The organism is Kitasatospora sp. NPDC058444 (assembly GCF_042721415.1).
Classification (GTDB): Bacteria; Actinomycetota; Actinomycetes; order Streptomycetales; family Streptomycetaceae; genus Kitasatospora.
The window spans coordinates 58,989-115,399 of sequence record NZ_JBHXLL010000004.1 but is presented as its reverse complement, the minus strand read 5'-3'; the positions used below and the strand labels follow the sequence as shown (position 1 = coordinate 115,399).

The 56,411-nt window shown below is 74.0% G+C and carries 48 protein-coding genes (2 of these 48 cut by a window edge); 24 read left to right on the top strand and 24 right to left on the bottom strand.

Annotation, left to right across the window (positions count from 1 at the left end):
* Positions 1-846, top strand: partial view of a nitroreductase/quinone reductase family protein gene (locus ACFWP2_RS06895; RefSeq protein WP_380449153.1) — the 3' portion only. Its footprint begins 78 nt before the window's first position; the window shows 846 of its 924 coding nt (coding positions 79-924); the start codon falls outside the window, past its left edge; it ends in the stop codon at positions 844-846.
* Positions 847-936: 90 nt separating this feature from the next.
* Here ACFWP2_RS06895 and ACFWP2_RS06890 read toward each other — a convergent pair whose 3' ends face one another.
* The 3 genes from ACFWP2_RS06890 to ACFWP2_RS06880 all read right to left on the bottom strand — a co-directional run bounded on the left by ACFWP2_RS06890 (position 937) and on the right by ACFWP2_RS06880 (position 4,433).
* On the bottom strand, positions 937-1,734 hold the full coding sequence (locus tag ACFWP2_RS06890; protein WP_380449151.1) for an SGNH/GDSL hydrolase family protein: 798 nt from the start codon (positions 1,732-1,734) through the stop codon (positions 937-939).
* A gap of 559 nt (positions 1,735-2,293) precedes the next feature.
* Entirely contained in the window at positions 2,294-2,950 is a 657-nt protein-coding gene (locus ACFWP2_RS06885) for a hypothetical protein (RefSeq protein ID WP_380449149.1), read from the bottom strand.
* A gap of 304 nt (positions 2,951-3,254) precedes the next feature.
* Positions 3,255-4,433, bottom strand: coding sequence for a hypothetical protein (locus ACFWP2_RS06880; protein ID WP_380449147.1), 1,179 nt, complete (start codon positions 4,431-4,433; stop codon positions 3,255-3,257).
* A 364-nt stretch (positions 4,434-4,797) separates the two neighbouring features.
* On the opposite strand from ACFWP2_RS06880, the gene ACFWP2_RS06875 reads away from it, so the two are divergent.
* The gene (locus tag ACFWP2_RS06875; protein WP_380449145.1) at positions 4,798-5,967 is read left to right on the top strand and encodes an exonuclease SbcCD subunit D; all 1,170 of its coding nucleotides are present in this window, start codon (positions 4,798-4,800) and stop codon (positions 5,965-5,967) included.
* Positions 5,964-8,999, top strand: a complete 3,036-nt coding sequence (locus tag ACFWP2_RS06870) for an AAA family ATPase (RefSeq protein WP_380449143.1) — start codon at positions 5,964-5,966, stop codon at positions 8,997-8,999. Before ACFWP2_RS06875 ends, ACFWP2_RS06870 begins: the two co-directional genes overlap by 4 nt.
* An 87-nt stretch (positions 9,000-9,086) precedes the next feature.
* Here the strand turns inward: ACFWP2_RS06870 and ACFWP2_RS06865 are convergent, their stop codons facing one another.
* Entirely contained in the window at positions 9,087-9,305 is a 219-nt protein-coding gene (locus ACFWP2_RS06865) for a hypothetical protein (RefSeq protein ID WP_380449141.1), read from the bottom strand.
* Between the two features lie 217 nt (positions 9,306-9,522).
* Here ACFWP2_RS06865 and ACFWP2_RS06860 point away from each other — a divergent pair, with 217 nt between their 5' ends.
* Positions 9,523-10,086 (top strand): DUF1990 family protein, encoded by a 564-nt coding sequence (locus tag ACFWP2_RS06860; RefSeq protein ID WP_380449139.1) that lies wholly within the window; start codon positions 9,523-9,525, stop codon positions 10,084-10,086.
* 87 nt (positions 10,087-10,173) lie between these two features.
* On the opposite strand, the gene ACFWP2_RS06855 is transcribed toward ACFWP2_RS06860, so the two are convergent.
* Both ACFWP2_RS06855 and ACFWP2_RS06850 read right to left on the bottom strand, forming a co-directional pair.
* Complete coding sequence (locus ACFWP2_RS06855; RefSeq protein ID WP_380449137.1) at positions 10,174-10,635, bottom strand: YjbQ family protein; 462 nt, start codon at positions 10,633-10,635, stop codon at positions 10,174-10,176.
* A gap of 249 nt (positions 10,636-10,884) precedes the next feature.
* A complete protein-coding gene (locus ACFWP2_RS06850) occupies positions 10,885-11,151 on the bottom strand; it encodes a hypothetical protein (RefSeq protein ID WP_380449135.1) in 267 nt (88 codons plus the stop codon).
* 866 nt (positions 11,152-12,017) lie between these two features.
* On the opposite strand from ACFWP2_RS06850, the gene ACFWP2_RS06845 reads away from it, so the two are divergent.
* The gene (locus tag ACFWP2_RS06845; protein ID WP_380449133.1) at positions 12,018-14,219 is read left to right on the top strand and encodes a CDP-glycerol glycerophosphotransferase family protein; all 2,202 of its coding nucleotides are present in this window, start codon (positions 12,018-12,020) and stop codon (positions 14,217-14,219) included.
* 141 nt (positions 14,220-14,360) lie between these two features.
* On the opposite strand, the gene ACFWP2_RS06840 is transcribed toward ACFWP2_RS06845, so the two are convergent.
* On the bottom strand, positions 14,361-14,573 hold the full coding sequence (locus ACFWP2_RS06840) for an EF-hand domain-containing protein (RefSeq protein ID WP_360338128.1): 213 nt from the start codon (positions 14,571-14,573) through the stop codon (positions 14,361-14,363).
* Positions 14,574-14,749: 176 nt separating this feature from the next.
* Here ACFWP2_RS06840 and ACFWP2_RS06835 point away from each other — a divergent pair, with 176 nt between their 5' ends.
* Positions 14,750-15,418, top strand: coding sequence for a lysophospholipid acyltransferase family protein (locus ACFWP2_RS06835; RefSeq protein WP_380449130.1), 669 nt, complete (start codon positions 14,750-14,752; stop codon positions 15,416-15,418).
* On the opposite strand, the gene ACFWP2_RS06830 is transcribed toward ACFWP2_RS06835, so the two are convergent.
* Both ACFWP2_RS06830 and ACFWP2_RS06825 read right to left on the bottom strand, forming a co-directional pair.
* Positions 15,391-17,304, bottom strand: coding sequence for an ABC transporter transmembrane domain-containing protein (locus ACFWP2_RS06830; RefSeq protein WP_380449128.1), 1,914 nt, complete (start codon positions 17,302-17,304; stop codon positions 15,391-15,393). The two genes, ACFWP2_RS06835 and ACFWP2_RS06830, sit on opposite strands and share 28 nt — an antisense overlap.
* A 182-nt stretch (positions 17,305-17,486) precedes the next feature.
* A complete protein-coding gene (locus ACFWP2_RS06825; protein WP_380449126.1) occupies positions 17,487-18,260 on the bottom strand; it encodes an SDR family NAD(P)-dependent oxidoreductase in 774 nt (257 codons plus the stop codon).
* A gap of 154 nt (positions 18,261-18,414) precedes the next feature.
* Here ACFWP2_RS06825 and ACFWP2_RS06820 point away from each other — a divergent pair, with 154 nt between their 5' ends.
* From ACFWP2_RS06820 to ACFWP2_RS06805, 4 genes are read left to right on the top strand one after another with little or no spacing between them, the layout of a single operon-like run.
* A complete protein-coding gene (locus ACFWP2_RS06820; protein ID WP_380449124.1) occupies positions 18,415-18,618 on the top strand; it encodes a hypothetical protein in 204 nt (67 codons plus the stop codon).
* A 31-nt stretch (positions 18,619-18,649) separates the two neighbouring features.
* Entirely contained in the window at positions 18,650-19,396 is a 747-nt protein-coding gene (locus ACFWP2_RS06815; protein WP_380449122.1) for a hypothetical protein, read from the top strand.
* Positions 19,393-20,346, top strand: coding sequence for a DUF6895 family protein (locus ACFWP2_RS06810; protein ID WP_380449120.1), 954 nt, complete (start codon positions 19,393-19,395; stop codon positions 20,344-20,346). Before ACFWP2_RS06815 ends, ACFWP2_RS06810 begins: the two co-directional genes overlap by 4 nt.
* Positions 20,343-21,389: a serine hydrolase domain-containing protein gene (locus ACFWP2_RS06805; RefSeq protein ID WP_380449118.1), complete on the top strand. Its 1,047-nt coding sequence runs from the start codon at positions 20,343-20,345 to the stop codon at positions 21,387-21,389. The genes ACFWP2_RS06810 and ACFWP2_RS06805 overlap by 4 nt, the downstream gene beginning before the upstream one ends.
* A 70-nt stretch (positions 21,390-21,459) precedes the next feature.
* Here ACFWP2_RS06805 and ACFWP2_RS06800 read toward each other — a convergent pair whose 3' ends face one another.
* Positions 21,460-22,122 carry a LysE family translocator gene (locus ACFWP2_RS06800; RefSeq protein ID WP_380449116.1) on the bottom strand — a complete coding sequence of 221 codons (663 nt, stop codon included), beginning with the start codon at positions 22,120-22,122 and terminating at the stop codon, positions 21,460-21,462.
* Between the two features lie 153 nt (positions 22,123-22,275).
* Here ACFWP2_RS06800 and ACFWP2_RS06795 point away from each other — a divergent pair, with 153 nt between their 5' ends.
* Entirely contained in the window at positions 22,276-23,661 is a 1,386-nt protein-coding gene (locus ACFWP2_RS06795; protein ID WP_380449114.1) for a PLP-dependent aminotransferase family protein, read from the top strand.
* 44 nt (positions 23,662-23,705) lie between these two features.
* Here the strand turns inward: ACFWP2_RS06795 and ACFWP2_RS06790 are convergent, their stop codons facing one another.
* From ACFWP2_RS06790 to ACFWP2_RS06780, 3 genes are read right to left on the bottom strand one after another with little or no spacing between them, the layout of a single operon-like run.
* Positions 23,706-24,614, bottom strand: a complete 909-nt coding sequence (locus ACFWP2_RS06790; protein WP_380449112.1) for an SDR family oxidoreductase — start codon at positions 24,612-24,614, stop codon at positions 23,706-23,708.
* Positions 24,611-25,591: an alpha/beta fold hydrolase gene (locus tag ACFWP2_RS06785; protein WP_380449110.1), complete on the bottom strand. Its 981-nt coding sequence runs from the start codon at positions 25,589-25,591 to the stop codon at positions 24,611-24,613. Before ACFWP2_RS06785 ends, ACFWP2_RS06790 begins: the two co-directional genes overlap by 4 nt.
* On the bottom strand, positions 25,588-27,162 hold the full coding sequence (locus ACFWP2_RS06780) for a flavin-containing monooxygenase (protein ID WP_380449108.1): 1,575 nt from the start codon (positions 27,160-27,162) through the stop codon (positions 25,588-25,590). Before ACFWP2_RS06780 ends, ACFWP2_RS06785 begins: the two co-directional genes overlap by 4 nt.
* Positions 27,163-27,404: 242 nt before the next feature.
* Between ACFWP2_RS06780 and ACFWP2_RS06775 the strand changes: the two genes are divergently transcribed.
* Positions 27,405-28,181 carry a MerR family transcriptional regulator gene (locus ACFWP2_RS06775; RefSeq protein ID WP_380449106.1) on the top strand — a complete coding sequence of 259 codons (777 nt, stop codon included), beginning with the start codon at positions 27,405-27,407 and terminating at the stop codon, positions 28,179-28,181.
* Positions 28,182-28,240: 59 nt separating this feature from the next.
* Positions 28,241-29,233 (top strand): ABC transporter substrate-binding protein, encoded by a 993-nt coding sequence (locus tag ACFWP2_RS06770; protein ID WP_380449104.1) that lies wholly within the window; start codon positions 28,241-28,243, stop codon positions 29,231-29,233.
* Between the two features lie 130 nt (positions 29,234-29,363).
* Here the strand turns inward: ACFWP2_RS06770 and ACFWP2_RS06765 are convergent, their stop codons facing one another.
* The 5 genes from ACFWP2_RS06765 to ACFWP2_RS06745 form a co-directional block, all read right to left on the bottom strand.
* Positions 29,364-30,329 carry a CPBP family intramembrane glutamic endopeptidase gene (locus ACFWP2_RS06765; RefSeq protein ID WP_380449102.1) on the bottom strand — a complete coding sequence of 322 codons (966 nt, stop codon included), beginning with the start codon at positions 30,327-30,329 and terminating at the stop codon, positions 29,364-29,366.
* A 484-nt stretch (positions 30,330-30,813) separates the two neighbouring features.
* On the bottom strand, positions 30,814-32,451 hold the full coding sequence (locus tag ACFWP2_RS06760; RefSeq protein ID WP_380449100.1) for a M4 family metallopeptidase: 1,638 nt from the start codon (positions 32,449-32,451) through the stop codon (positions 30,814-30,816).
* Between the two features lie 500 nt (positions 32,452-32,951).
* Positions 32,952-35,087 (bottom strand): protein kinase, encoded by a 2,136-nt coding sequence (locus ACFWP2_RS06755; RefSeq protein ID WP_380449098.1) that lies wholly within the window; start codon positions 35,085-35,087, stop codon positions 32,952-32,954.
* A 114-nt stretch (positions 35,088-35,201) separates the two neighbouring features.
* Positions 35,202-36,152 carry an alpha/beta fold hydrolase gene (locus tag ACFWP2_RS06750; protein ID WP_380449096.1) on the bottom strand — a complete coding sequence of 317 codons (951 nt, stop codon included), beginning with the start codon at positions 36,150-36,152 and terminating at the stop codon, positions 35,202-35,204.
* Positions 36,153-36,298: 146 nt separating this feature from the next.
* Positions 36,299-37,057, bottom strand: a complete 759-nt coding sequence (locus tag ACFWP2_RS06745) for a dienelactone hydrolase family protein (RefSeq protein ID WP_380449094.1) — start codon at positions 37,055-37,057, stop codon at positions 36,299-36,301.
* A 209-nt stretch (positions 37,058-37,266) separates the two neighbouring features.
* Between ACFWP2_RS06745 and ACFWP2_RS06740 the strand changes: the two genes are divergently transcribed.
* On the top strand, positions 37,267-37,704 hold the full coding sequence (locus ACFWP2_RS06740; protein ID WP_380449092.1) for a DUF6191 domain-containing protein: 438 nt from the start codon (positions 37,267-37,269) through the stop codon (positions 37,702-37,704).
* Here ACFWP2_RS06740 and ACFWP2_RS06735 read toward each other — a convergent pair.
* Both ACFWP2_RS06735 and ACFWP2_RS06730 read right to left on the bottom strand, forming a co-directional pair.
* On the bottom strand, positions 37,665-38,066 hold the full coding sequence (locus ACFWP2_RS06735) for a VOC family protein (RefSeq protein ID WP_380449090.1): 402 nt from the start codon (positions 38,064-38,066) through the stop codon (positions 37,665-37,667). The two genes, ACFWP2_RS06740 and ACFWP2_RS06735, sit on opposite strands and share 40 nt — an antisense overlap.
* A gap of 74 nt (positions 38,067-38,140) precedes the next feature.
* Entirely contained in the window at positions 38,141-38,947 is an 807-nt protein-coding gene (locus tag ACFWP2_RS06730) for a (2Fe-2S)-binding protein (RefSeq protein WP_380449088.1), read from the bottom strand.
* Positions 38,948-39,273: 326 nt separating this feature from the next.
* Here ACFWP2_RS06730 and ACFWP2_RS06725 point away from each other — a divergent pair, with 326 nt between their 5' ends.
* The 10 genes from ACFWP2_RS06725 to ACFWP2_RS06680 all read left to right on the top strand — a co-directional run bounded on the left by ACFWP2_RS06725 (position 39,274) and on the right by ACFWP2_RS06680 (position 52,062).
* Positions 39,274-40,251 (top strand): FecCD family ABC transporter permease, encoded by a 978-nt coding sequence (locus tag ACFWP2_RS06725; protein WP_380449388.1) that lies wholly within the window; start codon positions 39,274-39,276, stop codon positions 40,249-40,251.
* On the top strand, positions 40,248-41,282 hold the full coding sequence (locus ACFWP2_RS06720) for a FecCD family ABC transporter permease (RefSeq protein WP_380449086.1): 1,035 nt from the start codon (positions 40,248-40,250) through the stop codon (positions 41,280-41,282). The genes ACFWP2_RS06725 and ACFWP2_RS06720 overlap by 4 nt, the downstream gene beginning before the upstream one ends.
* The gene (locus ACFWP2_RS06715) at positions 41,282-42,250 is read left to right on the top strand and encodes an ABC transporter ATP-binding protein (protein ID WP_380449084.1); all 969 of its coding nucleotides are present in this window, start codon (positions 41,282-41,284) and stop codon (positions 42,248-42,250) included. The genes ACFWP2_RS06720 and ACFWP2_RS06715 overlap by 1 nt, the downstream gene beginning before the upstream one ends.
* Positions 42,251-42,322: 72 nt before the next feature.
* Complete coding sequence (locus ACFWP2_RS06710; protein ID WP_380449082.1) at positions 42,323-43,327, top strand: ABC transporter substrate-binding protein; 1,005 nt, start codon at positions 42,323-42,325, stop codon at positions 43,325-43,327.
* Positions 43,328-43,470: 143 nt separating this feature from the next.
* The gene (locus ACFWP2_RS06705) at positions 43,471-44,697 is read left to right on the top strand and encodes an acetyl-CoA carboxylase biotin carboxylase subunit family protein (protein ID WP_380449080.1); all 1,227 of its coding nucleotides are present in this window, start codon (positions 43,471-43,473) and stop codon (positions 44,695-44,697) included.
* A complete protein-coding gene (locus tag ACFWP2_RS06700; RefSeq protein WP_380449078.1) occupies positions 44,694-46,655 on the top strand; it encodes an IucA/IucC family protein in 1,962 nt (653 codons plus the stop codon). Before ACFWP2_RS06705 ends, ACFWP2_RS06700 begins: the two co-directional genes overlap by 4 nt.
* Before the next feature lie 2 nt (positions 46,656-46,657).
* Complete coding sequence (locus ACFWP2_RS06695) at positions 46,658-47,875, top strand: MFS transporter (RefSeq protein ID WP_380449387.1); 1,218 nt, start codon at positions 46,658-46,660, stop codon at positions 47,873-47,875.
* Complete coding sequence (locus ACFWP2_RS06690) at positions 47,872-49,767, top strand: IucA/IucC family protein (protein WP_380449076.1); 1,896 nt, start codon at positions 47,872-47,874, stop codon at positions 49,765-49,767. The genes ACFWP2_RS06695 and ACFWP2_RS06690 overlap by 4 nt, the downstream gene beginning before the upstream one ends.
* Positions 49,764-51,011, top strand: coding sequence for a type III PLP-dependent enzyme (locus ACFWP2_RS06685; RefSeq protein ID WP_380449074.1), 1,248 nt, complete (start codon positions 49,764-49,766; stop codon positions 51,009-51,011). The genes ACFWP2_RS06690 and ACFWP2_RS06685 overlap by 4 nt, the downstream gene beginning before the upstream one ends.
* 253 nt (positions 51,012-51,264) lie before the next feature.
* On the top strand, positions 51,265-52,062 hold the full coding sequence (locus ACFWP2_RS06680) for an inositol monophosphatase family protein (protein WP_380449386.1): 798 nt from the start codon (positions 51,265-51,267) through the stop codon (positions 52,060-52,062).
* Between the two features lie 105 nt (positions 52,063-52,167).
* Here ACFWP2_RS06680 and ACFWP2_RS06675 read toward each other — a convergent pair whose 3' ends face one another.
* The 4 genes from ACFWP2_RS06675 to ACFWP2_RS06660 form a co-directional block, all read right to left on the bottom strand.
* The gene (locus tag ACFWP2_RS06675; protein WP_380449072.1) at positions 52,168-53,724 is read right to left on the bottom strand and encodes a pyridoxal phosphate-dependent decarboxylase family protein; all 1,557 of its coding nucleotides are present in this window, start codon (positions 53,722-53,724) and stop codon (positions 52,168-52,170) included.
* Positions 53,721-55,250, bottom strand: coding sequence for a diaminobutyrate--2-oxoglutarate transaminase family protein (locus tag ACFWP2_RS06670; protein WP_380449070.1), 1,530 nt, complete (start codon positions 55,248-55,250; stop codon positions 53,721-53,723). Before ACFWP2_RS06670 ends, ACFWP2_RS06675 begins: the two co-directional genes overlap by 4 nt.
* A gap of 194 nt (positions 55,251-55,444) precedes the next feature.
* Positions 55,445-56,173: a response regulator gene (locus ACFWP2_RS06665; protein ID WP_380449068.1), complete on the bottom strand. Its 729-nt coding sequence runs from the start codon at positions 56,171-56,173 to the stop codon at positions 55,445-55,447.
* On the bottom strand, positions 56,170-56,411 hold the end of the coding sequence (locus ACFWP2_RS06660) for an ATP-binding protein (protein WP_380449066.1). Its footprint extends 1,765 nt past the window's final position; 242 of the gene's 2,007 nt are visible here — the last part of the coding sequence; the start codon falls outside the window, past its right edge — the gene reads right to left on this strand; it ends in the stop codon at positions 56,170-56,172. The genes ACFWP2_RS06665 and ACFWP2_RS06660 overlap by 4 nt, the downstream gene beginning before the upstream one ends.

Sequence of the window (56,411 nt, the reverse complement as noted above, 5' to 3'; positions counted from 1 at the left end):
GGCGACCTGCTGTTGCTCACCACCACCGGGGCCCGCTCAGGGCGGCCGCACACCGCGCCGCTCGGGTACATCCGGGCGGAGGGGCTGCTCCTGGTCGTCGCCTCGGCTGGCGGAGCGCCGGAGCACCCCCAGTGGTACCGCAACCTCCTCGCCCACCCGGTGGTCCGGGTCGAACTCGGCACCGAGGCCTTCGACGCCGTCGCCGTACCCGCCGAAGGCGCCCGTCGGGAGCGGCTGTTCGCCGCCGTGGTCCGGAAGGCTCCGGGCTACGGGGACTACCAGGCCCGCACCGACCGGGAGTTGCCGGTCGTCGTCCTGGAACGACTCGAACCGCCCGCCGACGGCCCGGCCCCGGTGGTGGTGCGCAGCCTCGCCGACAAGCTGCTGGAGGCACACACCTGGCTGCGCGCGCAGCTGCGCCACGTACGGCAGGAGGCGCACGCCCACGCCCCGGGCTGGCAGGCCACCCTCGGGCTGCAGCTGCGCCAGCACTGCCTGGCCTTCTGCGACGGGCTGACGCACCACCACACCGGCGAGGACTCCGCGATCTTCCCCGCCCTCGCGCGCAGCCACCCGGAGCTGGCCGACGTCCTGGCACGGCTCGACGAGCAGCACCGGGCGATCGGGCGGATCAAGGAGGAGCTGGTGGCCCTGCTCGCCAGGATCGCGGTGACCGAGCCGCAGCGGCTCCGGACGGAGCTGGACCGGATGTCCGCCGAACTCGAGGCGCACCTCGACTTCGAGGAGGCGGAACTGCTGCCGGTCCTCGCCGGCATTCCCTTCCCGCCGACCGGGCCCGCACCGAGCGGGACCACGAAGAGCGGGACCACGACGAGCGGAGGCTGAAACGGCGTTGCCGCCGCCCCCTTCCCGAGGGGTGGGAGGGGGCGGCGGCACCGGTCCGTCCTGCGACGAGGCAGTCCGTTACGGCGGTCCTTACAGCGCGGAGAACACCGGGAGGTAGCCGCCGGACTGGCCGGCCGCCTTCGGGTGGTAGCTCTCGTCGACCGGCAGGGTGGTGCTGTTCAGCCAGGTGGTCAGCGAGCCGCAGATCTCGTGCTCGTTGAAGATGCTGCGGACGTCGCCGAAGGCGAAGCCGGCGTTGGCGGCCCGCTTGGCGAGGACGCCGTCCAGGGTGTCCGCGGCACCGTTGATGGCGGCGCGCTTGGTGTCACCGATGCCGAAGATGCAGCTGCCGCCGACCTTGTAGATGTGCGGGTAGCCCATCACCACGACGTGGGCGTTGGGGGACTTGGCCTTGATCGCCGAGTACACCTTGTCCAGCTGGCCGGGCAGGGTGGTGGTGGCGTAGTTCTTGGCCGTGTTGACGGCGTTGATGCAGTCGCTGTCCGAGCCGAGGACGCAGGTCTGCATGGTGTCGGCGAAGCCCGCGTCGTTGCCGCCGACCGAGATGCTGACCAGCGTGGTGCTGGCGTCCAGCGCCGAGATCTGGCTGTTCAGGATGTCGCCGGTCTTGGCGCCCGAACAGGCGACGAACTTGAAGGAGGACGGCGCGTGCGCGTTCTTCCAGAGGTACGCGTACGCGTTGGTGCTGCGCTTGCAGCTGCCGCTGTCGCTCAGGTAGCTGCCGGCGCCGACACCGGACGAGTACGAGTCGCCGAGGGCCACGTAGTTGACACCGGCGGCGTTGGCGGACGTCGCGGTGAAGAGCGTCGCCATGGTGAGGCCGGCCGCTATGGCGGCGACGGACAGTGCGCGGGCAGGGCGGATCATCACGGCTCCAGTGGGGTGGGGTGGTGAGGGTCACAGAAGTGATACCAGGCGGTAGCCCAACCCGGAAGCGGTCATGCCAAGGATATTGACGGCGCGTCTGATGGCTCGGAGCTGAATTGCCGCTGACACTCCGTGATTTCGCGCAGGTCAGCAGGGGTGCGAGGTGACGCGCGTAGCGCAGCGCGCGTAGACCGGCAACTTGCAGAAATTCTGTGCAAGGCAAGCGGGGGGTCGCCGCCCGGCCATCGCCGGGTCAGATTCGACGAGGGTCCCAGCCGACCCAGGGGGGGCTGATGACACCGATGAAGGCACGCCAGAAGGTGGGCCAAAAGGGACATCAGCGGCACCACACGAAATTCACCGATGCGGTCGACGGACCCAGGCGGCCGATGTTGACGCCTGCCGTGGCGACACGTCAGGACGGCCCGGCGCAGCGGCATCGCGGCGGAGCAGCACGGCCGGGCAGCACAACGGGGCATCACGGCGGGGCGCCACGTCGAGACGGCCCGCAGGGAGACGACCCGCGGGGAGTCGCTCGGGAGTACGGCGACGCGAGAGGTCAGCCCTGCGCGCCGAGGCGGCCGCCACTGGGGTGCACGGCGCCCGGGTACACGATGCCCGGGGAGACCGTGCAGCCCTCGACCGGCAACTCCTCGATCTCCTCGTTCGCGACCGCGGGCACACCGAGCCAGCCGGCGGCGGTGGCGACCGCCGCCCGGGCCTGGCGCAGCCCTGGCGCACCCCAGCCGAGCAGCTCGACGGCGAGGCCCGGTGCCACCAGCAGCCGCCGGTAGTGCCGGCCCGAGGCCGGATCGGCCACGCTCGGGCCGACCGACCGCAGCGCCGCCGCCATCCGGACCCGCGCGCACTCGTGCCCGCCGTTCGCCGAACCGACCCGGTCGTAGAGGTAGCCGAGGTAGTACGGCCGGCCGATCCGGGCCTGGGCCTCCTCGTCCGCCTCCCGGGCCAGGGCGGCCGCCGGGTCCCCGCCGTCCTCCGGCTCCAGCGAGCCGCCGGGCAGCGAGCAGATCCCGTCCCGGGGGTTCACCAGCGTCAGCACCCGCCCGTCGGGCGCGAACAGCCACCCCCAGGACTGCTTGACCGGCAGCCCCTCCGGCACCTGCTCGCCCGGCCGCCAGGGCCAGCCCGCCGTGGGACGCCGACGCACCTTCCCGAGCAGCTCCGCGATCTCCGCGCTGTACTCGATCGGGCTCATGCTCTCGCCCCGCGGACCTCGACGGGGACGCTCGCCCCCGCGCACCCCCTGGCGCCGAGCTCGCTCCGCGCGCTCATCCGTCCCCCTCTCGCAGTCGGGCTTCGCCGGACCGGCGGTGCGCGGGGAGGACCTGCAGGGCGCGGTACGGGGCGGAGCGGCCGGAACGGCGGCGTGGGGCACCGCGCGCTCCTGCTGTTGATCTTCTCCGATCTTCCCCGAACACGCGGTCGATGAACAGTCCCCAGCGCCGCATGGTGGATGCGGAGGCAGGAACGCGCTGGATGCGGGGCGGTGAACGCCCTGATCACCCCAGCGGACCACCCCCTTCCCCAGGGCCTCGGAGGCCGGGCAGCGGGAACCCGGGCCGAGGATCCACCCCGGGCGGGAAGGGGAGCCCCCGCGCGGCGTCGTCGGCCAACTCGTCGAACACCTCGTGCGCCGTCATCGGCCGCAGCCGCCCGCCGGTCAGCGCCCAGCCGCGCACCGGCGGGCGGGGCCGGGTGTCCTCGGCCGGGGCGGCGGGTGAACGGCCGGCCGGGGCGGACCGGTCCCCGGCCCGGTCGTCGCCCGGTCCGCCCACCGACGGATCGCCGTGCAGCAGCAGCGCCCCCTCCCCGCGCAGGGCGACGCCCGCCGCGAGCGTGACGCAGAACGCCTCGGCGTCCCGCCCGGCCGGGTACAGCCGCCCCTCCTCCACGCAGACGTCCACCGCCGAGGTGAGCTCCTCGCCGTCCTCCGGGCCGTGGCAGCGCAGCGTCAGCAGATGACACCCCTCCCCCGCGCCCTCCGCCAGCGCGAGGTAGACCGAGGTCACGTACCGCATCACGGCCGCCATCCGGAGCTGCCCGGCCGGGTCCTCGCCGACGGCACTCAGCAGGGCCGCGCAGGCCACGGACATCCGCACCCGCGCCCGGTGGTCGTCCAGCAGCACCGGCACCAGCTCGGCCATCCGCTCCCCCGCGTAGACGAAGGGTTCCCCGGCCAGCTCCGGATCGCCCGCGTAGGCGACCCGGGCGGCGGGCATCCGGGGGTCGAGCCCGAGCGCCTCGCAGTAGTCCTCGAAGTCCCCCGCCTCCAGGACCCGCAGGTGCACCTCCAGCCCCTGCCGGTGCAGGGCCGTCAGGTGCTCCTCCGCCCGCCGCAGGTAGGCCTGGTGCCCGAGCCCGCCGAACAGCCCGTACTGCGCGAGCCCGGCGAAGTCCCCTGCGTCGACGGCCAGGGCCACCGCCACCGGCTGGGGCGGCGGCGCGCCCCGGACCCGGCCGCCGCGGCCCGCCGCCCGGGCACCCTCGCCTCCCGCCCGGGCACCCGGCGGCCGCCCGCCCCCGGGGGGCGCCGCCCCGCCGGGCCCGGCCGCCGACCCGTCTCCGGCACCGCCGCCCGGCCTCCGCCCGGCCAGCACCAGCACCCTCCGACGCCCCCGCGACGGCCTCCCCGCCGCGGCGCCCAGCACCTCGCGCACCACTTTCCGTACAGCAGCCATGGCTCCTCCTTCTCACTCGCCCGACACCGGATCGCGCCGACCGCCCCGCCCGGGAGTGGCCGACGCCGAGGAACATACACAGGGTCACTGACAATTCACCCCAAGTAATCGAACAAGCTCAGCGCCGCCCCACCCCGACCGTCGGCCGCTCCCCGCCCGGACCACCCGCCTGCCCCAGGTCCACGGGGCGCCTGGGCCCCGTCGACCCACAGGAACGGGCCGGACCGCTGGACGCCACCCCGACCACCAGCGACTCCCCACTCGCCGCCCGTAACCGCTTGCCGCGCGCCCCCGGAACGCCCGGGGCCCGTGGTTCCACGGGGTCGGGCGGGATTGTCAGTGCCGCGGGTTAGGGTCGGGGACCATGCGACTGCTGCATACCTCCGACTGGCATCTCGGGCGCTCGTTCCACCGGGAGAGCCTGCACGACGCCCAGCGCGCCTTCCTGGACCACCTGGTGGAAGTGGTCCGGTCCGAGGGCGTGGACGCCGTGCTGGTCGCGGGGGACGTGTACGACCGGGCGCTGCCCGGGCTGGAAGCGGTCGCGATGTTCGACGACGTGCTGCACCGGCTGGCGGGCCTCGGAGTGCCGACGGTCTTCATCAGCGGCAACCACGACTCGGCCCGCCGCCTCGGCGTCGGGGCGGGGCTGATCGGACGGGCCGGCATCCACCTGCGGACCGACCCGGGCGAGTGCGCCGAGCCCGTCCTGCTGGCGGACGAGCACGGCCCGGTGGCCGTGTACGGGCTGCCGTACCTGGAGCCGACCCTGGTGCGCGAGCGGTTCGGGCTGGCGAAGGGCGGCCACGCGGCCGTGCTCGGAGCGGCGATGGACCGGGTCCGGGCGGACCTCGCGGCGCGCCCGGCCGGCACCCGGGCGGTGGTGCTGGCGCACGCCTTCGTCACCGGCGGCGCGCCGAGCGACAGCGAGCGGGACATCGCGGTCGGCGGCGTCGCCGCCGTACCCGCGTCGGTCTTCGACGGCGTGCACTACGCCGCGCTCGGCCACCTGCACGGCTGCCAGACGCTCGCCCCGCACCTGCGCTACAGCGGCTCCCCGCTCGCCTACTCCTTCTCTGAGGTGAACCAGCGCAAGACCATGTGGCTGGTCGACCTGGCCGCCGACGGCTCGGTGACGGCCGAGCGCGTCCCCTGCCCCGAGCCGCGCGGGCTGGCGACGCTGCGCGACACCCTGGACGCGCTGCTCACCGACGAGAGGTACGCCGAGCACGAGCAGTCCTGGGTGCAGGCCACGCTCACCGACGCGGCGCGGCCGAGCGAGCCGATGGAGCGGCTGCGCCGCCGCTTCCCGCACACCCTCCAGCTGCTGTTCGACCCGGAGCGGAGCGAGGCCGAGCCCTCACGGTCGTACGCGGCACGGGTCAGCGGCCGCGGGGACCTGGAGATCGCGGAGGGCTTCCTGCGGCACGTCCGCCCCGGTGCCGAGCCGGAGCCGGACGAGCTCGGCTGGCTGCGGGAGGGCTTCGAGGGCGTCCGGGAGACCACCGACCGGAAGGCGGACCTGCCCCGATGAGGCTGCACCGGCTCACCGTCACCGCCTTCGGCCCGTTCGCGGGCAGCGAGACGGTGGACTTCGACGCGCTCGCCACCGGCGGGCTGTTCCTGCTGCGCGGCGCGACGGGTGCGGGCAAGACCAGCGTGCTGGACGCGGTCTGCTTCGCCCTGTACGGCGAGACGCCGGGCGCGCGCCGGGCCAACCGGCTGCGCAGCGACCACGCCGACCCGAAGCGGCTGACCTCGGTGGAGCTGGAGCTGACCCTCGGCGGGCGCCGGCTCCGGATCACCCGGCTGCCGGAGCAGCGCCGGCCGAAGAAGGTCGGCACCGGCACCACCGTCGAGCGGGCGCAGACCCTGCTGCGCGAGTGGGTCCTCGACACGGGCGACGGCACGCCCGGCTGGCGGGGGATCAGCAAGTCGCACCAGGAGGCCGGGGAGGAGATCCACCGGCTGATCGGCATGAACCGGGAGCAGTTCTGCCAGGTGGTCCTGCTGCCGCAGGGCGACTTCGCCCGCTTCCTCAGGGCCGATTCGGAGGAACGCGGCAAGCTGCTGCGGCGGCTGTTCGACACCGAGCGGTTCCAGCAGGTGGAGGCCTGGCTGGCCGAGCAGCGCCGCGGCCAGGAGGCCGCCGTCCAGGCCGGCCGCCGCCGGCTGCGGGACCTAGCCAGCAAGGCCGAGCAGGCGGCCGGTCCGGGCGCCGAACCCGCCGCGGGCTGGGTGCCGACCGAGGACGACGAGGGTCTGGCCGCCGGGGTGCTCGGCTGGGCGGCGGTCCTGCGCAGTGGCGCCGCCGAGCAGCTGGCCGTCGCCGAGGCCGCCCTCGCGGGCGCCGGGGCCGCCCAGCACGCCGCGCAGGAGCACCGGGAGGCCGCCGAGGAGCTGGCCGGGCGCCAACGCCGGCACCGGGAGGCGCTGGACCGGGCCGAGCGACTGGCCGGCTTCGAGCCCGCCGCAGCCGCGGACCGGCAGCTGCTCGCCGCCGCGCAGGAGGCCGTCGGGGTGGAGTCGGCCCTGCGGCTGCTGGAGAGCGCGGCCGAGGCGCTCGGGCGCGCGCGGCAGGTGGAGCGCCGGCACCGCGAGGTGCTGGCCGGATCCGGTGGCGAGGGCCGGGAGCTCGCCGGGGCCGACGCCACCGGGCTGGCCGAGGCCGAGCTGCGGCTGCGGGCCGAGGTGGTCCGGCTGGAGGCGGCCCGGGCGGAGGAGCTGCGCTGCGCCGAACTCGCCCACGAGCAACGCTCCCTGACCCGGGACCGGCGCGCCGCCGAGGAACTGGCCGAGGAGGCCGAGGACTGGCTCGCCGAGTTCGAGGGCGAGCTGGGCCGACTGGGGCACCAACAGACCGAGGCCCGGTCGGCGACCACCCGGGTCGAGCAACTGGACGGCCAGCGGACCGAGTTGACGGTACGCCTCGGCGCGGCACGGGAACGTGACCGCCTGCACGCCGAGATCGCCGTGGCCGCGCCCCGGGCGGTCGCTCTGCGCACCGCCGCGCTGGACGCCCGGGAGTACAGCCTGGACCTGCGGGACCGCCGGCTGAGCGGCATGGCCGCCGAGCTGGCCGAGCAGTTGCGCGCGGGCGAGGCCTGCCGGGTCTGCGGCTCGCCGGAGCACCCGGCGCCCGCCGAGGCCGCGCCCGGCGGCCGGGTCGGCGCCGAGGACGAGGAACGTGCGCGCCGGGCGCACGCCGACGCCGAGCGGCTCTGGACGGAGGCCGACCAGGCGCTCACCGCGCTGCGGGTGCGCGAGGCCACCGCCGCCGGCACGGCCGGACCGGGCGGGACGGACGAGCTCACGCAGACCCTCGCCGGGCTGGAGCGCGAGCACCGCGAGGCGCGGCACGCGGCGGAGGCGCTCGGCCGGGTCGAGCAGGAGATCGCCCGGCTGTCGCGGGACCGCACCCGCCGGGCCGAGGAGCTGCACGAGGCCAAGGAGCGCGCCGCCGTCCTCTCCGACCGGCTGCTGGCGCTCGGCACCGAGCAGCAGGCGCTGGCCGCCCGGGTGGCGGCCGCCCGGGGCGAGGCGGCCTCGGTCGCCGACCGGGCTGCGGCACTCACCCGGCTCACCGAGGCGGTGGCCGCCGCGGCGACCGCCTCCCGGGCCCGCACGGAGGCGGCGGCCCGGCTCGACGAGGCCGAGGACGAACTGGGCAAGGCCGCCGCCGGGGCGGGCTTCCCGGACGCGGCGGCGGCACTGGCGGTGCTGCTGCCGCGCGAGGAGCGCGAGCGGCTGGAGGCCCGGCTGGAGCGGCACCGCGCGGAGACCGCCGCCGTCCGCCGGGAGCTGGCGCTGCCGGAACTGGCCGAGGCCGCGGGCCGTCCGCCGGTGGACCTGCCCGCCGTCGCGGCCGAGCTCGACGCCGCCACCGACCGGCTCGGCCGTTCGCACGCCGCCCATGCCGCGGCCCGCGAGCGCTGCGGGGCGCTGGCCGCGATCGGGCGGCAGCTGACCGGGCTCGCCGCCGAACTGGCCCCCGCGCTGGACCGGTACGGGCGGATCACCCGGCTCTCCGCGCTCACGGCCGGCACCTCGGCCGACAACCGGCTGCGGATGCGCCTGGAGTCGTACGTCCTGGCGGCCCGGCTGGAGCAGGTCGCGGCGGCGGCCAGCGACCGACTGGTCCGGATGTCCGGCGGGCGCTACACCCTGGTGCACAGCGACGACCGGGGCAGCGGCACCAAGCGCTCGGGCCTGGCCCTGCGGGTGGTCGACGCCTGGACGGGCACCGAGCGGGACACCGCGACCCTCTCCGGCGGCGAGAGCTTCTTCGCCTCGCTCTCCCTCGCCCTGGGCCTGGCCGACGTGGTCACCGACGAGGCCGGCGGCATGCCGCTGGACACCCTCTTCATCGACGAGGGCTTCGGCACCCTCGACGAGCAGGCGCTGGAGGAGGTCATGGACGTCCTGGACGGCCTGCGCGAGCGGGACCGCGCGGTCGGCATCGTCAGCCACGTCGCCGACCTGCGCAGCCGCATCCCCGCCCAGCTGCTGGTCCGCAAGGGGCGGCACGGCTCGACCCTGGCGCTGGCGGGGCGGGAGGACGCGTAGGGCCGGGCGGCCGGATCGGGCCGGCGCAAGGCCCGGTGGCCCGGTGGCCCGGCCGGCGGCCGGGCCAGGGAGAGCCGGAGCCCGGGATCAGCCCGAGCAGGCGATCCGCTGCGCCTGCTGCCAGGCGCACACCGGGCAGAGGGTGCTGCCGGGCTGGTCGGCGGGCAGTTCGGTCGGCTCGCCGCAGAGCACGCAGTCGGCGCGCGGGCCGGTCGCCGCCGGGTCGTGTAGCAGCGCCGCCTCCGCTCCGGCCTCGGGCACGAGTTCGCAGACGGCCGCTTCCTGGTTGGTACCGGTGTCGTTCATGCCGCCTTCCTACTCCGCTCCCCGCCCAGCTGCAACAAGCTCGGACCCGGCCGGCCCGGCCTCGGCGGACGAATGACAGCGAACAGATTTCAGAAAACGTTCGCTGAAATCCGTCATCTGAAATCCGTCATCTGAAATCTGTTCGCTGAAATCCGTTCACCGAAACCCGTCCGCCCCGCCACCGCCGCCCTCGAGCCCAACGGCTACCGTGACCGGCATGCCCACCGACCTGCACCGACGCCTCCTCGCCGCCCGCGCCACCGCCCCGTCGTACCCCGAGGTGGGCGCCACCCGGGGCGGTGGCGGCCGACTCCCGGACGGCTACGCCCACCTGCGGCGACGAGTCCACCTGGGGCACGGGCCGGCGGTTCTGGAGCGGGCCGGCCGGTACGTGCTCGACTGGGGCAGCCAGTTGGGCACCGGCTTCGCGGTGCACCCCGCGGGCCCGGCCCGGGAGGGCGGGACGGTACTGCTGCGGCTGAACCTGCCGGGAATCCGGCGACCCCGACTGGTGATCCCCTGCCGGGTGGTGTGGACGGTGGACGAGCCGGACCGGATCGGCTTCGGCTACGGAACCCTCCCCGGGCATCCGGAATGCGGCGAGGAGGCGTTCCTGGTGTCGATGGACACCGACGGAGAGGTGTGGTTCGAGGTCACCGCGTTCTCCCGGCTGTCCGCCTGGTACGCCAGGCTGGGCCGCCCGGTGGCCCTGCTCTGCCAGCACCTGGCGATCGAGCGCTACCTCGCCGCAGTGGCCGCACACGTCCGCCGAGTTCGCTGAGTCCGCTGAGTTCGCGGACCCCGCGAGCCCGCCGAGCCCGCCGAGCCCGCCGCATCCGGGCCTCGCGCACTGCGCACCGCCCGGACGTCAGCCGAGGAAGGACAGCCGGACGGTCCGCCGCGGGTTGTCCCCGTTGGTGTCGATCAGCACCACCGACTGCCAGACGCCGAGCGCCAGTTGACCGCCGAGTACCGGCAGGGTGGCGTGCGGGGCGACCAGCCCGGGCACCACGTGGTCCCGGCCGTGGCCGGGGCTGCCGTGCCGGTGGCGCCAGCGGTCGTCGGCCGGGAGCAGCTCGCGCAGGGTGGCGAGGAAGTCCTCGTCACTGCCGGAGCCGGTCTCCAGCACCGCGATCCCCGCGGTGGCGTGCGGAACGAAGATGTTGAGCAGGCCGTCGCGCCCGGTGGCCCGTTCGTCGAGGAACGCCGCGCAGCGGTCGGTGATGTCGAGCGCGACCTCGCGGCTGCCGGTGGTGATCTCGATGGTGCCGCTCTGGAAGGTGGTGGCCGGGAAGGAGCCGGTCCGGGTGGAGTGGTTGTTGTCCGCCATGGCGCCATCCTGTCCCAGGTCAGCGGGCCGGGCGTACTCCCTCGCCGACTCGCCGTGCCGGGGAGGCAAACTCGCGTAGGGTGAAAGGTTCAGACCACAGCAGCCCGGACGGCGAGGCCCTCACCGAGGTCTCCGCCAGGCCCTCGCCCCAGCAGTGTCCGGACACGCCGAAGACCCGGCGGACCGGATGGTCCACCGGGTCGGTCCTCGACCGGGCGGCGGGGAGGGACCCGTGCCGCACCGGTCGAACTAGCCGCGCCCGCCGAAGAGGCTCCGCCGCAGCCGACGCAGCGGCGTCAGCAGCGAGATCCTGGTGTGGCGGCGACGGATCGTCGGGGCCTCGGTGCCGCGCGGCGTGAGTTCCCTTATCAACCCGAGCGCTTCGGCGGTGTCCACCGCCGGGAGTGCGGGCGCGCCGAGCACGGCCAGGTGTCGGTCGATCCGGCGGCCGGTCGTGCCGACACCGCATTGGATCGCCGGCACGCGGGGCCGAGTCCGCACTTGCATGTGTTCCATCAGTTTTTCCCACCCCTACGAGGCGCCAGGGCCGTGAGGCGAAGACTATCCGTGACGGACGGCCTTCGCGCAACCGTCCTTGGTGTTGTGCCACCGTATCGTGCGGCGTCAACTGACGAAGCACCAGGGGCCACCCGGCCGGTCACGACTAGGCATCAATGATGGTGCACGACCGGCCATCCGTCACCAGGTCCGGCGGACACGGGTGCACCCAGGCCGAACCGCGCCCCGCAACCGCACCCCGGACCCGCGCCCCACATCCGCAATCGGGACCCACAACCCGGACCCGCACCCACAGCCCTGCTCCGCCCGCGTCTCCCTATAAGGGGACAGCCGCCACGTCGACAAAGCGATCATCGGGGCGTCGGCCGCGCACCACTCGACCGAACGGGCAGCCGAGTGACACCGTGACCGTTCGACTTCAGGAAGTGAACACATACGAGGGATTGACTCCCGCCGAACCTCCAAGCAATATTCTGATGCACGCGCCAGTGCCCGCACCGCACTCAAGCGCGTGTTCGATTGATGAAGTACTCCGGTTCCCGCGAGCCACTGCCCGGCCGCCTCGACGCTGCGGCGGCCAGGCTCGCGCGGTGCCCGGACCGGCGGTCGGCCGTCGAGGGTCGGCCGCGCCGCCACCTGACTGCCGGTGCCGCCCCGTGAGGGGCCCGGCACCGGCGGTTCCGGGTACGCGATGAGCCCAGCAGGACCCCACCGGGACCCCATCAGGGCCCCCTGTCGCGCGCCCCCACAACGTCGCCGCCCCACCGCCGCCCCACCGCCGCCGCACCCCCACCACCGCCCCGGGAGCCCCGCACCGGACGTCCGCGCTGGTCGCACCCGGTGGATCGGTACACTCGGCCAGCGTGTCCCTCCTCCTCAGCATCGTGCTCCCGGTCCACGGCGTGGAGCGGTACCTCCCGCACTGCCTCGACTCGATCCTCGGCGACACCCCCGCCGCGGAGACCCGCTTCGAGGTGATCGCGGTCGACGACCTCTCCCCCGACGGCTCCGGCGCGATCCTGGACGCGTACGCGGCCCGCGACAGCCGGCTGCGGGTGCTGCACCTCCCCGAGAACCAGGGCCTCGGCGGCGCCCGCACCGCCGCCCTGCCGCAGGCCCGCGGTGAGTACGTCTGGTTCGTGGACAGCGACGACTGGGTGCCCGAGGGGACGGTCGGCGCCCTGCTGGACGAGCTGACCCAGGAGCGCCGCCGGGAGACCCCCGCCGACGTGCTGATCACCGATTTCACCCACGTCTACCCGGACGGCGGGACGGAGCCCAACCCCTGGCGCCACGTGCTGGCCGGCTCCCCGCTGGTCGAGGGCTGCACCCTGGCCGAGCACCCGGCGCTGTTCCAGACCGTGATGTCGGTGTGGAACAAGCTGTTCCGCCGCGCGTTCCTGGACGGCCTCGGCGTCTCCTTCGGCCGCGGCTACTACGAGGACATCTCGGTCACCTACCCGGCGCTGCTCGCCGCCGGGCGGCTGCGCTACCTCGACCGCCCGTGCTACTTCTACCGGCGTGGCCGGGACGGCGCGATCACCGCCACCGCCTCCCCCAAGCACGCCGACGTGTTCGCCCAGTACGACGCGATCTTCGCCTTCCTGGACCGCCCGGACCGCCCCGGCCGGCCCGTCCCGGACTCGCTGCGCACCCTGGTCTTCGACCGGACCGTCCGCCAGGCGCTGAACGTCTACGACACCCCCGGGCTGGTCCCCACCGACCTGCGCAAGGACTTCTTCCAGCGGATCGCCCGGCACTTCGACCGCCACCGCCCGGCCGGCTACCGCTTCCCCGGCGGAGTGCGCGGCGTGCAGTACCGGCTGGCCGCCCGCGGCGCCCGGATCGCGTACGCGGAGCTGCGCCGCACCGGGCGGCTGCCGCGCGAACTCAAGCGCGGGGCGCGGGCGGTGGCGCCCGCGGTGAAGAAGGGGATGCGCAGCGGTGCCCGGTTCACCGCGTACAGCGCGTTCCGCCGGCTGCCGCTGGACGAGAACCTCGCCGTCTACGCCGCGTACTGGCACCGGGGTTACGCGTGCAGCCCGGCCGCGATCTACGAGAAGGCGAAGGAACTCGCCCCGCGGATCCGGGGCGTGTGGGTGGTGGAGAACCGCGCCCAGGCCGCCACGCTGCCGCCCGGGGTTCCGCACGTGATCGTCAACACCCCCGCCTACCTCAAGGCGATGGCGACCGCCAAGTACTTCGTCAACAACGTCAACTTCCCTCGTACCATGACGAAGCGGCCGGGCACGGTGCACGTCCAGACCCAGCACGGCACCCCCCTCAAGGCGATGGGCATGGACCTGCGCGACCACCCGGCGGCGGCCGAGGGGATGGACTTCGAGCTACTCCAGGAGGCCATCGACCGCTGGGACTTCCTGGTCTCCCCCAACCCGCACACCAGCGGGCACTTCGCCCGCGCCTTCCCCGGCCGGTACGAGATGCTGGACACCGGCTACCCTCGCAACGACCGGCTGGCGAACGCCACTTCGGACGAGGTCCGGGAGATGCGCGAGCGGCTCGGGCTGCGGCCGGACACCCGGGCGGTGCTGTACGCGCCGACCCACCGCGGCAGCAAGGGCGGCTACGTGCCGCTGCTGGACGTGGCGGCGCTGGCGCGGCGACTGGGCCCGGACTTCACCCTGCTGGTGCGCACCCACTACTTCCACGCCGACGGCCCGGGGGACCTGACGGGGGCGGGCGCGGAGTCGGCGCGGATCGTGGACGTCTCGGCGCACCCGACCGTCGAGGACCTCTACCTCGCGGCGGACGTGCTGGTGACGGACTACTCGTCGATGATGTTCGACTACGCGGTGCTGGACCGGCCGGTGGTGATCTTCGCCCCGGACTGGGAGGAGTACCAGCGGGAACGCGGCGTCTACTTCGACCTGTTCGCGGAGCCGCCGGGCGCGGTCACGGTGGACGAGGACGGACTGGCGGGGGCGCTGCTGGCGGGCGACCCGGAGCCGGCGGCACGGGCGCGGTTCCGGGAGAAGTTCTGCGTCTGGGACGACGGCGGGGCCTCGGAGCGGGTGGTGCGCCGGGTGTTCCCGGTGGAGAAGTAGGCCCGGGTCGAGAAGTGGCCGTGGTCGAGAAGTAGTCCCGGCGGCGGGGTAGCACCGGTGGAGAAGTAGCGCTGAGGAGCCGCGGGAGCTCCGGACGGGGCCGGTGCCGCCGGTACGGCGACCGGCCCCGTCGGCGCGGGCTCAGCGCCGGCGGGCGGCCAGGAACTCCTCGAAGGTCAGGACGCCGTCGTGGTTGGTGTCCATGCTGTTTATCAGCGCCTCGGCCATCGAGATGGTGACGTCGTGGTCGCCCATCTCGTTGGCCGCCAGGGCGTACTCCGCCGCGGTGATCTTGCCGTCGCCGTCCTCGTCGTAACGGTCGAACATGGCCTTGATCGCCTCGGTGCTCTCCATCGTGCCCTCCTGGGTACTGCGGGGTGTTGCTGGGTTCGGACGGCCGTACACTACCCGGCCGTGGCGCGCACCACGGTCGCCGGGAGTGGACGTGCGCGGGGGTGGGTGTCGTAGTCTGCGGATCTGATTGCAGGCCCGGGCTCCTCCCGGGCGTTCGTTCGTCCAGGGAGGGAATCGTGCTCGACCTCGTCACCAAGCTGGTGCTGAAACCGGTCTCGCGGGGGATCTGGCGGCCGGTCATCGAGGGAATCGAGAACGTGCCGCGCAAGGGCGGGGTGATCCTGGCCAGCAACCACCTGTCCTTCATCGACAGCGTGGTCATCCCGCTGACCGCCCCGCGCCGGGTCCACTTCCTCGCCAAGGCCGAGTACTTCACCGGCTCCGGGCTCAAGGGCCGGCTCTCCAAGGGATTCTTCGAGTCCATCGGCGCCGTACCGGTCGAGCGCGGCACCTACCGTTCCGCTCAGGCCTCGCTGGAGTCCGCACTGGCGATCCTGGAGGACGGCAAGGCCTTCGGCATCTACCCCGAGGGCACCCGCTCGCTGGACGGCCGGCTCTACCGGGGCAAGACGGGCGTCGCCTGGCTCGCGCTGACCGCGGGTGTGCCGGTCGTACCGGTGGCGCTGGAGGGTCCGGAGCAGATCCTGCCGGTGGGCAAGCGGGTTCCGCGGCTGAAGAAGGTGACGGTCCGCTTCGGCGAGCCGCTGCACTTCGACGAGCTGCACGGGCAGGCCCGTTCGCTGAAGGCCCGCCGGCAGGTGACCGACGAGGTGATGGCGGCCATCCAGCGGCTCTCCGGCCAGGAGATCGCGGAGAGCTACAACGAGATCCCGAAGGCAGCCTGACCGGCGGGCTCCGGCGCGTCCGGCGACTCGGGCACCTCCGGCGACTCCGGCGACTCGGGCACGTCCGGGGACTCGGGCGCGTCCGGCGACTCCGGCACCTCCCGGCGCAGCAGCGCCGCGTACCGGCCGTCCAGCGCCACCAGCTCCTCGTGGGTGCCGAGCTCGACCACCTCACCGTGGTCCAGGACGGCGATCTGGTCCGCGGCGCGGACGGTGGAGAGCCGGTGCGCGATGGTGATCGTGGTGCGGCCGGCGGCCAGGGTGTCCACGGCCTGCTGGACGGCGCGCTCGGTGCGGTTGTCCAGCGCGCTGGTGGCCTCGTCGAGGATGAGCACCGGCGGGTTGCGCAGGATCGTCCGGGCGAGCGCGAGGCGCTGCTTCTCGCCGCCGGAGAAGCGGTAGCCGCGCTCGCCGACCAGGGTGTCGTAGCCGTCCGGGAGGGCGGCGATGGCGTCGTGGATCTGCGCGGCCCTGGCGGCCTCGACCAGTTCGGCGTCGTCGGCGCCGGGCTTGGCGAAGCGCAGGTTCTCGGCGACCGAGGCGTGGAAGAGGTAGGTCTCCTGGGAGACCACGCCGACCGCTCGGGCCAGGGTGTCGAAGGACAGCTCGCGCACGTCCACGCCGTCCAGGGTGACCTGCCCGCCGGTGACGTCGTACAGCCGCGGCACGAGGTAGCTCAGGGTGGTCTTGCCCGAGCCGGTCTCGCCGACCACGGCCAGTGAGCTCCCGGCCGGGACGGTGAGGTCGACGCCGGCCAGGGTCGGGCGCTCCTGCTCGGGGTCGTAGCGGAAGTCGACGTCCTTGAAGCGGACCTCGCCGCGGATGCCCGTCAGGGTGACCGGCTCGGCCGGCTCGTCGATCTCCACCGGCAGGTCGAGGTACTCGAAGATGCGCTGGAAGAGCGCGAGGGAGGTCTGCACGTCCACGCCGGTGGAGAGCAGGCTGACGGTCGGGCGGAAGAGGCCCTGCTGGAGGGTGACGAAGGCGACCAGGGTGCCGACCGAGACGATCGGCGCGCCGGCGGCGGAGGTCAGCCCGGCCGCCCAGTAGATCAGCGCGGGCATCGCGGCCATCACGATCTGGATGGTGTTCATCCGCCAGCGCCCGGCCATGCTGGCCCGCACCTCCAGGTCGGCGAGCTGGTCGGACTGCCCGGTGAACTCCCGGGCCAGCGAACCGGAGCGGCCCATCGTGCGGCCGAGCAGGATGCCGCTGACCGAGAGCGACTCCTGGACCGCCGAGCTCATCGCGGCCAGCTGCTTCTGCCGCTCGGTGGTGATCTTCTTGCGCTCCCGGCCGACCCGGCGGCTGATCCAGACGAACAGCGGGAGCAGCAGCAGCGAGACGACGGTCAGCCGCCAGTCCAGGGCGACCATGGCGACGACCGAGGCGACCACCGCGGTCAGGTTGGAGACCAGGCTGGTCGCGGTGGAGGTCACCGTGGACTGCATGCCGCCGATGTCGTTGGCGATCCGGGACTGCACCTCGCCGGTGCGGGTGCGGGTGAAGAAGGCCAGCGACTGCCGCTGGAGGTGGCCGTAGACGGCGGTGCGCAGGTCGTGCATCACGCGCTGGCCGACGGTGGTGGAGATCAGCGTCTGGAGGACGTTGAAGACGCTGTTCACCACGGCGGTCAGGATCATCCCGAGCGCGAGCAGGCTGAGCAGCCCCGTGCGGCCCTGCGGGATGGCGGTGTCCAGGACGGCCCTGAGCAGGAACGGCGAGACGACCGAGACCACCGCGGAGGCCGCGACCAGCAGCCCGACGGCGGCCAGGCGGCCCCGGTACGGGCGGAAGAGCGCGAGGATGCGGCGCCATTCGGCCGGCGGGCTGGGTTCGCCCTCGGCACGCTCGGGCGGGGTCCAGTCGATGGCAGTGGGCCTCAAGGACGGGCCTCCCTGGGTGGGATGGTCGGGCGGGCGGTCGGGTCGTCGGTCGGGCTGGGGTCAGCATAGCGAGGGTAGCTCATAGTTAGACAAGCTAATAGTGAGGGTTACTCTATTCCTCGGATCGCCCGATGCCCGATGCCCGATGCCCGATGCCCGATGCCCGACCGCCGCCTCGACCGTCAGTTGGTCCGGTAGGTGCGCGCCGCCTTGGAGGAGACCCCGCCGAGCTTGCCGGAGGGCAGCACCCGGGCGATGGCCACGGCAGCCTTGTACCGCTTGCCCGGCACGGACACGGACCGGCCGCGCGCCAGGTCGCGCATCGCCTCGTCCACCACCCGCTCGGCGGAAAGCCAGGACCAGGACGGGATGTTGCCGGTGCCCATGCCCGCCCGCTGGTGGAACTCGGTCCGGGTGAAGCCCGGGCACAGCGCCATCATGCGCACGCCCGTGCCGCCGAGGTCGCGCAGCACGCCTTGGGTGAAGCTGACCACCCAGGCCTTGCTCGCGCCGTACGTGCCGCGCGGCAGGAAGGCCGCCACCGAGGCGACGTTGACGATCGCACCGCGGCCGCGCTCCCGCATGCCGGGCAGGGCGGCCGTGGTCAGCCGCAGGATCGCCTCGATGTGCACCTTCAGCATGGCCAGCTCGTCCTGGAGCGGAACCGTCCCGAAGGCGCCCTTGTTGCCGAAGCCGGCGTTGTTGACGAGGAGGTCCACCGGGCGGGCGGAGTCGGCGAGCCGGGCCTCCACCGCGCCGATGCCCTCGTCGGTCGCGAGGTCGGCGGTCAGGACCTCCGCCTCGATGCCGTACCTGCCGTGCAGGTCGGCGGCTGCGCGCTCCAGGCGCTCGGTGTCCCGGGCCACCAGGACGAGCCGGTATCCACTACGGGCGAGCCGGCGGGCGAAGGCGGCTCCGATGCCGGCGGTCGCGCCGGTGATCAAGGCTGTGGTCATGCCCCGACCGTACCGACTCGCTCCGATCGGGCCCACACCGAGGGCAAGTCCCCAGCTCAGCGGGCTGCGGATGCAGGTCCCCGGAGGTGCTCGTACTGTCGAACGGGGGCATCGTCCGACCGGGCGGTGAAATCCAGTTGAGGAGGCACATCTGATGCTTACTCAGTTCCGGACCGAAACGGCTACGACGTCGCACAGCGCGACGCTTGAGGCCGAGACACTCGCGAGCCTGATGGTGGAGGACGAGGCCGCCGTGTCCGACGCGCCCACGTACTCGCCCGAGGCCGCGGGGCTCCTGCTCCTGCTCGGCCTGCTCCTTCTCTCCCCGAAGGGACCGAAGGACAAGCCGATCCGGTAGCCGGGCCCCTGCCCCACAGGGCCGCGCGCCCATGCCGAGTCTCCTGAAGGAGTACCTCACCACCATGCCGTTCGCCGAAACCCCCCTCCGTGACGAGTACGCCGCGGCGGTCGAGCGGGTGGCCGGCCGGACCCTCGACGCCCTCCGGGGCGCCGAGGGTGCGGCCGCACTCGCGGACCCGGACACCGCCGCGCCCCGCCCGCTGCTGGCCGCGGTGCGCGTGCTCGGCGCCGACCTCTTCACCCCGCAGGTGCTCGCCGGGGCCGAGCCCGACGGACCCACCGCCGCGCTGCTCGCCGAGGCCCGACGGGCCTTCCCCGCGCCGGCACCGGCATCCGCCGAGGCCGCGCTGGTCATCGCCTGGCAGGACCGGGCGGTCGACCAGTTGCTCGCCCGCACACCGTACGGGGATGCCGCACCAGCCGCGGAGCCCTCCCCATTGCCCGGACCGGCCGACCTGGGCTGGCAGTCCTGGTCGGTACGGATGGCGCAGCTGTCCGTGCTCGCGCTGCCCGGCCTGGACGGCCCGGTGCACCAGGCCGCCCGCTCCGACACCCTGGCCCTCGCCCGCGGCACCGTACGCTCCATGCTCCGCCGGGACTTCACCACCGCCGTGCGACTCGGCCGCTGGCTCGCCTGGACGAGCGCCGAGGGGCATCCACTGCGGATCGAGGTGGAACCGATCCTGGACCGGACCCGCCTGGTCGGCATCAGCGCCGTCCGCACCCGACTCGAACTCGCCATCGCCCAGCGCCTGTTGGAAAGTAGCCCGGCATGACCGACACCGAGACGCTCGCCATCGCCCAACAGCTCGGCACCCGTGCGCTGTCCTGGCTGCACACGTCCTACCAGGGCAGCTACGGCAAGTTCGCGGACAACAGCGTCATCGACCTCTCCAACCCGGACGATGCCTACAAGCCGCTCTGTGAAGCCGCGATGGCCTCCTCCCTGGTGTTGCGCGACGGAGTCGCCGGACCGCACGACATCCATGCCGCGCGCGACCTCCTCGAAACCGCCTGGGGCCAGCTGCACGAGGGCGACATGCTCTACGAGCGCCAGCTGCGGCACGTCACGATCACCGACCCGCTGGAGACGTACGCGCACTTCGCCCGGCTCGGCTACCGGCACGCCGCACTCGAGGAACTGCTCGAATCACTCAGCCGGCTGCGGGCCGTACATGCCGTCGAGATCCAGGGCAGCCGACTACTGGCGCTCGCCAACGCACGGCGGATCATCGGGCTCAGCCACCGGCCGGACTGGGCCGCGCTCGCCGCCCGCACCTGGCTCGGTTCGCTCCCCGAACCCTGGACCGTCGCCTGGTCCACCGCCTACCAGGTCACCCACGCCGTCTTCCACCTCACCGACTGGGGCGCCCGACCCCAGGACCTGCCCGAACCGATGCGGGACTACCTGCACGACTGGCTGCCGGTCTGGCTCGACATCTGGCTGGAGATCGGACAGTGGGACCTGGTCGGCGAGTTGCTGATCGTCGACTCGTGCATCGGGGAACCCATCACCGGGCGGTCCGGCTGGGAGGCCCTGGCCGCGGTGCAGCGGGAGGACGGCCTGGTACCCCGGGACACCGAACCGATCGACGACGACCCGGATTCGGCCATCAAGGGGCACGAACACACCGCCGTGGTCGCGATCGTCGCCTCGACGGTCGCGCTCTCCCGGGCACTCAGCGGCGCGAACGGCGCCGACACCACCGACATCGCGGCCGCATGAACGAACTCGACACGGCCGTCCGTACGGCAGTGCGGGCGGCCGAGCCGTACGCGACCGCGGTCACCGTGGCCGTCGCACGCGACGGGCAGGAGGAAGTGAGGTGCTTCGGGCGCCTCGCACACGGTCGGACGGCCGCGTGCACCCCGGACACCGTCTTCGAACTCGGCTCGGTCAGCAAGACGTTCACCGCGCTGCTGCTCGCCGAACTGGCCGCGCGCGGCGAACTCGCCCTCGATGACCCGGTCACACGACGACTGCCGCCCGACTGGCGTCCGATGACCGTCCGCTCCCCCGAGCCGATCCGGCTGCTGCACCTCGCCACCCACACCTCGGGGCTGCCCGGGTTGCCACCCGGACTGCTCGCCGGAGCCGTGCCGACCTGGCAGACCAACCCGTACGCGGCATTCGGCGATGACCAGTTGAGAGCAGCCCTGTCCCGAACCACCGTACGCAGCAGGCCCGGAAGCATGCACCGGTACTCCAACTACGGGGTCGGACTGCTCGGGCGACTACTGGCCGAGACGGGTGGACTGCCGTACGGGGAGCTGCTCGCCAAACGGGTCCTGGTGCCATTGGGACTCAGCGCCACCACATGCGCGCCGGAAGCACCGGACGCGCCGGACGTGCCGAGCCGGGCGACCGGCTACCGGCGCGGACGGGCGATGCCGACCTGGCGGATCCCAGGGCTGCCGGGCGCGGGCGCGGTACGCTCCAGCGGAAGCGACCTGCTGCGCTACCTCCAGGCCCATCTCGGCCAGGGGAGCGGCGAGTTGGGGACGCCACTGGCCGATGTCCAACGGGTCAGGCTGCGGCTTCCGCACTCCTCCGACGAGCTGTGCCTGGTGTGGAACCACCGCCGCTCGGGAGGGCGCGAGCTGTACTTCCACACCGGCGCGACCCGGGGGTTCACCGCCTTCGTCGGATTCTCGCCGACGGGTGCGACCGCGGTGGCGACCCTCGCCAACACCGGCCCGAAGCGCGGCGGACGGTTCGTCCAGGCGGGATACGAGGTGCTACGGACCGCCGCCGGCTGTGGCACCTAGCAGGTGGCACCTGACGCCTGGCACTTGGCACTTGGCACCTGGACCGCTACGGCCTCGGAGCTCCATGGCGTCAGACCGCCACGGCCTTGGCGCGGTCGGCGGCGATGTGCACGGCGAGGCCGGCGAGGACGGTGCCCATCGCGTAGCGCTGGATCCGAAGCCAGCCGGGTCGGCGGTTGAGGAAGGCGGCGATGCTGCCCGCGCTCACCGCTATCAGCCCGTTGACGGTGATCGCGATCGTGATCTGGACCAGGCCCAGCAGCAGGCTCTGCACGGCGACGTGGCCGCGCTCCGGGGCCACGAACTGGGGCAGCAGCGAGATGTACATGATGGCGATCTTGGGGTTGAGCAGGCAGGTCAGGAAGCCCATCGCGAACAGTCGGCGCGGCGGGTCCGGCGGCAGCTGTTGCGGGGCGAAGACCGCCGTGCCGCCCGGCTTGACCGCCTTCCAGGCCAGCCAGAGCAGGTATCCGGCGCCGGCCAGCTTGATCGCGGTGTAGAGGGCGGGCACCACCGAGAACACCGCGGCCACTCCCGCCGTCACCGCGACCAGGTAGACCAGGAAGCCGGCCGCGACCCCGACCAGCGAGATCAGCCCGGCGCGGCGGCCCTGCGCGATCGAGCGCGAGACCAGGTAGATCATGTTGGGCCCGGGCGACAGCACCATGCCCAGGGCCACGGCGGCGATCCCGAGCAGGGCCCGGCCGTCCACGGCTGATGTCAACGCGTCCATGCGAGGAGGCTAGGACGGGCAATCGGGTCAATGCAATGATGACTTTGCACTCGGTGCAATGCCCGGCCGTTGCCGCTTGCGCTGTGGCGCTGGTGCCGCTGGTGCGCTGGTGCGAGGGATTCTGCGAGGGAGTTCGGGGAGGACCGACCACCGATGGACGACTACCGCCTGATCGCCGACCGGATCGCCGCCGAGATCGCGGACGGGCGACTGCGGCCCGGCCAGCAGCTGCCCACCCAGCGCGCGTTCGCCCGCAGCCGGGGCATCGCCGACTCGACGGCCGGGCGCGTCTACCGGGAACTGGCCCGGCGCGGACTGACCGTCGGGGAGGTCGGGCGCGGAACGTTCGTCCGGGCCGGGCGCGCTCCGGACGACGCCCTGGTGGCGCTCTCGGAACCCACCGCCGCCCCCGTGGACCTGGAGCTCAACCACCCCACCGTCCCCGGTCAGGCCGAGCTGCTGGCGGGCGGACTGGCGCCGCTGCTGCGCCCGGACGCGCTGGGCGACGCGCTGCGACCGGTCGGCGTGGCCGGGACGGGCGCGGCCCGGCGGGCGTTCGCGGGGCTGGTGTCGGCCGGCTCCTGGGAGGTCGACGCGGAGCAGCTGCTGTTCGCCGGCAACGGAAGGCAGGTCATCGCCGGGGCGCTGTCCGCGCTGGTGCCGCCCGGACAGCGGCTGGGTGTCGAGGAGCTGACCTATCCGGTGGTCAAGGCGGTGGCGGAGCGGCTGGGCATCGTGCCGGTGCCGCTGGCCGTGGACGAGCACGGGGTGCTGCCCGAGTCCGTGGCCGCCGCCCACCGGGCCGGGCCGCTGCGCGCGGTGTACGTCCAGCCGCGCCTGCAGAACCCGCTGGGCGCGAGCCTGCCGCAGGAGCGGGCGACAGCCCTCGCGGCGGTGCTGCGACGGCTCGACCTGCCGGTGGTCGAGGACGCCATCTGGTCCTTCCTGCGGCCCGAGCTCGCGCCGCTGGCCGCGCTCGCGCCGGAGCGCACCGTGCTGGTGGACAGCCTCTCCAAGCGGCTCGCCCCGGGGCTGACCACCGGGTTCGCGGTCGTCCCGGCGGCGCTGCGCGAGCGGGTGGCGGGGGCGCTGCGCTCTGGCGGGTGGACGCCGAGCGGCTTCGCGCTGGAGGCGGCGGTGCGCTGGATCGGGGACGGCACGCTGTCCGCGGTGGAGGCGGCGAAGCGGGCCGACGCGACGGCCCGGCAGCTGCTGGCGCGCGAGGTGCTGACGGGGCAGCGGCTGCGGTCCGACCCTTGCTCGTACTACCTGTGGTGGGAGCTGCCGCCCGGCCTGCGGGCGGAGGCCTTCGTCGCGGAGGCGGCGCGTGCCGGGATCTCGGTCACACCCGCGGCGGCCTTCGCCGTCGACCCCCGGCGCTCACCCTCCGCCGTCCGGGTCGGGCTGGCGTCGCCGCCGCTGCCGGTGCTGGCGCGGGCGCTGCGGACGCTGGCGGGGATTGCGGAGGGAGGTAGGGCGGGGCGGGTGAGCAGCGAACAGCGAACGGCGAACGGCGAACAGATGACAACTGACAGCTGACAGATTTCGAAATCTGTCAGCTGTCAGTTGTCGTTCGTCATCCGTTACCTGTCGCCCGTGCCGCTCCGGCTCCCCCGGACCGCGGTGTCCGCCGCGCCCCCGGCGCCGACAGCGCGCAGGCGGCTCGCCGCGGTGGCGGCGAGCTGGGGCGCGATCCGGGCCACGTCCCGGGAGCCGACCACCGCGATCAGGGTCGGCAGCAGCCAGCGGACCGGCTGCATCCCGCGCAGCCAGGCCTGCGCGTAGACGTGGGCGGACCGGCGGGCGATCCCGGCGACGATCCGTTCCACCGCGGGCTCCAGCGGATACGTCTTGTTCGCCGGCCACGGCAGCCGGGAGCGCATCTGCTTCAGCACGGCGTCCTGGTCGGCCCCGCGCACCATGTCCGTGTCGGTCCAACTCAGATATCCGACACCGACCTTGACCCCTTGGTAGGCCACCTCCGCACGGATCGAGTGGGCGAAGGCCTCCACCCCGGACTTGCTGGCGCAGTACGCGCTCATCAGCGGAGCGGGGGTCAGCGCCGCGAGCGAGGCGATCTGGAGCAGGTAGCCGCGGCTCTCGGCGAGCGCCGGCAGGAAGGCCCGTGCGGTGGCCACGCTGCCGAGCAGGTTGACCTCGATGACCCGGCTGAACGCCTTGTGGTCGCTGTCGGCCAGCGGCCCACCGATGGCGATCCCGGCATTGGCGACGACGGCGTCGATCCGCCCGTAGTGCTCCTTGATCCGGCGGGCGGTGGACTCCAGGGCGTCGAGGTCGGTGACGTCCACCTCCCAGCTGCTCGCGGACGGGCCGCACTGCGCGGCGACGGCCTTCAGCTCCTCCGGCTCCAGCCCCAGCAGGGCCACCTTCGCCCCGCGCCGGGCGAGCTTGCGGGCCAGCGACGCGCCGACGCCGCGCGCGGCCCCGGTGACGACGACGACCTGCGCGGACAACGGCGGGATGGCGTTCATGCGACGGCGGTCCTCTCATCGACGGAAGCTGAAGCAGCGCCGGCGGAAGCAGCGCCGGCGGGCGCGGTGGCCAGGTACGCGGTGGCCATCCGGTGGATCTCGGCGGCGACCTCCTCCGGGCGCTCCAGCGGCGACATGTGGCCGACTCCGGGTAGCAGCAACAGCCCCTGCGGGTCCTGGAGTTCGGCGACGATCCGGTGGGCGTGCACGGGCGGGGTCAGCCGGTCGTCGGTGCCGACCACCACCGCCGTGGGCACCGCGAGCCGGGCGAGCCCGGCGTGGACGTTCAGCCGGTCCAGCACCGCGGCCCAGTTGGCGCGGACGGCGGTCGGGCAGGCGTGCACGATCCGGGCCGTCGCCTCGACCTGGCCGGCGGGCGAACCGGGCCCCATCGTCGCGTACTTGAGCGCCGCCCGGCTGGCCGGTGAGACCGGCCCGAGCGGCATCCGGGAGCGCAGCAGCTGCCGGTGCAGGAAGCGCCGCAGGCCCCGGGACCGTACGGCCGGTGGCAGGACGGTGAGTTCGGCCACGAGGTCGCCCGGCCCGGTGGAGATCAGGACGGCCGCGGCGGTGCGCTCGGCGACCTCGGGACGGCCACCGGCGGCCATGATGGTCATTCCGCCCATGCTGTGCCCGGCGAGCACGGCCCGCTCGCCCGCCGGAACGGTCCGCGCGAGCACGGCGGACAGGTCCTCGGCCAGCGCCCGGGTCGAGTAGCGGGCCCGGCTCGGCGGGATCTCGCTGTGCCCGTGGCCGCGCTGGTCGTAGGCCACCACCCGGTAGCGGTCGGACAGTCGGCGGATCACCGGGGCCCAGAAGGCGGTCGAGCAGGTCCAGCCGTGCGCGAGCACCACGGTGGGCGCGCCGGGCTGGCCGTGCACCTCGACGTGCAGCCGGATACCGTCCGCCGACCGTACGCTCAACTCCTCCGCCGAAACCGGCGGTTCGTACTCCTCGGGCAGCTGGACGCCGTTCACGCGGAGACCTCCTGGACGGCGGCGCGGGCGGCGGCCGGTGCGGCGCGCATGATCAGCTCGTACTCGCCGAGGTCGACCTTGCGGGTGGCCCGGCGGAAGGAGGTGGTGGAGCCGGGCCAGAGCACGGTGTTCTTGCCGTTCGGGTCGAGGTACCAGCTGAGGCAGCCGCCGGTGGTCCAGACGGTGCGGTCCATCCGGTGCTGGAGTTCGAGGTTCCACTGCCGCTGGGCGCGGGCGGTGGGCTGCATCGCGGCGGCACCGATCGAGCCGAGCGTGGTCAACGCGTCGATCATGTAGTTCAGTTGGGACTCGATCATCAGGATCATCGAGCTGTTGCCGAGGCCGGTGTTGGGCCCGATGACGAAGAAGAGGTTCGGGAAGCCGTGCACGGTGGAGCCGCGCAGCGCCTCCATGCCGTCCTTCCACTCCTCCGCCAGGCTGGTGCCGTTGGCACCGAACACCCGGGCGCCGATCGGCATGTCGGTGACGTGGAAGCCGGTGCCGAAGACGATGGCGTCCACCTCGTGCTCACTGCCGTCGGCCGCGACCAGCGTGGAGCCGCGCAGTTCGCGCAGCCCGGAGGAGACGACCTCGGTGTTGTCCGCCGCGAGTGCCGGGTAGTAGGTGTTGCTGAGCAGGATGCGCTTGCAGCCGATCCGGTAGTCCGGGGTGAGCCTGGCGCGCAGCTCCGGGTCGCGGACGCCCTGGGCGATGTGGCGCTCGGCCATCCGCTGGACCAGGCGCAGCAGCCCGGGGCGGCGCACGAAGGCGTCGACCTGGATCTCCCGGAGAGCGAAGAGGGTGCCGCGGCGGACCTTCGTGGTGACCGGCAGGCGGCCGTGCAGCCACTTCTCCAGCTGGGTGATCTCACGGTCGCGGCGCGGCAGCACCCAGGCCGGAGTGCGCTGGAAGACCGTCAGCTTGCCGACCTTGGGCTGGATCGACGGGATGATCTGGGCGGCGGAGGCGCCGGTGCCGACCATCGCGACGCGCTTGCCGGTCAGGTCGAAGTCGTGGTCCCAGCGGGAGGAGTGGAACACCTTGCCGGGGAAGCCGCTCAGCCCGGGCAGGTCGGGGATCTGCGGGTCGGCGAGTGGTCCGGCGGCGGAGACGATGGCGTCGGCGGTCCACTGGCCGGCCGAGGTGGTGATCCGCCAGCGGGTCTGCTCGCTCTCCCAACGGGCTTCCAGCACCTCGGTGTTGAAGCGCAGATGAGGGCGGAGACCGAAGACGGTGGCGACCTTCTCCAGGTAGGCGCGGATGTCCGGCTGGCCGGAGAAGCTGCGCGGCCAGTCGGGGTTGGGCGCAAACGAGAAGGAGTAGAGGTGCGAGGGCACGTCGCAGGCGCAGCCGGGGTAGCTGTTGTCGCGCCAGGTGCCGCCGACGGAGTCCGCCCGCTCCAGCACCACGAAGTCGGTGATCCCGGCGCGGCGCAGTCGGACCGCGGCGCCGAGGCCGCCGAAGCCGGAGCCGATCACCGCCACCCGGACGTGCGGGACGGGCTCCTGCGCCGCGGTGGCGTCGGTCGCTGCGGACGCGCCGGAGCTGGGGCGCTTGCTGCTGGATGCCATGCGGCAAACCTCCTGAGGGTGGGACGGTGATCGTCGCGCTCTCCCGGAGTCCGCGAGCCCCCGGAACCTCCCGGGGGCTGCAAGCCCCGGAACCTCCCGGCGGCTCGCCTCCGGGACCCTGCCAATCGCGCCAGTAATCACTGGCATGGTTGGCAGGGTAGCCCTTGCTGACACCGAATGGAAGAAGCGCGACGGCTCCGGTTCGGGGAACCTTCCGAGCCTGCGGTCCTATGCTGATCGCCGTGGACAAGGTCAGAGCTGCTGCGGGCGACAGAAAACGCGAGTACCGGGTGGAGGAACTGGCCGAGGCCGCCGGCATCACCACCCGCACCCTGCGCTTCTACCGCGAGCGCAAACTGCTCCAGCCGCCCCGCAAGGAGGGCCGTATCGCCTGGTACGGCGAGGAGCACCTGGCCCGGCTGCGGATGATCGGCGAACTGCTCGAACGCGGCCACACCCTGGGCGGCATCACCGAGCTGATCGGCGCCGGCGAGAGCGGACGGGACGTCGCCGAGCTGATCGGACTGGAGGCGGCGATCGTCGCGCCGTGGTCCGACGAGACGCCGGTGCGCCTGGACTGGGACGAGCTGAAGAGCGCGTTCGGCGACCAGCTCACCGAGGAGAACACCGCCGAGTCGATCGCCCAGGGCTACATCAGCGTCGGAGAGGCCGGCATCACCCACGTCAGCCGCCGGCTGATGGACGCCACCAGGGAGCTGGTGGCGGAGGGGGTGCCGCTCGCGGCCGTGCTGGAGGCCAGCCGGCGCACCCAGGAGCACGTGGACGCCATCGCCGAGATCTTCATCGAGGTGGTCAGCGAGCACCTGCTCAGCGCGCTGGCCGCCGACACCCCGCTGCCGCCCGGCGAAGCCACCCGGCTCACCGAGCGCATCCTGCGGGTCCGGCCGCTGGCGCGGACCGTCGCGGACGCCCAGTTCGCCCTCGCGATGGACCGGCGGGTGCACGTCGAGTACGCCGAACTCCTGCGCCAGCGACGGGAGAACGGCTCCGAGGCGTAACCGGACCGCCGTGCGGGCAGGGATTCCCGCGCCCTTCCCGCACGTTGGAGGTACCGCCGATGCCCCGACCGCTCAGCCGCCGAGCCGCCCTCGGCCTCGGCCTCGCCGCCGGACTCGCTCCCGGGCTCGCGCTCACCTCGTGCGGGTCCGGCTCCCCGGCGCCGACGGCCGGCGCGTCCGGCTCGTCCGGGTCCGGCGGGACCCGTACGGTCCGGCACGCGCGCGGTGAGAGCGCTGTGCCCGCGCGGGCGAGCCGGGTGGTGGCCCTGGACACCGACGCGCTGGACTCCGTCGTCACCCTCGGCCTCAGCCCGGTCGGCGCCACAACGGTCGCCGCGGGCGCCCCCTTCCCCGCCTACCTGCCCGCGGAGCGGCTGTCCGCGACGAAGCCCGTCGGGGCGATCGGCCAGCCCAGCCTGGAGACGATCGCGGCGCTGCGGCCGGACCTCATCCTGAGCAACCAGGTCCGTGACGACAAGCGCTACGACGAGCTGTCGAAGATCGCGCCGACGGTGCTCTCCAAGACCACCGGGCCGACCTGGAAGGAGAACGTCCGGCTGCACGCCGAGGCACTGGGCCGCCAGGCCGAGGCCGAAGCCGCGGACACGGCGTACCGGACCGAGCTGCGGGAGCTCGTGACCGCGCTCGGCGGACCGGCCAGGGCGGCGGCCACCCGGGTCGAGATGGCCCGCTTCCTGGCGGGCGCGCCGACCAGGCTCTACCTGAACGACACCTTCGTCGGCTCACTGTTCAAGGACCTGGGGCTCGGCCGGCCCGCCAACCAGGACAAGCCCGGCTTCTCGATGGAGATCAGCCCCGAGCAGGTCGACCAGGCGGCGGCCGACGTCATCTTCTACTCCGTGTACGGGGACGCGGCCAAGTCCGACCAGGGGAAGATCACCGGGGGCGCGCTCTGGAAGGACCTGGACGCCGTACGCGGCGGGCGGGTGTTCGCGGTGGAGGACAGCCTGTGGATGCTCGGCATCGGCTACACCGGGGCCGGGCTGATCCTGGACGAGATCCGCAAGGACCTGGTGCCGACGGGCGGGTGACGGGCGACGGGTAACAGGCGACGGACGACAGATCACAGCTGACAGATGACAGATGACAGATGACAGATGACAGATGACAGATTTCATCATCTGTCAGCTGATGCCCGCCTCCCGCCACCGCCCCGGGCCGTCACCCCCGCCCGTATCGCTCCGGCCGCAGCCGCCCGGTGCGCGCGAGGAAGGCCACGAACCCGCCGAGGACGATCCAGCCGGGCCAGCCGGCCAGCGACATGGTGAGCGGGTCCAGCTCGGCGCCCGGCGCGGCGAACTCCCGGACCATCGACACGCTCATGCTGCTCGCGAAGGCGTGCGCCAGCACCGCCGGGACCACCGACCCCGAGCGCAGCCTCAGCCAGGTGAAGACCGGCAGGACGAGCACACAGCTCACCGTCAGCGCGGGCACCGCCAGGTACCACGGACGCCCCGGGTACTGGCCGCCCATCAGCAGTGTCGGCAGGTGCCAGAGCGCGAAGGCCGTTCCGGTGAGCACGTACGCCCGGACCAGCGCCGCCGTACCGCCACCGCCACCGCCGCGCCCACCAGCACCACCACCGCCGTCACGGCCCTCACCTCGGCCCGGTCGCAGCAGCCGGGGGAAGAGGAAGCCCTGCCAGCCGATCTCCTCGCCGAAGAACAGCGGCAGCGACAGCAGCATCCCGATCGAGCCCTGGACCGCCCACGATCCGGCCCGCCCCGCGTCCAGCGATCCGAAGCCGGCGAACGGGTAGCTGCCCACCAGCGCACCGAGCAGCAGCGTCGCGGCCGTCAGTCCGCCGAGCACCACGAGCGGCAGCAGGCAGGCCCGGACCGCGCGGGCCCGCGGCCGGGGCCACCGCAGTGCGAGCGCCTCCCGCGCTCCGCCGCCGCGCTCGACGAAGCGGACCACGAGCAGCGCCGCCAGCGCCGGGGCCAGCATGGCGGCCCCGATGCAGAGTTGTTCCAGGGCGCCGACCGCCTCGCGGGCGTCGGCGCGCCGGTAGCCGTCGGCGAGCAGTGGCGTCATGGCCGCCCACATCCCGGCGTAGGCGAGCACCAGGTAGACCAGCAGGCCGCGCCGCCGGACGGCGCTGGGCGAGGTTCGCGTCAGTGGTGTCATGTCGAGGACGCTACGGACCCGCAGGTTCACCCCGGAACCAAGTGCACTGCCGTTCCGGGGAGTTGTCCACTACCACCGCCATGGTCGAGTTTTCTGGGTGTACGGGGACCCGACGGAGGTGCTACCGCGCGCCCCGCGCTCCGCCGCCCACCACCCGTCGCCCCGCGCATCGCCACGAAAGCTGCACGGAAAGGAAAATTGACGTATCGTCAGGCGTCACACAGCGGAAGCGACGGTGGTCCGCTCACCGTCGCCCCCGCCGTACTCCCCCGCCGGCCGGCACCCACGGCCCGGCGGGGCCTCGACACTGTCCCGGGCCAGGGCCTGATCGGTCCAGGTCCGGGCCCGGTTCGGTGCCGGGCCCGCCTCCTGCCCGGATTCTCCCCGACGCCGAAACCGGTGCCGGTGCCGGCACCGCGCTCAGCCCACCGGCACCGGACTCGGCTCAGCGGACTCAGCTCACCGATACCGGCGCCGGCTCAACTCAGTTGACGTTGACGGCCGTCCAGCTGGCGGCGACCGCGTTGTACTCCGCACTGCCCGAACCGTAGAGGTCCGCCGCCGCGCTGAGGGTGCCCGCCCGGGCGCCCGCGTAGTCGGTGGTGGAGGTGAAGTAGGTGGTCAGCGCGCGGTACCAGATCTGCGCGGCCTTGTCCCGCCCGATGCCCGCGAGCGTGGAGTTGTCGTACGTCGGGCTGCTGTAGCTGAACCCGTTGATCGTCTTCGCGCCGCTGCCCTCGGACAGCAGGTAGAAGAAGTGGTTCGCCACCCCGGACGAGTAGTGCACGTCCAGGTTGCCGACGTTCGCGTCCCAGTAGTCCGCCGAGGCGCCGTCCTTGCTCGGCTGGTCCATGTAGCGCAGCGGGCTGCCGTCGCCGCGCAGGTTGATCAGCTCGCCGATCCAGTAGTTCGGCGGGTTGGAGGGCAGGTTGGCGTACCACTCGACCATCGTGCCCATGATGTCCGAGGTGGCCTCGTTGAGACCGCCGGACTCTCCCGAGTAGTTGAGGTTGGCGGTCGCGGCGGTGACGCCGTGGCTCATCTCGTGGCCGGCCACGTCGATCTCGGTGAGCGGTGCGGTGTCGTTGCTGCCGTCGCCGTACGACATGCAGAAGCAGCTGTCGTCCCAGAAGGCGTTGACGTAGTTGGAGCCGTAGTGCACCCGGCTGAGGGCTCCGACGCCGTCGTTGCGGATGCCGCTGCGGCCGAAGGTGTTCTTGTAGAAGTCCCAGGTGGTGGCGGCGCCGAACTGGGCGTCCACGGCGGCGGATTCGCGGCTGTTGACGGTTCCGTCGCCGAAGCTGTTGCTGGTGTTGGCGAACAGCGAACCCTGCCCGTCGGTTCCGTTGTTGAGGTCGCTGGTGGACTGGCCGCCCCGGCTGTCGTCCTTCAGCTGGTACTCGGAGCCGCTCTGGGCGGTGGTCAGCGGGACCTGGCCGACGAAGACGCCGTTGCCGGTGCCGGCCGCGGTCTGGACGGTCTCGTGGGTGGCGAGGATCCGGCCGTCGGCGGCGTCGGTGACCAGGATCTGGCGGCTCGGGGTGCCGTCGGCGCGCCGGCCGGTGACGGTGGTGCGGTACGCCAGGCGGGGAGTTCCGTCGGCGGCCCAGACCACCAGCTCGGCCTCGCCGGCCTGGTGGACCTCGGCGAGCGGGGACTCGTCGGCGTCGGTGGTCACCCCGACGGTGGCCCTGACCGCGGCGGTGACCTGCGCGGCGGCCTGGTCGGCGGCGAGCTTCGGGGTCGGGTTCGGCAGCGCGATCCGTGCGGCGACCGCCTTGTCGACCGCCTTCACCGAGCCGTCGGCCCTCTGGTGGACGACCAGGTCGCCGCCGATCACCGGCAGACCGGCGTAGGTGCGCTCGAAGCGCAGGTGGCGGGTGCCGTCCTTGTCCACCACGGCGTCCTTGGCGACGAGTTGCTCCTTGTCGCCGAGCTTGAGCGCCTTGGCCAGCGGGCCGGCCTGACCGGCCGCCAGCTTGAGCGCGGTCGTGTGCTGCTGGGCGGCCTGGGCCTGCGGCGAGGAGGTGGGCGCGGCCTGGGCGGCGGTGCTCACCTGGATCACACCGGTCAACAGGGCCGTGGCCGAGAGTACGGCGACGGCCGCGAGCTTACGCTTCACGTACGAGTCCTTCCGGGAAGCCGCGTCTGGGCGCGGTCGCACCGCGTCCCGGGGGCCGGGTCGGCCCTGTGGGGCGGGACAGGCGCTGACGTGCGGGAACCCCGTGCAGTCGAGCGGCTCGCCACCGAGGGGTGGGGGTGGGGCTGCCGCCGGGGATGACCAGAAGCATGACAATCCAACAGGTGAATTGACAGGTCTGCTTCGGCGATTGGCCAGGTCCCGCCACCAGGTAAAGAACGTCCAATCGCCAGGCGAAACGGGGCGATTCACCACATCCCGCCAGGACCTCCGGCCCGGGTGACGGCCGATCGCCTGCGCCTTCGCCCCTTCGCTCACCGAACGCCGGCTCGACGAGCGCGGCAGGCCGGCCGTCGATCGACTTTTACATGTGTGTAGAAGATTCCATACGGTCCCTTGGCGGGCGGGTGGCGAGGTTCCGCCACCCACCCCTCCTTGCCCGCCCGGAGGGTGTCTGCTAGTCGGTCACCCGACGGGCCCGGTTACTGGAGCCGCCACTCCTGGGCGGTGTTGCCAGGGGTGCAGGCGACCATGGTGACCGCGCCGCCGGGGCCGTTGTTGGTCATGCAGCTCTGGTTCTGGTAGTCGCCGAGCGTGTACGAGCCCGCCGAACTTCCGCTGCGGACCGTCCAGTTGGTGAGGAAGCTGAACCCTCCGCTCAGCACGACCTTCCCGTCCATCGTCTGGACCATCTGCGGGCCGCCGTTGTTGCAGGCGTTGAAGAGGATCCACGCGCCGGGGTTGGTCGAACGCACCCAGCCGTACTGCGCGTGACCGCCGACCACGATCGGGTTGTCGCCGTTCAGGTTGTCGTCGCGCATCCCGATGGTGCGCCCGTCCTTCACGCTGACGATGGTGCTCCAACTGGTGCCGTCGCAGGACGCGGGCCGACTCGGATTCTGCGGGGCGCTGGTGGTGCCGCCGCCGGTGGTCTGGGCCGGGGGCTGCGGGTTCTGGTTGGCGGGCGGGTTGGGCGGGTTGCCGCCGCCGGGCTGGCTCGCCTGACCGGCCGACGATCCGCCCGCGGCCGTCCCCGTGCCGCCGGTCCGACCGCCGCTCGAAACGCCCTGGCCGCCGCTGCCGCCCTGCCCGGCGGCCGGGACCGGAGGGGCCGGGACCTGCGGCTGCCCCTGGACGGCTCCGGGTGCCGACTGGTCGGGGCCCGGGGAGGCTGCCGGGGTGTCGGTCGGTGCCGGCGTGGCCGACGCGCCGGTGGGCGTGGCCGTCGGCGCAGCGGTGGCGGTGCCCGGGTTCGCCGGCGCGGTGACCACCACGGTCGGCTGGGCGGCGGGCGGCAGGGCCGCGTCGGAGCCGCCGGCACCGCGGTCGACCAGCAGCACGGTCGCCGTGCCCATCGAGATGACGACGGGGATGACGACGGGCACCAGCAGGGTGCGCCGCGACCGCTTGCGGCCGGTCTCGGTGGGAGCCTGCGGCTCCACCCTCGCGACCTCGTCCGCCACCGGGGCGCCGCCCGAGGCGGGCCTCACCGGGGCCCCGGCTCCGGCCGGGTCCGCCACGGCGCCGCCCCCGAACGGCTCCTTCGCGGCGCCCTTGACCAGCTCCACCGCGGCGCCCGCGGCCTCGGCGCCCGCACCCGGTCGGAGCGGGACGGTCCGGCTGTCGGCCGCCCCGGCCTTCCCGGACGCCTGCGCGCCGCCCGCGCCGCGAGTACCGCCCTCGCCGCGCTCGCCCTCGCTCTCGCCCGCGCCCGCGCCCGCGCCCGCGGCACTCTCCACCGCGCTGCCCTCCCGCGCGGCGCCTTCCCCCGGGCCGCCCTCCCCCGCGAGTGCCGCACGGGCCGCTCGGGCCGCCGCCGCCATCGCCGCGGCGTCCGCGTACCGCTCCTCCGGCTTCTTGGCGAGCGCCCGGGCGACCAGCACCCGCACCGGTGCCGGGAAGGTGTCCGGCAGCTCCGGCACCGGCTGGTTGACGTGCTTGAGCGCGATCTGGAGCGGCCCGTCACCGGAGTACGGCGGCTTGCCGACCAGCAGCTCGTAGCAGACTACGCCGATCGAGTAGAGGTCGGTCGCCGGTCCGAGCTCCGCGCCCTCCGCCTGCTCCGGGGACATGTAGAGCGCGGTGCCGATGATCGCGAACGGGGCGGTGAGCTTGGTGCTGGCGACCGCCCGGGCGATGCCGAAGTCGGTGACGGCCACCCGCCCGTCGGCGCGCACCATCAGGTTGGACGGCTTGATGTCCCGGTGCACGATCTCCCGCCGGTGCGCGGCGTGCAGCGCGTCCAGGGCGCCCGCCACCAGGTCGAGGGTGCGCCCGACGGCCATCGGGCCGGTGTCCTTGAGGACCTTGTCGAGCGGACGGCCGTCGATCAGCTCCATGACGATGTAGGCGCAGCGTTCCTCGCCGTTCCCGCGGCTCTCGCCGTAGTCGTGGACGCCGACCACGCCGGGGTGGTCGACCGCGGCGACGAGCTGGGCCTCCCGGCGGAAGCGCTGGGCGGAGGTGTCGTCCTCCAGCAGCTCCGAGCGCAGGATCTTGACCGCCACCCGGCGCGCCAGCACGGTGTCCTCGGCCCTCCAGACCGAGCCCATCGCGCCGCCACCGATCTTCTCGACCAGCTCGTAGCGCCCGCCGAGTACGGTGCCCGCCCCGCTCATACCCCTGCTCCCCCGTGTCTCGTGCCCCGCCCCGACGGGTCATCGGCACACAGTGTGCCAGAGCATGTCACGGGCTCGATGGTTCAGGTCCGGACAGGAATTGAGCACGAATCATCAGTCCATGAGGAAATACCGGGCATGATCCGAAACCTCTCGGACAGCCGCGACGACCGCCCGGGGCCGGTCGGCCTGAATGGCGTGACCGGCACCCTGGACGGTGCCGTGCGTTCCCCGGACGGCGTGCCTCGCGACGCCCGCCTGAAGGGCGGTCCAGCGGACCCGCATCGCGCTCGGCAGGCCCCGGGTCGCGCTCAGGACCGCCACCGGCATCCCGACCGGTCGCGCGGCGGAACGGCGCCGCCGGATCGCGGGGACGGCGAGCGCGGACAGCCGCTGCTCGGCGAGGACGGCGCGCCGCTGGTGGCGGTGCCCGATCACGGCCGCCCCGGCCCGGTCGAGCGGCTCCCTCGGATCGAGGGACGTCGGCTTCGATGCCGCCGACGCCGCCGACGCCGCGGCCCGGTACAGCCACAGCCGGGTCAGCGCCGCCTCGGCGATCCGGATGGACCACGGCTGGAACTCCTCGTGCGCCGGGTCCACCAGGACCAGCCCGGCCACCAGCTCGGGCCGCTGCCAGGCGAGGAGTTGGGCCAGCTGACCGCCCCAGCTGTGCCCGACCAGCACCGCCGGGCCCGCGTCCAGCTGCCGCACCAGGGCGGCCAGGTCGGCGATCTGGCCGTCCAGCGTCGGGGCGGCGGCGGCCCGGTCGGGATCGCTGGCACCCAGCCCGGCCCGGTCGTACGCCACGACCCGCCCGTACCGGGCGAGTTCGGGCAGGACGGCCGACCAGCTGAGCGCCGTGGTGCCGCAGCCGGCGATCAGGACCACCGGCGCGATACCGCCCCGACCTGCCTCCACCCAGCGCAACGCCCTTTCACCACGGTCAAGTTCGCCGGTGCGCACGCCGCCGGGCAGGTGCTCGCCGAGCGCCCGCGCGATGGCCTCCTGGACGCTCCGCGGACCCCGCCCGGCGGGCCTCCCCCACTCACCAACGCTGGCGTTCATGTGTCGTCCCCCTGGATCGTCGTCCGGCCCCTCCCCCGGGGCCGGGTTCCGATGACCTGCGTGCGGCCGAGCAAGTACCCGGCCGCACGCACCCGTTCATCGTGCCCGCCGACCGAATCGGCCGATCGGTCGGCGGGAAGCCGGCCTCAGGCCGGCAGGACCCGCTTCAGCAGGCCGAGCAGCGCCTCCCAGTGCCGCTCGGCGGCCGCGGCGTCGTAGCGGCTGGTGTCGGCCTGGGTGTATCCGTGCGGGGCGCCCGCGTAGACCTCCGCCCGGTACCGGACGCCGGCGGCGGACAGGGCCCCGGCGAGTCGGTCGATCTGCTCGGGCGGCAGCGCGGGGTCGTCGTCCGCGTGGCCGAAGTACAGCTCGGCGGTGATCCGTTCGGCACCCAGGTGGGGGCTGTCCGGGCTGTCGGTGGCGAGGCTGCCGCCGTGGAAGCCGGCCGCGACGGCGATCCGGTCCGGGTGGCTGGCGGCCGTGTGCAGTGCCAGCAGGGCCCCGCGGCAGTAGCCGGTCAGGCCGACCGGGCCGTCCTGGACCAGCGGGGACTCGTCCAGCCAGCGCAGGTACGCGTCCGCGTCGGCGGCGGTCGCCTCCGGGGTGAGCGCGTCGAACAGCGGGACGATCCGGCCGAAGAGTTCGTCGGCCTGCTCCAGGTCGATGAGCTCCGGCAGTTCGACGACCGGCGCACGGCCGGCGCGGTAGAAGATGTTGGGGACGAGCACGGTGTACCCGGCCGCGGCCAGCCGGTCGGCCATGCGCTCCGCGTGCGGCCGGAGCCCGAAGGCGTCCGTGTAGAGGATGACGCCCGGGTGGGCCCGGCCGTCGTCGGGTTGGGCGAGGTAGGCGTCGGCAGTGCCGTCCGCTGTCGGAATGTCCACGAGGGTTCCGCGCACGGGCATGGTGAGGGCGCTCCTTCCGGTTCGTCCGGCAGCGTAACCGGTGGGCCGGTCACCAGCCCATGCGGCGTTCGCCACAGTGCGCTCTCCTCGCCCGCGGTGCCCCCAGCGCCCCACAGCGCCCCTCGGCACAGCGCGTCGGGTGCGTCCTCGGCACGGCCTCGGCACGTCCCCGGGGGAACGCTCGGGCCCCGCCGCCGCGTTGAGTGGGCATGGGGTGGATCGTGGGTGTGGCGGCGGCGGTCGTGGCGGTGCTGGGGCTCGTGCTGCTGGCGGCGTGGCAGGTCCAGGACGAGTCCTCGTCGCGGCCGCGGCAGCGCGGGCCCGGAGTCGGGCTGGGCGCCGGCGGACTGGACGAGCTGCACGCGCTGTTCAGCCCGGGAAAGCAGGTGCAGATCGAACAGAAGCGGGAGCAGCTCGTGCTGCGGGACGACGCGCGGGCCGGAGCGCCGCCGCACTTCGGCGTGGACCTGGACCAGGGTGTGGCGGTGCTGCCGGGCGGGGCCGCCGGACGGCAGCCCCACCCCGCCGCGCACGCGGAGAGCCCGACGGGGACGGCCGACCGGGCGCCCCGGGACACGCCTGGTCGAGCACCCCGGGAGACGGGGGCTCAGGCGTCCCAGCTACGGGAGCAGAGCACCAGCTGGTAACCGTCCGGGTCGGCTATCGTCACGCCGTACTCGTCCCAGTACGGGTTGTGGGCCTTGATCCGGGTGCCGCCGGCCTCCTCCAGCCGGGCGACCAGGGCCTCGTCCACCGGGGCGCCGAGGTAGACGACGAACAGGTCCTCCGCCGTCGGGGTGGGCGCCAGCGGCCGCTCCGGATCGTGCGTCAGCTCGAAGTGCCAGCTGCCGCCGGGCGGGCCGACCATCAGCAGGTCGTGCTTGCCGGGCACCCGCTCGGTGCTGCGCCACTGCACGGCGAGGCCGAGGCCGTCGACGTAGAAGCGCTCGGCCGCCGCCAGGTCGAGCGAGGGGCGTGCGATCCGGACCCGCACGGTGGAATCGATCATGCCGGCGACCATAGCCGATGCCACTGACACCGACGTCCCCGCGATACGGCGGCCGCTCTTTCGCGGACGGTCCGTCAGAGACGCCGCAGGCGTTCCTCGTCGGAGGTCCGCGGACAGGTCAGGCAGGCGGTCGCGGCGGGCCCGACCGCGTAGTAGAGGCAGCAGCCGAGCCGGGTACGGGTGTGGTGGGCGCGCCCGTCGGGGGTGTGCAGGCGGCGGAAGTCGGCGCCGCCGGGAAGCGGCAGGGTGCCGCCGGGCAGGACGGCCCCGGCGGCGGCGACGGAGGCGTCCTCCTCGCCGAGCATCCGGCCCAGGTACCAGACGGCGGAGGCCAGGTCGTCCGTCACCATGCCCCAGAGGGCGCGGTCGCGGCGCCGGGTGGGACCGGCGAACGCGGCGAGCACCGGCCCGAGGTGGGCGACCACGGCGGTCCGCAGTTCGGCGCGCAGTTCGTCGTCGCCGGGCAGGGTGACGTGGCCACGCGGGCGCAGGGCGAGCGCGCCCGTGGGGGCGTGCAGCCAGAGGTCGGCGGGGTCGACGTCCGGCACGCGGCGGGAGAGGTGCCAAGGGCCGGCGATCAGCAGGCAGGCCGACCAGGCGTAGTGGTGGAGCAGCCGCGAGGCGGTGACGTGAGGTCGCGGGGCGCGGCCGTGCTCGTCGGCGATGCGGGCCTCCGCACCGGCCAGGACGGCGGCCAGCGCCCTTTCGTCGGCGGCGAGTTCGGCTCCGGAGTACCAGCCGTCGGCGGCGTCCGGGGCGGGCTCGCCGGCGTCGAGCAGGCGCAGTTCCAGCACCGGGCAGAGCTCCACCAGCCGCCGGTAGTCGGCGGCGAGCGCCGGGGCCGCGGCGGGTGCGCCGGGCGCGACGGACGCAGCCGGCACGACGGGCGCGTCCGACACGACCGGCACAGCCGGCACGACGGGCGCGACGGACACCGGGGGCGCGGAAGGCGCGACGGACACGGGTGTTCCGGGAACCATTGACACTCCCGAGATCGATTCTGCATGATCGATTAAGGTGAGGCTCACCTTACAATGCATCACGGCGCCCGGCGACCGCGGTCGGCACCACCGCCCGACCCGCCGGCCCGATCGACCGGACCCGCCGGCGCTTGACGAATTTAGGTAAACCTAACCTAAGATATTGCCTTGTGCTGAGAACCGACCCGCCGGCCTCCACAGCCCCGGCGACGCCTCGTTCTCCGGCGATCAGGCAGCCCCTGCTGCTGCTCGCCGGCGTCTGCGCGCTCGTGCTGTGTGCCGCCCTGAGCCTTGCTCTGGGCTCCCGCTCCATTCCGCTCTCCACCGTGGTCGACGCCCTCACCGGTGCCGCCCACGGCGGTGACGCCGACGTGGTGACGGGCCTTCGGGTCCCTCGCACGCTCATCGGACTGGCGGTCGGGGCCGCGCTCGGCGTCGCCGGGGCGGTCGCCCAGGGCGTCACCCGCAACCCGCTGGCCTCCCCGGTCACCCTCGGCATCAACGCCGGGGCGAGCCTCTTCGTGGTCGCCGCGATCTTCACGCTGGACCTCACCCGCCCGGTCGAGTACATCTGGTTCGCCTTCGCCGGCGCGGCCGTCGCCGCCGTCGCCGCGTACGCGATGTCCCGGCGCGGCGGGGACCTCGACCCGGTCCGGCTCGCGCTCGGCGGCACCGTGCTCACCGTGGTGCTCACCTCGTGGACCTCCGCGCTGATGCTGGCCAGTCACCGCACCCTGGACGAGGCCCGGTTCTGGCTGGCCGGCTCGATCGCCGGGCGGCACCTGGACACCCTCACCCCCGTCCTGCCCTTCCTCGTGCTCGGCCTGGTCGGCGCCCTCGCCATCGCGCCCGCGCTCAACGCACTGGCGCTCGGCGACGAGACCGCGCAGGCGCTGGGCGTGCCGGTGGCCCGGATCCGGGTGGTCGGCGGGCTGGCCGTGGTGCTGCTCGCGGGCAGCGCGGTCGCCGTGGCCGGACCGGTGGCGTTCATCGGACTGGCCGCCCCGCACCTGGTCCGTCCACTGCTCGGCAACGACCACCGCTGGCTGCTGCCCGGCTGCCTGGTCACCGGCCCGCTGCTGCTGCTCACCGCCGACGTGCTCGGCCGGCTGGTGGTCCGTCCGTCCGAGATCGAGGTCGGCATCGTGACCGCGTTCCTCGGTGCGCCGCTGCTCGCGGTGCTGGCCCGGAAGGTGGCCAAGTGAGTGCGATCGCCCTGCCCGTCCGGGCACTCGGCCGCCGGCGCGCCCGTACCGCCGCCTGGTCGCTGGTCGCCGCCGCACTGCTGGTGCTGCTGACCGGGATCGCGCTCGGCACCGGGCAGGTCGACATCTCCGCCTGGGACGCGCTGCGCGCGCTGGCAGGACAGGGCGAGCCCGGAAACGTCCTGGTGGTGCAGCAGTTCCGCGCGCCCCGGGTGGTCTCGGCACTGATCGCGGGTGCCGGGCTGGCGATGGCCGGCTCGACGCTCCAGCGGCTCTTCCGCAACCCGCTCGCCGCCCCCGACACCATCGGCATCACCGGCGGCGCCTCCTTCGGCGCGGTGCTGATGCTGGCCACCGGCGCCTCCCAGCAGCTGATCCCGCTGGCCGCGGTCGGCGGCGGACTGCTCGCGGCGCTGCTGCTCGGCGGCTTCGCCTGGCGCTCCAAGATGGCCGTGACCCGGCTGGTGCTGGTCGGCCTGGCCGTCCAGCAGGGCCTGGCCGCCGCCGTGAACCTGATGATCGTACGATTCCCGGCCGAGCTGGCCTCCTCCGCGCTCCAGTGGACCACCGGCTCGCTCTACGGCCGCAACTGGACCGAGGTGTGGATCGGCGGCACCGCCATCGCGCTGACCGCCGTCGCCCTGCTGCTCTGCCAGCGGCGGATCGCCGTGCTCGACCTCGGCGACGACTCGGCCGGCGGCCTCGGCCTCAACCCGGCCCGGGACCGGCTGTGGCTGCTGCTGCTCACCATCACCCTGGCCTCGCTGGCCGCCGCGCTCACCGGGCCGGTCGCGTTCGTCGCGCTCGCCGTCCCGCACCTGGTCCGGCTGCTCGCCGGTCCGCCCACCCTCGGCACGCTCGGCCTCACCGCGCTCACCGGCGCCGTGCTGCTGCTCTCCGCCGACCTCCTCGTGCTGCACGTGATCCCCGTCCACGGCCTGCCGGTCGGTGCCGTCACCGCCACCCTCGGCGCGCCCTGGCTCCTGGTGCTGATGATCCGCCAGGGCCGGCTTCCCCAGAGGAGCAGCTGATGACCTCCGTCGATACCACCGCCGGGACGACCGCCGGGACGACCGGGGCTGCCAGGACGACCGGGGCCGCTGGGACCATCGGGGCTGTCGCAGCCGCCGGTGCCGCCGGTGCCGCCGGTGCCGCAGTGGGCACGGCCGCCGATGGCGCCGCGAACCGCCTCGCCGCCCGGGGCCTCGGCCTGCGCTACGGCGACCGGACCATCGTGGACGGGCTCGACCTCGAACTGCCCGGCAACGCCGTCACCGCGATCGTCGGGCCGAACGCCTGCGGAAAGTCCACGCTGCTGCGCGGACTGGTCCGGCTGCTCGACCCGGCCGCCGGGACGGTCACCCTGGACGGCGCCGACATCCACCGGATGCCCGCCCGGGCGCTCGCCAAGCGGATGGGCCTGCTCCCGCAGCAGCCCGTCACCCCCGAGGCCGTCACCGTCGAGGCGCTGGTCCGGCTCGGGCGCTACCCGCACCAGCGGATGCTCAGCCCGTGGTCCAAGGCGGACCAGGCGGCGGTCGAGGAGGCGCTGGAGCGCACCGGCACCGCCGAACTGCGCGACCGCCAGGTGGACCGGCTGTCGGGCGGGCAGCGCCAGCGGGTCTGGATCGCGCTCGCGCTCGCCCAGGAGACCGACCTGCTGCTGCTGGACGAGCCGACCACCTTCCTGGACCTGCGCCACCAGCTGGACGTCCTCGACCTGGTCGCCGACCTGCACGCCGAGGCCGGGCGGACCGTCGTGATGGTGCTGCACGACCTCGGGCAGGCCGCCCGGTACGCCGACCACCTCGTGGTGCTCAAGGACGGGCGGCTCGCGGCCGCCGGTCCGCCGTCGGAGGTGCTGACGGCCGAGCTGGTGGAGGCCGTGTTCCAGGTGCCGTGCCGGGTCGTGCCCGACCCGGAGACCGGTACGCCGCTGGTCGTTCCGCGGGCGCGGAACCGGCGCGGACCCGGCGCTGACACCCCGCCCTCCCACTGACCCCCATTGGTGAACTCCCCCTTCCCATCCCCCTGTTCGGCCGAACGGCTCGAACCGATCCAAGGAACCCCGATGAACCGCCGACTCCCTGTCGCCGTCCTGGCCGTCGCCCTCTCGACCACCCTGCTCGCCGCCTGCGGCAGCAACGGGGACGGTGCCAAGTCGGGCGGCGACTCCGCGTCGTCCGCGTCCTCCGGCTCGGCCGGCACCGCCGCCGGGTTCCCGCGCAGCGTCAAGCACGCCGCCGGAACGGCCGAGATCAAGGGCCAGCCCAAGCGCGTCGTGGTCCTGGACAGCGGCGAGCTGGACGACGTCACGCTGCTCGGCATCACGCCGGTCGGCGCGGTGTCCCCGCACATGAAGACCGAGGGCGGGTTCCCGAACTACCTCAAGGACAAGATCAAGGACACCAAGGACGTCGGCCCGATGAACGAGCCGAACCTGGAGCTGATCGCCTCCCTCAAGCCCGACCTGATCCTCTCCTCCAAGGTCCGCCACGCCAAGGTGTACGACCAGCTGAACGCGATCGCCCCGACCGTGCTGGCCGAGACCACGGGCTTCCCGTGGAAGGAGAACCTCGCGCTGTACGCCCAGGCGCTCGGCAAGGAGGACGACGCCAAGAAGGCGCTGGCCGACTACGAGACGCGGGCGAAGAAGCTCGGCGAGGCGATCAAGACGAAGAACAACGGGACCATGCCGACGGCGTCGGTGGTCCGCTTCGTGGCCGGCCCGACCCGCCTGTACGCCAAGTCCTCCTACAGCGGCGTGGTGCTCAAGGACATCGGCCTGGCCCGCCCGGCCTCCCAGGACGTGGACCAGAACATCGTCGAGGTCAGCACCGAGCAGATCAACCAGGCCGACGCGGACCTGGTGTTCGTCACCACCGCCGACGACCCGACCAAGACCAAGGAGAGCGAGGTCCAGCAGACCCCGGTCTGGCAGGGCCTGAACGCCGTCAAGAACAACAAGGTGTTCAACGTCCCGGACGAGACCTGGATGTCCGGCATCGGCGTCCAGGCCGCCGACGCGATGCTCGTCGACATCGCCAAGGCGGCGGGCGTGGACGCGCCCAAGTAACCGCGACAGCCGGGGGCGAACAGATGACAGCCGACGGATTTCCGATGACGGATTTCCGATGACAGAGAACAGCTAACAGATTTCGAAAGCTGTCAGCTGTCAGCTGTTCGCCCTCCCTCCTCCGCACCACCCAAGGACCCTCCATGCGGCTCTACCTGCTCGCGCTCAACCCCACCGACTCCGTCACCTCCGGCTTCCTGCCCGCCGCCGCCCGGCTCGGACTGGACGTCACCGTCCTGACCGACGGCGCCGAAGCCCACCGGCGGGCCTACGCCGAGCTGCCCTTCCCCGCACCCGAGGTCCTGGAGTGCGACGTCCGCGACTTCCGCGCCGTCATCAGCCTCATCTCCCGCCGCGCACTCGCCGTCCCGGGCCACGCGCCCGACGCGGTGTTCAGCAACAGCGACCACCTCCAGACCCAGACCGCGCTGGCCGCCGAGTACTTCGGCCTCCCGGCCAAGGACTGGAAGGCCGCGCTGCGCGCCAAGGACAAGGGCCAGCTGCGCCGCCACCTCGCGCTGACCGGTCTGGACACCGTCCGGTCCGCCGAGCTCGCCCCCGGCCAGGACCCGGCCGAGCTGGACGTGCCGTTCCCCTGCGTGGTCAAGCCCCGCGAGGGGGTCGCCAGCGAGGACGTCACCCTGGTCACCGACGCCGACGGGCTCGCCCGGCGCTGCAAGGAGATCCAGCACCGCAGAGCCGGCGCCACCCTGGTCGTCGAGGAGTTCCTGGCCGGGCAGCTGTGCACCCTGGAGACCCTCGGCGACTCCCGGAGACGACACGTTCTCGGCGGCTTCCGCACCCGGCTCTCCCCGCCGCCGGACTTCATCGAGGAGGTGCTCACCTTCGTCCCGGCCCACCCGCAGCCGGTGGTCGACCAGGTGCTCGCCCAACTCGACGCGCTCGGCGTCGGATTCGGCGTCTGCCACACCGAGTTCGTCGTCCAGCCGGACGGCCGCGCCCGCATCATCGAGGTCAACTACCGCGCCCTCGGCGACCAGTGCGACCTGATGCTGGCGGAGATCCTCGACATACCCCTGTTCGACCTGATCCTCGGCGTCCACCTGGGCCGCGACCTGCCCGCCGACCTCGCCGAGCGGTGCGCCGCCACCCCGCGCCGCGCCCGCAACGAGGTGGTCTGCGCCGACCGCGCCGGCGTCCTCACCGCCGCCCCCGGCCCGTACGACGAGGAGCGCGACGGCGTCCGGCTCGCCTACCGTCCGCTGCGCCCGATCGGCGAGCGCCACGAGCACTACCGCACCAACCGCGACTACCTGGGCGTCGTCTGGACGATCGGCGCCGACCAGGAGGCGGTCGACGCCGCCGCCGCCCGCTTCCTCGCCGCCAACCGCTGGGAGATCACCCCATGACCGTCGGAGACCGACCCGCCATGGCCCGCGGAGACCGGACCGCCGCCGGGGCCCGCCCCGCGACTCCCGCCGGACAGCCGTCGACCGCGGCCGCACGGACGCCCAGCACGGCCGGACAGCCGTGGACCGCGGCCGAGCAGCTCACCCTGCGCGTGCTCTCCGCCCTGCTGCGCGAGGACGTCCTGGGCCTGCGCACCCGCGGCACCGTCGAGAACCGCACCGACGGCCCCTGGCTGACCGTCCCCGAGCTGCAACTCGCCCTGCCCGTCCGTCCGGAGGGCTTCCAGTGCGAGTACGCGGCCCGGCTGCCGCTGCTGGAGCTGGCCGGTCGTCGGATCACCGGCCCGGACGACGTCGTGGCGGCGCTCGCCGAGTCGGCCGGGACCGAGGACCGGCCCGGCTGGGCGGCCTTCACCGAGGAGTGCCGGCAGACCCTCGCCACCATGGAGCTGCACGAACGCGTCCGCCCCGAGGTGCACGCCCGGCTCGCCGACCTGTACGGCGAGGAGCCGGCCGACTGGACCGGCCTCGCCGCCGCCCTCGGCCACGACACCCTGGCCGCCTACCTCGACCACCCGGTCTACCCCACCGCACGTGGCCGCTCCGGCCTCACCGAGCCCCAACTGCGCTCCTACGCGCCCGAGTTCCACTCCCCCTTCGAACTGCGCTGGCTGGCCGTCCCGGCCGACGCGCTGACCGTTCACGGCGACCGGCCGCTGCCGAGCTGGTGGCCCACCCCGGCCTGGCTCGGCCTCGCCGACCGGTGCCCCGGCGAAGGCTGGGCCACGCTTCCGGTCCACCCCCTGACCGTCGGCACACCGCTGGACGAGGCGCTGGCCGCCACCGGCCTGGCCGACCGCGCGGTGCTCGCCGAACGGCCGTACCTGACCGTCGTCCCGACGCTGTCCATGCGCACCGTCGCCGTCGCCGACGACCCCGCCTGCCACCTCAAGCTCCCGCTGGCCACCGCCACCCTGGGCCGCCTCAACCGCCGCACCATCAAGCCCGGCACGCTGCTCGACGGCGCCGCCGGACAGCGGCTGATCGAGGCCGTCCTGGCGCGCGAGCCGCGCTTCGCCGGCCGTGTCCTGCACGCCGACGAGCAGTCCTGGGCGCACGCCGGGCACGAGCTGCTGGCCGTCCTGCTGCGCCGCTACCCGGCCGGTCTGGAGCAGGCCTCGACCGTCCCACTGGCCGCCCTGCTGGCCCCCGCGCCCGGTGGCCGGCTCGTCGTCGACCACCTCGCGGACCGCTACTACGGCGGCGACGTCCTCGCCTGCTACGACGCCCTGCTGGAGCTGCTGCTCGACTGGCAGACCACACTGTTCGGCCACGGCGTCGCCCTGGAGTCGCACCAGCAGAACACCTCCCTGATACTCGACCGGGACGGCCTGCGCCTGCTCTACAAGGACGACGACGGCCCGCGCGTTCACACCGCCCGGATGACCGCCTCGCTGGGCGAACTCGCGCCCGACCAAGCCGAGTTCGACGACGCACGGATCTTCGGCGAGGACGACCGGGCGCTCACCGACCTGTTCGCCACCATCACCGGCCACCTGTGCACCGGCGCCCTCGCCTTCGGCCTCGCCGAGCACGGCCGGGCCGAACTCGCGGACACCCTGGCCCTGTTGCGCAAGCGCACGGCGGAGGCCGTGGAACGGATCGGTCCGGCCGGCGAACCGCTGCGGGCCGCGCTGCTGGACGCCGAACGGCTGCCGGTCAAGGCCATGGTCACCGCCGGCACGCTGCTCAGCAAGCAGCGCTCGGGCGCCGCCGACATCAACAAGCACTACACCAGCGGACCCAACTACCTGCGTGAGCAGGCCTGCGAGCCGCCGCACGACCACCTGCACGACCACCTGAACGAGCGCCCGCAGGACCAGTCGGACAGCCACCCGGACGGCCACCCGGACGACCGCCGGCACGCCCACCGGTGCACGGACGGGACCGCCCGGTGAGCGTGGAGACCCTGCCGCAGCAGTCGCAGCCCTCGGCCGACCGCTCCGGCGGGCTCGCCCGGCGCCAGGTGCACGCCGTCGCCGCCTGCTACTTCGTCGCCTCCTTCGCCGCGCTCGGCCTGCCGCCCTACCTGACCGCGATCCTGCCCTCGCTCGGCGATCCGCAGGCCCGCTGGGCCGGCGTGCTGTACATCGTCCCGACGGTGTTCAGCGCGCTCGGCGCCCCGCTGTGGGGCCGGCTGGCCGACCGCTTCGGCCGCAAGCGGCTGCTGCTGCGCGCCCAACTCGGGCTCACCGTCTCCTTCCTGCTGGCCGGGGCGGCCGACAGCCTGACCGCGTTCACCCTCGCGCTGGTCCTCCAGGGCTTCCTCGGCGGCACCTTCGCCGCCACCAACGGCTACCTGGCCGCCGCGCTCGACGGCTCCCGGCTCTCCCGCGCCCTCACCCTCATGCAGGGCAGCGCGCGGGCGGCGCTGGTGGCGGCACCGATCCTGGTCGGGGCGCTCTCCCCGTGGATCGACCCGCACCGCCAGTACCTCGTGATGGCCGTACTCCCGCTCGCCGCGGCGGTGTTCCTCTCCCTGCTGCCCGAGCCGGAGCGACCCGAGGCCGCGGCGGCCACCGCCGGCCGGCCGGTCGAGCAGCCCGCCACGGTGTCGCTGCTGCCGCTCTACGCCTTCGAGTTCACCTTCGTCTTCGCGACGGTGATCTCCTTCCCCTACCTGATCGCCCTCGCCGAGCAACGCCTGCCCGGCGTGGACGGCACCACCACCGGCGTGCTGTTCGCCCTGCCGCACCTGTGCTACCTGGTGTTCGCCTGCCGCACCCACACCGTGTTCCACTCCCGCCCGCACACCGGCATCGCGCTCGGCTTCGGCTTCGTCGCGCTCGGTCTGGCCGGGCACGCGGTGGCGTACTCGCTGCCCGTTTTCATCGCCGTCCGACTGCTGCTCGGGGCCGGACTCACGCTGGGGCTGGTCTGCCTGGCCGTGCTCGCCGCGGGTGCCGCCCGAGGGCGGCCGCCCGGACGGATGTTCGGCACCCTCGAACTCGTCTCCAAGGGCGGCGCCGTCGCCGCCGGCGCCGTCGCCGCGCTGGCCAACGGGCGGTTCGGCGCCGCCGCCCCCGTGGTGGCCGGAACCGCCGCCGCCCTGCTGGCCGCCGTCGCGGCCACCACCCTCACCCTCCCGTCCCTCCGCCAGCGCTGGAGTCGCCGATGACCCCCGAGCAGTCCACCCACTCGCCCAGGACCGACGAACCCCGCGACACCACCGGACGGCCCCTCGACTCCGGCAGCCGGCCCAGCGGAACCGGCGAACTGCCCTCCGCCGACGAGGCGGTGGTCCACACCCTGCTGAACTGCCTGCTGCGCGAGGTCTCCGCGCCCGAGCACCAGACCGCCGCCGACGGGGGCCGCCTGCTGCTGCGCCTGCCGCGCCGCGGCGCCCTGCTGCGGGTCGCCCTGCGCCGCACCTCGCTGCTCGGAGCGCACCGCTTCACCGGGCCGGTCGAGGTCGAACAGGAAGGCGACTGGGCCGAGTTGGACTGGCAGGAGCTGGCCGATTACGTCCAGCACGAACTGGAGCTGCGCACCGGCACGGTGAACGAGGAGTTCATCGACCAGGTCGCCTCCAGCCACCACGGCGTCCGCCAGGGCCTCGACGACCGGCCGGCCCCCGGTACCGACCGCTACCTGGAGTCCGAGCAGGCCCTGCTGTTCGGCCACCGCTTCCACCCGGCCCCCAAATCCCGCTCCGCCGCCCGCGGCGACTGGCGCCACTACGCCCCCGAGTCCCGCGCCGCCTTCCCGCTGCGCCACCTGGCCGTCCGCGCCGACCTGCTGGCCGAGGAGTCGCTGGACCGCAGCGCGACCGAACTGCTGGACGGGCTCGGCGAGGTGCCGGACGGCTACCGGCTGCTGCCCGCCCACCCCTGGCAGTACCAACTCGTCGGCAACCACCCGCTGTTGCGCGCCGCCCTGGCCCGGGGCGACGTCCTCGACCTGGGCCCGCGCGGCGAACACTTCACCGCCACCGCCTCGGTGCGCACCCTGCACGGCCCCGACGCCTTCCTCAAGTTCAGCCTGAACGTCCGCATCACCAACTGCCTGCGCAAGAACGCCGCTTACGAGCTCACCGGCGCCGTCGCGCTCACCCGGCTGCTCGCCCCGGCCCTGGCCGACCTCGCCCGACACTTCCCCGCCTCGGCCATGCTGCGCGAACCGGCCTTCCGCACCCTCGCGCTGCCCGGCGCCGACGGCCACCCGGACCGGGCCCTGTACGAGGGCTTCGGCCTGATCGTCCGAGAGGGCTTCGGCGGCGTGCTGCGGCCCGGCGTCACCCCGCTGCTCGCGGCCGCCGTCGCCGACGAGCACCCGACCAGCTCCGCGCACATCTCCCGTCTGCTGGGCGCGGGTTCGGACGGCGCGGCGGCACTCGACTGGTGGCGCGACTACCTGCGACTGCTCGTCCCGCCGGTGCTGGCCGCCTACTTCGACCACGGCGTGGTGCTCGAACCGCACCTGCAGAACGTGCTGATCGGCGTGGACCCCGCCGGCCGCCCCGTCCAGGTGCTCTTCCGCGACCTGGAGGGCACCAAGCTCGTCCCCGAGCAGAACGCCGACATCCTCGCCGCGCTCCCGCCCGAGGTGGCCGGGCCGATGACCTACGACGCGGAGCGCGGCTGGGACCGGGTGGTGTACTGCCTGCTGGTCAACCACGTCGCCGAACTGCTCGCCGCGCTCGCCGACCGCCACCCCGAACTGGAGTGCGCGCTCTGGCAGACCGTCCGGGACACCCTGGAGGAGTACGCCGCCGCGCACGGCTGCCCGCCCCGGCTGCGCGCGCTGCTCGCCGGCGTCCCGCTGCCCGCCAAGGCCAACCTGCTGACCCGCTGGGAGCGCAAGGCCGACCGCGAGGCCGGCTACGTCCGACTGCCCTCCCCGCTGGCCGGTTCCGTCCTCGCCGAGGCCGCCCGCATGCCCGCCCGCACGTCGGCCGGCACGGCCACCGGCGCGCCCGCCCATCCGCCCGTCAAGACGTCCGTCAACACGGCCACCGGCACGCCCGCCGACACGCCCGTCCGCCTTCCCGCCGGGAGCACCGCCCGATGACCACCGAGACCGCCCGGCCGACCGAGGCCGTCCGCAGCTTCACCGCCGGCCTCGCCCCCGACGAACTCCCAGCCTACGTCTACGACTTGACCGCTCTGCGGGAGCACGCCACCGCCGTCCGGGCCGCGCTGCCCGAGCGGGTCGAGCTGTACTACGCCGCCAAGGCCAACCCGGAGGCGCCACTGCTGACCGCGCTGCGCTCGGCGGTGGACGGCTACGAGGTCTCCAGCGGCGGGGAGTTGGCCCACGTCCGGGCCGCCGTGCCGGATGCGCCACTGGCCTTCGGCGGCCCGGGCAAGACCCCGGCCGAGATCACCGCGGCAGTGGACGCCGGGGTGCACCGCTGGCACATCGAGAGCGAGCAGGAGCTGCACCGGCTGGCCGCCGTCCTCGCGGACCGACCCGGCACGGCCGTGGACGTGCTGCTGCGGGTCAACCTCGCCGTCGAAACGGCAGCGCTCGACGCGGTGCCGCTCGCGATGGGCGGCCGCCCGACGCCGTTCGGGCTGGACCCGGACCGGGCCGAGGAGTGCGTCCGGCTGCTCACCGGCGGCGATCCGTCGATGCGGCAGCTGCGGCTGCGCGGCGTGCACGCCCACCTGGCCAGCGGGCTCTCGGCGACGGAGCAGCTGTCGGTCGCGGCGCAGATCGTCGCCTGGTCGGCCGCGCTGGCCGAGCGGCACGGCTTCCCGCTGGCGGAGGTCAACATCGGCGGCGGAATGGCCGTGGACTACGCGGACCCGTCCGCCCGCTTCGACTGGACGGCCTTCGGTGAGGGCCTGGCCAAGCTGCTCGACGACCACCCCGGGCTGATCCTGCGGATCGAACCCGGCCGGGCGCTGACCGCCTACTGCGGCTGGTACGCGACCGAGGTGCTGGACGTGAAGGCGAGCCACGGCGAGGACTTCGCGGTGGTCCGCGGCGGCACCCACCACCTGCGCACGCCCGTGACCCGCGGCCACGCCCAGCCCTTCGCGGTGCTCCCGGTGGACGCCTGGCCGCACCCCTGGCCGCGGCCGGCCGTCACCAGCGGCCGGGCCACCCTGGCCGGGCAGCTCTGCACCCCGAAGGACGTCCTCGCCCACGCGGCCGAGGGGGCCGACGGCCTGCGGACGGGCGACCGGGTGCTGTTCGCGATGGCGGGCGCGTACGCGTGGAACATCTCGCACCACGAGTTCCTGATGCACCCTCGCCCGGGCTTCCACCACCTGGGAGGCGACGGGCCGAGCCCGGCGGAGGGGTGACGGGCGACGAAGGACGGATGACGGATGACGCATGACAGCGGACAACTAACAGCTGACAGATTTCGAAATCTGTCAGCTGTCATCCGTCAGCTGTTCGCTGTCTCTTGATCGCTGTCCCTTGATCGCTGCCCGTTGCCCGCTGTTCGCTGTGCGCTGCCCGCTCCCGACTGCCACCACCGCCCCCGGTCCGCCGCCGCCCCGTTCCTCCACTCGTGGGAGAGTGGTAGGCAGCGAAGGGAGCGCGAACGTGCTGATGGACAAGGTGGCGGAGATACTCGCCGAGGCGTCGGCCGAGGCGGTGGAGCCGCGCTTCCGGGCGCTGGCCGCCGGCGAGGTGATGGAGAAGGCCCCCGGTGAGGTCGTGACGGTCGCCGACCGCGAGGCCGAAGCGATCATCGCCCGCCGACTGCACGAGCTGCTGCCCGTCCCCGTGGTCGGCGAGGAGGCGGTCACGGCCGATCCCTCGCTCGCCCTGGCCCTTCACGACGAGCCCGCCGCCTGGCTGGTCGACCCGGTGGACGGCACCGCCAACTTCGTCGCCGGTAGACCCGAGTACGCCGTGATGTGCTCCCTGGTCCGCTCCGGCCGGACCGTCGCCTCCTGGATCTGGCAGCCCGCGACCGCCACCACCTACTGTGCCGAACTGGGGTCCGGCGCCTGGCGCGACGGCGTGCGCCTGACCCGCCCGCCGGCGCCCAAGGACGTCGCGAAGCTCCGCGGCTCGGTGAAGAGCCGCTACCTCGACGCCGAGCACCGCCGCCGGCTCCAGGACAACATCGCGTCCTTCGGTGAGATCTCCCCCGGCCGGCACGCCGCCGGGATCGAGTACCCGGACGTCGTCGAGGGCCGCTTCGACTTCATCCTCTACTGGCGCACGCTCCCCTGGGACCACGCCCCCGGCTCGCTCCTGGTCACCGAGGCCGGCGGCGTCTCCGCCCGCCCGGACGGCACCCCGTACCGGCCGGAGGCCCCCGGTTGCGCGGACGGGCTCCTGGTCGCCTCCGACCCCGAGACCTGGGAGCTCACCCGGTCGATCCTCCTGGGCGGCTGACCCCAAGGCCCGCCCACACCACACGCCCATACCGCCCGCCCACACCACACGGCCCGCTCACCCGGAGCACCGGCCGCCCACCCGGACCACCGGCCGCCGTCCGCCCTACCCCGCCCGCTCGCCCGCCACCTTGCGCCCGGCGCCCACCACCTCCCGCAGCAGCGCGCCGACCTCCCCCGCCGTGGTGTGGGGGTTCAGCAGCGTGAGCTTCAGCCGGACCCGGCCCGGGCCGTCGCCCGGCAGTTCGGTGCGGCCGACCACCGCCCGGCCGGTGCGCAGCAGCAGGCGCCGCAGCCGACCGTTCACCTCGTCCAGTGCCGCCTCGTCCGTCACCCCGGGCGGCCGGTAGCGGAAGAGGACGGCGGTGAGCACGGGATCGGCGTGGAGTTCGAGCACCGGGTCGGCGCGCACGGCGTCGGCGGCGGCGCGGGCGAGGTCGTGGCAGCTGTCGACCAGCCGGCCGAGTCCCTCGCGGCCGAAGGTGCGCAGGGTGACGGCGAGTTTGAAGGCGTCGGCCCGGCGGGTGGTGCGCAGCGAGAGGCCGAGCAGACTGGGGTACCCGGCCTGCTCGTCGTCGACGGGGTTGAGGTACTCGGCGCGGCGGGCGAGCGAGACGTAGGTCTCCGCGCGGCGGACCAGGAAGACCCCGGCCGCGGCCGGCTGCCAGCCGAGCTTGTGCCAGTCGAGCGAGACCGAGTCGGCGCGGGCGATGCCGTCGAGCAGCGGGGCGAGCCGGTCGGAGAGCAGCGCGCCGCCGCCGTACGCGGCGTCCACGTGGAGCCAGGCGCCGTAGCGCTGGGCGAGGTCGGCGGCGGCGGTCAGCGGGTCGATGGCTCCGGTGTCGGTGGTGCCGGCGGTGGCGACCACGGCGATCGGGGTCCGTCCGGCCCAGCTGGCCTCGGCCATCGCCCGTTCCAGTTCGTCCTCGCGCATCCGCAGCCCGCGGTCGACCGGGACGGGGATGACGGCCCGCTCGCCGAGGCCGAGCAGGGCGGCGGCGCGCTGGACGGAGAAGTGCGCGGCCTCGGACGCGAGGATGCACGGCCGGGCGCCGGCCGGGATGCCGTCCAACTCCACGATGCCGTCGAGCTTCTGGTCGCGCGCCAGCATGAGCCCCATGAGGTTGGACTCGGTGCCGCCGGAGGTGAGGACGCCGGCGGCGCGCGCCGGGTCGTAGCCGACCAGTCCGGCGATCTCCAGGAGCAGGGCGCTCTCCAGGGCGGTGGCGGCGGGGGCCTGGTCCCAGGAGTCCTGGGAGGGGTTGAGGGCGCTGACCGCGAGGTCGGCCGCGGCGGCGACGGCGAGTGGCGGGCAGTGCAGGTGCGCGGCGCAGGCCGGGTCGGCGGGGTCGGCGGCGCCGTAGGCGAGGAGCTCGGTGAGCCGGGCGAGCGCGCCCGGTCCGTCGCCGGCGGCCAGCGCGTCGTCGACGAGTGCGGCGATCTCGGCCGGGCTGCCCGCCGGCAGCGGTCCGGAGCGCATGGCGGTGCCGGTCTCCAGGGAGTCGAGGACGGTGGCCAGCAGTGGTCCGAGCGCGCTCGGACCGGCCGCGCCGCCTGCCAGGGCGTCGGTCGCGATGCCGTCCTCGGGAAGGCCGACGGGACCGGATCCGGAGCCGGAGCCGGAGCCGGAGCCGGAGCCGGAGCCGGAGCCGAGGCTGCTCACCGCTGGCCCCGAACCCTCGGCGCGCCCGCCGGACCGTGCGCCGAACCGTGCGCCGTAGCCTGCGCCGACCCATCCGACGGCGTGCCCGCCGTCCCGCCCCCCGATCCACCCGCCCGCCCGGCCGGGGAGCCCGTGGAGCCCGGGGAGCCCGGGGCGGCGGTGGAGGCCGCCGCGATCGCCTCCGCCAGCCGCTCCAGGACCGCCGCCACCTGCTCGTCCGTGATGGTCAGCGGCGGGAGCAGCCGCAGCACCGCGTCGTGGCGTCCGCCGAGCTCGACGATCAGCCCGCGTGCCAGGCAGGCCTCCCGGACCCGCACCGCGAGCGCCGGGTCGGCCGGCCGGGCACCGCAGGCGTCGGGCTCGGCCGCCGGGTCGACCAGTTCGACCCCGAGCATCAGCCCCCGGCCGCGCACGTCGCCGATCACCGGCAGTTCGACGGCGAGTTCGCGCAGCCGGGCCGCCATCCGCTCGCCGACGGCGGCGGCCCGCTCGGCCAGCCCGTTCGCCGCGACGTGGCGCAGCGTCGCGGCCCCGGCGGCCATGGCGAGGGTGTTGCCGCGGAAGGTGCCGGTGTGGGCGCCGGGCCGCCAGCCGTCGTAGTCCTCGCGGTAGACGACGACGGCGAGCGGCAGGCTGCCGCCGATGGCCTTGGAGAGGACCATGGCGTCCGGGACGATGCCGCTGTGCTCGACCGCCCACATCGCGCCGGTCCGACCGACTCCGGTCTGCACCTCGTCGACGATCAGCGGGATTCCGCGCTCGGCGGTGATCCGGCGCATGGCGCGCAGCCAGCCGTCGGGCGCGGGGACGACCCCGCCCTCTCCCTGGACGGCCTCGAGGATCATCGCGGCGGGTGCCACCACGCCGCCCGAGGGGTCGTCCAGCAGCCGCTCCACGTAGGTCACGGCGAGGTCGGCGCCCGCGTCGCCGCCGACCCCGAACGGGCAGCGGTAGCCGTACGGGAAGGGCAGCCGGGTGACCTCGCCGCCGCTCGGCAGCGGCTCCTTGACGGCGACGTTGCCGGTGAGCGCGAGGGCGCCAGCGGTCATGCCGTGGTACGCGCCGGTGAAGGCGAGCGCGCCGGAGCGGCCGGTGGCGGTCTGCATCAGCTTGAGCGCGGCCTCGACGGCGTCCGTCCCGGCCGGTCCGCAGAAGTGCACCCGCGCGCGGGCGGCGAACTCGGCGGGCAGGCTCTCGAACAGGGCGCTGGTGAAGTCGTCCTTCTCCGCGGCGGCGAGGTCGAGCAGGTGCAGCGGGGCGCCGCTGTCGAGGGTGCGGCGGATCGCCTCCAGCACCACCGGGTGGTTGTGGCCGAGGGCGAGCGTGCCGGCGCCGGAGAGGCAGTCGAGGTAGCGCCTCCCGTCGGCGCCCTCGACGGTCATGCCGTGGGCGCGGACCGGGACGATCGGGAAGGAGCGGGCGTACGTTCTGGCGGCGGACTCGCGGACGCGCTGACGGCGCAGGATGGCTTCACCGGCGGCCGGGGCTCCGGGGGCGGCCTGGACGGGTACGGCAGCGAGTGACACGAGAGACCCCCAGGGAAAGTTAGGTTAGCCTAACTTTACTGCCCTTGACCTGGCGGAACGCCCCGGGACCCCCAGAACCACCCGAGCGAGTGAACCTCCCCCGGCCCCTCCAACGAGCGCCGCGCGAAAAGGTCACGGCTCGGGCCCGCAGCCGTCGACCGCCGGACCCCCGGGGCCCCTGCCCCGGCCGGCCGTCAGCCCCGGCCCCGCCACCGGTAGCAGAGCTCCGGCCGCCCGACGCTCCCGTACCGCGGCTCGCGCAGCGCGCGCCCGGTCTCCACCAGGTGCTCCAGGTAGCGCCGCGCGGTGATCCGCGAGACCCCGGCGGCGGCGCCCGCGGCCGCGGCCGACAGCCCGGTGGCCGCCTCGCGCAGCACCGAGGCGACGGTGTCCAGGGTGGGCGCGCACAGCCCCTTGGGCAGGGTGCTGCGCTCCGGCGTGCGGAGCAGGGCGAACGCCTGGTCGACCTCCTCCTGTCCGGTCGCCTCGCCGGGGCGCCCGAGGCTGTCGCGGTAGCGGGCGTAGCGCTCCAGGCGGTCGTGCAGGGCGGCCGCGCTGAACGGTTTCAGCAGGTACTGCACGACGCCCGCGGAGACCGCCTGCCGGACCATGGCGAGGTCGCGGGCCGAGGTCACCGCGATGACGTCGGTGCCGTGGCCGGCCGCGCGCAGCGTGCGGCAGAGCTGGAGCCCGTGGCCGTCCGGCAGGTAGAGGTCGAGCAGGATGAGGTCGACGGGTGCCCCGGCGGCGCGGGCCCGGTCCAGGAAGCGCAGCGCGTCGGCGCAGCTGTGGACCGTTCCCGCGGCATGGAAGCCGGGCTCGCGCCGGACGTACAGGGTGTGCGCGGCGGCGGCCACCGGGTCGTCCTCGACCACCAGGACGGAGATGCCCGCCGTGGCGGCGGTGTCGGCGGTGCCGTTCACACCAGCGCCCCTTCCTGCTCCCGGCCGGTGGACTCGCCCGGCCGTCGGGTGGACCGGCCCTGTTCGCGAAGCTCCCCTTGCTCGCTGTCGGCCCGGCCCGGCTTCCCGGCCAGCGGCAGCCGCACCGTGAGCACCGCGCCGCGCTCCCGCCCGACCTCGACGGTGCCGCCGTTGCGCCGCGCGGTCTGGGCGACCAGCGCCAGCCCGAGCCCGTGCCCGCGGCCGTCCTGCTTGGTGC

Coding starts and splice junctions, on each gene's coding strand:
- ACFWP2_RS06890 (WP_380449151.1), bottom strand. CDS start 1,734: ATGATCCGCCCTGCCCGCGCACTGTCCGTCGCCGCCATAGCGGCCGGC.
- ACFWP2_RS06885 (WP_380449149.1), bottom strand. CDS start 2,950: ATGAGCCCGATCGAGTACAGCGCGGAGATCGCGGAGCTGCTCGGGAAG.
- ACFWP2_RS06880 (WP_380449147.1), bottom strand. CDS start 4,433: ATGGCTGCTGTACGGAAAGTGGTGCGCGAGGTGCTGGGCGCCGCGGCG.
- ACFWP2_RS06875 (WP_380449145.1), top strand. CDS start 4,798: ATGCGACTGCTGCATACCTCCGACTGGCATCTCGGGCGCTCGTTCCAC.
- ACFWP2_RS06870 (WP_380449143.1), top strand. CDS start 5,964: ATGAGGCTGCACCGGCTCACCGTCACCGCCTTCGGCCCGTTCGCGGGC.
- ACFWP2_RS06865 (WP_380449141.1), bottom strand. CDS start 9,305: ATGAACGACACCGGTACCAACCAGGAAGCGGCCGTCTGCGAACTCGTG.
- ACFWP2_RS06860 (WP_380449139.1), top strand. CDS start 9,523: ATGCCCACCGACCTGCACCGACGCCTCCTCGCCGCCCGCGCCACCGCC.
- ACFWP2_RS06855 (WP_380449137.1), bottom strand. CDS start 10,635: ATGGCGGACAACAACCACTCCACCCGGACCGGCTCCTTCCCGGCCACC.
- ACFWP2_RS06850 (WP_380449135.1), bottom strand. CDS start 11,151: ATGGAACACATGCAAGTGCGGACTCGGCCCCGCGTGCCGGCGATCCAA.
- ACFWP2_RS06840 (WP_360338128.1), bottom strand. CDS start 14,573: ATGGAGAGCACCGAGGCGATCAAGGCCATGTTCGACCGTTACGACGAG.
- ACFWP2_RS06825 (WP_380449126.1), bottom strand. CDS start 18,260: ATGACCACAGCCTTGATCACCGGCGCGACCGCCGGCATCGGAGCCGCC.
- ACFWP2_RS06820 (WP_380449124.1), top strand. CDS start 18,415: ATGCTTACTCAGTTCCGGACCGAAACGGCTACGACGTCGCACAGCGCG.
- ACFWP2_RS06815 (WP_380449122.1), top strand. CDS start 18,650: ATGCCGAGTCTCCTGAAGGAGTACCTCACCACCATGCCGTTCGCCGAA.
- ACFWP2_RS06810 (WP_380449120.1), top strand. CDS start 19,393: ATGACCGACACCGAGACGCTCGCCATCGCCCAACAGCTCGGCACCCGT.
- ACFWP2_RS06805 (WP_380449118.1), top strand. CDS start 20,343: ATGAACGAACTCGACACGGCCGTCCGTACGGCAGTGCGGGCGGCCGAG.
- ACFWP2_RS06800 (WP_380449116.1), bottom strand. CDS start 22,122: ATGGACGCGTTGACATCAGCCGTGGACGGCCGGGCCCTGCTCGGGATC.
- ACFWP2_RS06795 (WP_380449114.1), top strand. CDS start 22,276: ATGGACGACTACCGCCTGATCGCCGACCGGATCGCCGCCGAGATCGCG.
- ACFWP2_RS06790 (WP_380449112.1), bottom strand. CDS start 24,614: ATGAACGCCATCCCGCCGTTGTCCGCGCAGGTCGTCGTCGTCACCGGG.
- ACFWP2_RS06780 (WP_380449108.1), bottom strand. CDS start 27,162: ATGGCATCCAGCAGCAAGCGCCCCAGCTCCGGCGCGTCCGCAGCGACC.
- ACFWP2_RS06770 (WP_380449104.1), top strand. CDS start 28,241: ATGCCCCGACCGCTCAGCCGCCGAGCCGCCCTCGGCCTCGGCCTCGCC.
- ACFWP2_RS06765 (WP_380449102.1), bottom strand. CDS start 30,329: ATGACACCACTGACGCGAACCTCGCCCAGCGCCGTCCGGCGGCGCGGC.
- ACFWP2_RS06755 (WP_380449098.1), bottom strand. CDS start 35,087: ATGAGCGGGGCGGGCACCGTACTCGGCGGGCGCTACGAGCTGGTCGAG.
- ACFWP2_RS06750 (WP_380449096.1), bottom strand. CDS start 36,152: ATGAACGCCAGCGTTGGTGAGTGGGGGAGGCCCGCCGGGCGGGGTCCG.
- ACFWP2_RS06745 (WP_380449094.1), bottom strand. CDS start 37,057: ATGCCCGTGCGCGGAACCCTCGTGGACATTCCGACAGCGGACGGCACT.
- ACFWP2_RS06740 (WP_380449092.1), top strand. CDS start 37,267: ATGGGGTGGATCGTGGGTGTGGCGGCGGCGGTCGTGGCGGTGCTGGGG.
- ACFWP2_RS06735 (WP_380449090.1), bottom strand. CDS start 38,066: ATGATCGATTCCACCGTGCGGGTCCGGATCGCACGCCCCTCGCTCGAC.
- ACFWP2_RS06715 (WP_380449084.1), top strand. CDS start 41,282: ATGACCTCCGTCGATACCACCGCCGGGACGACCGCCGGGACGACCGGG.
- ACFWP2_RS06710 (WP_380449082.1), top strand. CDS start 42,323: ATGAACCGCCGACTCCCTGTCGCCGTCCTGGCCGTCGCCCTCTCGACC.
- ACFWP2_RS06705 (WP_380449080.1), top strand. CDS start 43,471: ATGCGGCTCTACCTGCTCGCGCTCAACCCCACCGACTCCGTCACCTCC.
- ACFWP2_RS06700 (WP_380449078.1), top strand. CDS start 44,694: ATGACCGTCGGAGACCGACCCGCCATGGCCCGCGGAGACCGGACCGCC.
- ACFWP2_RS06690 (WP_380449076.1), top strand. CDS start 47,872: ATGACCCCCGAGCAGTCCACCCACTCGCCCAGGACCGACGAACCCCGC.
- ACFWP2_RS06685 (WP_380449074.1), top strand. CDS start 49,764: ATGACCACCGAGACCGCCCGGCCGACCGAGGCCGTCCGCAGCTTCACC.
- ACFWP2_RS06680 (WP_380449386.1), top strand. CDS start 51,265: ATGGACAAGGTGGCGGAGATACTCGCCGAGGCGTCGGCCGAGGCGGTG.